This is a genomic window from Flavobacterium cryophilum, assembly GCF_048286555.1.
In the GTDB taxonomy this organism is placed as follows: domain Bacteria; phylum Bacteroidota; class Bacteroidia; order Flavobacteriales; family Flavobacteriaceae; genus Flavobacterium.
Window position 1 is genome coordinate 922,743 of record NZ_JBLVPZ010000001.1, and the last position, 57,671, is coordinate 980,413.

52 protein-coding genes and 3 tRNA genes (2 of these 55 cut by a window edge) are annotated in these 57,671 nt (G+C 34.3%); 37 read left to right on the forward strand and 18 right to left on the reverse strand.

Annotation, left to right across the window (positions count from 1 at the left end; genetic code table 11):
* On the forward strand, positions 1-2,278 hold the 3' portion of the coding sequence (locus ACNQGJ_RS04140; RefSeq protein WP_417969795.1) for a M16 family metallopeptidase. The gene continues 533 nt to the left of window position 1, outside the view; only the last 2,278 of its 2,811 coding nucleotides appear in the window; its start codon lies off the left edge, out of view; it ends in the stop codon at positions 2,276-2,278.
* Positions 2,279-2,341: 63 nt separating this feature from the next.
* Here the strand turns inward: ACNQGJ_RS04140 and ACNQGJ_RS04145 are convergent, their stop codons facing one another.
* From ACNQGJ_RS04145 to ACNQGJ_RS04185, 9 genes are all read right to left on the reverse strand, one after another.
* Complete coding sequence (locus ACNQGJ_RS04145; protein ID WP_417969793.1) at positions 2,342-3,172, reverse strand: class I SAM-dependent methyltransferase; 831 nt, start codon at positions 3,170-3,172, stop codon at positions 2,342-2,344.
* On the reverse strand, positions 3,172-3,990 hold the full coding sequence (gene map / locus ACNQGJ_RS04150) for a type I methionyl aminopeptidase (RefSeq protein ID WP_417969791.1): 819 nt from the start codon (positions 3,988-3,990) through the stop codon (positions 3,172-3,174). Before map ends, ACNQGJ_RS04145 begins: the two co-directional genes overlap by 1 nt.
* Positions 3,991-4,034: 44 nt before the next feature.
* Positions 4,035-5,423 (reverse strand): TolC family protein, encoded by a 1,389-nt coding sequence (locus ACNQGJ_RS04155; RefSeq protein ID WP_417969789.1) that lies wholly within the window; start codon positions 5,421-5,423, stop codon positions 4,035-4,037.
* Positions 5,423-6,769 carry an HlyD family secretion protein gene (locus ACNQGJ_RS04160; protein ID WP_417969787.1) on the reverse strand — a complete coding sequence of 449 codons (1,347 nt, stop codon included), beginning with the start codon at positions 6,767-6,769 and terminating at the stop codon, positions 5,423-5,425. Before ACNQGJ_RS04160 ends, ACNQGJ_RS04155 begins: the two co-directional genes overlap by 1 nt.
* A 2-nt stretch (positions 6,770-6,771) precedes the next feature.
* Positions 6,772-8,433 (reverse strand): peptidase domain-containing ABC transporter, encoded by a 1,662-nt coding sequence (locus tag ACNQGJ_RS04165; RefSeq protein ID WP_417969785.1) that lies wholly within the window; start codon positions 8,431-8,433, stop codon positions 6,772-6,774.
* 23 nt (positions 8,434-8,456) lie between these two features.
* Complete coding sequence (locus tag ACNQGJ_RS04170; RefSeq protein ID WP_417969783.1) at positions 8,457-9,128, reverse strand: TetR/AcrR family transcriptional regulator; 672 nt, start codon at positions 9,126-9,128, stop codon at positions 8,457-8,459.
* Positions 9,129-9,251: 123 nt separating this feature from the next.
* On the reverse strand, positions 9,252-10,769 hold the full coding sequence (gpmI, locus tag ACNQGJ_RS04175; RefSeq protein WP_417969781.1) for a 2,3-bisphosphoglycerate-independent phosphoglycerate mutase: 1,518 nt from the start codon (positions 10,767-10,769) through the stop codon (positions 9,252-9,254).
* Between the two features lie 139 nt (positions 10,770-10,908).
* Positions 10,909-13,326, reverse strand: coding sequence for a DUF5916 domain-containing protein (locus ACNQGJ_RS04180; RefSeq protein WP_417969779.1), 2,418 nt, complete (start codon positions 13,324-13,326; stop codon positions 10,909-10,911).
* A gap of 133 nt (positions 13,327-13,459) precedes the next feature.
* Complete coding sequence (locus ACNQGJ_RS04185) at positions 13,460-15,781, reverse strand: DUF5916 domain-containing protein (RefSeq protein WP_417969778.1); 2,322 nt, start codon at positions 15,779-15,781, stop codon at positions 13,460-13,462.
* Between the two features lie 260 nt (positions 15,782-16,041).
* Between ACNQGJ_RS04185 and ACNQGJ_RS04190 the strand changes: the two genes are divergently transcribed.
* The 3 genes from ACNQGJ_RS04190 (at position 16,042) to ACNQGJ_RS04200 (ending at position 17,884) form a co-directional block, all read left to right on the forward strand.
* Positions 16,042-16,764 carry a murein L,D-transpeptidase catalytic domain family protein gene (locus ACNQGJ_RS04190; protein ID WP_417969776.1) on the forward strand — a complete coding sequence of 241 codons (723 nt, stop codon included), beginning with the start codon at positions 16,042-16,044 and terminating at the stop codon, positions 16,762-16,764.
* 925 nt (positions 16,765-17,689) lie between these two features.
* Positions 17,690-17,762 (forward strand) — tRNA-Gly (locus tag ACNQGJ_RS04195).
* A 46-nt stretch (positions 17,763-17,808) separates the two neighbouring features.
* Positions 17,809-17,884, forward strand: a tRNA-Gly gene (locus ACNQGJ_RS04200).
* A gap of 49 nt (positions 17,885-17,933) precedes the next feature.
* Here the strand turns inward: ACNQGJ_RS04200 and pepE are convergent.
* Positions 17,934-18,641 carry a dipeptidase PepE gene (gene pepE, locus ACNQGJ_RS04205; RefSeq protein ID WP_417969774.1) on the reverse strand — a complete coding sequence of 236 codons (708 nt, stop codon included), beginning with the start codon at positions 18,639-18,641 and terminating at the stop codon, positions 17,934-17,936.
* A 150-nt stretch (positions 18,642-18,791) separates the two neighbouring features.
* Here pepE and ACNQGJ_RS04210 point away from each other — a divergent pair, with 150 nt between their 5' ends.
* The 8 genes from ACNQGJ_RS04210 (at position 18,792) to ACNQGJ_RS04245 (ending at position 25,833) form a co-directional block, all read left to right on the forward strand.
* Positions 18,792-19,547: a hypothetical protein gene (locus tag ACNQGJ_RS04210; protein ID WP_417969772.1), complete on the forward strand. Its 756-nt coding sequence runs from the start codon at positions 18,792-18,794 to the stop codon at positions 19,545-19,547.
* Positions 19,537-20,265, forward strand: coding sequence for a hypothetical protein (locus ACNQGJ_RS04215; protein WP_417969770.1), 729 nt, complete (start codon positions 19,537-19,539; stop codon positions 20,263-20,265). The genes ACNQGJ_RS04210 and ACNQGJ_RS04215 overlap by 11 nt, the downstream gene beginning before the upstream one ends.
* The gene (locus tag ACNQGJ_RS04220) at positions 20,252-21,016 is read left to right on the forward strand and encodes a hypothetical protein (RefSeq protein ID WP_417969768.1); all 765 of its coding nucleotides are present in this window, start codon (positions 20,252-20,254) and stop codon (positions 21,014-21,016) included. Before ACNQGJ_RS04215 ends, ACNQGJ_RS04220 begins: the two co-directional genes overlap by 14 nt.
* Before the next feature lie 95 nt (positions 21,017-21,111).
* A complete protein-coding gene (locus ACNQGJ_RS04225) occupies positions 21,112-21,867 on the forward strand; it encodes a hypothetical protein (RefSeq protein ID WP_417969766.1) in 756 nt (251 codons plus the stop codon).
* Complete coding sequence (locus tag ACNQGJ_RS04230) at positions 21,864-22,370, forward strand: DUF6702 family protein (RefSeq protein ID WP_417969764.1); 507 nt, start codon at positions 21,864-21,866, stop codon at positions 22,368-22,370. Before ACNQGJ_RS04225 ends, ACNQGJ_RS04230 begins: the two co-directional genes overlap by 4 nt.
* Positions 22,371-22,430: 60 nt before the next feature.
* Positions 22,431-24,674 (forward strand): M1 family metallopeptidase, encoded by a 2,244-nt coding sequence (locus ACNQGJ_RS04235; RefSeq protein ID WP_417969762.1) that lies wholly within the window; start codon positions 22,431-22,433, stop codon positions 24,672-24,674.
* 110 nt (positions 24,675-24,784) lie between these two features.
* Entirely contained in the window at positions 24,785-25,261 is a 477-nt protein-coding gene (locus tag ACNQGJ_RS04240; RefSeq protein ID WP_417969760.1) for a Sec-independent protein translocase subunit TatA/TatB, read from the forward strand.
* Positions 25,261-25,833 (forward strand): phosphatase PAP2 family protein, encoded by a 573-nt coding sequence (locus ACNQGJ_RS04245; RefSeq protein ID WP_417969758.1) that lies wholly within the window; start codon positions 25,261-25,263, stop codon positions 25,831-25,833. The genes ACNQGJ_RS04240 and ACNQGJ_RS04245 overlap by 1 nt, the downstream gene beginning before the upstream one ends.
* A 140-nt stretch (positions 25,834-25,973) precedes the next feature.
* On the opposite strand, the gene ACNQGJ_RS04250 is transcribed toward ACNQGJ_RS04245, so the two are convergent.
* From ACNQGJ_RS04250 to ACNQGJ_RS04260, 3 genes are read right to left on the reverse strand one after another with little or no spacing between them, the layout of a single operon-like run.
* On the reverse strand, positions 25,974-26,615 hold the full coding sequence (locus ACNQGJ_RS04250) for an O-methyltransferase (RefSeq protein ID WP_417969756.1): 642 nt from the start codon (positions 26,613-26,615) through the stop codon (positions 25,974-25,976).
* Entirely contained in the window at positions 26,615-26,914 is a 300-nt protein-coding gene (locus ACNQGJ_RS04255) for a type II toxin-antitoxin system RelE/ParE family toxin (RefSeq protein ID WP_417969755.1), read from the reverse strand. Before ACNQGJ_RS04255 ends, ACNQGJ_RS04250 begins: the two co-directional genes overlap by 1 nt.
* Positions 26,907-27,158: a hypothetical protein gene (locus tag ACNQGJ_RS04260; protein WP_417969753.1), complete on the reverse strand. Its 252-nt coding sequence runs from the start codon at positions 27,156-27,158 to the stop codon at positions 26,907-26,909. Before ACNQGJ_RS04260 ends, ACNQGJ_RS04255 begins: the two co-directional genes overlap by 8 nt.
* Before the next feature lie 198 nt (positions 27,159-27,356).
* Here ACNQGJ_RS04260 and rlmN point away from each other — a divergent pair, with 198 nt between their 5' ends.
* The 6 genes from rlmN (at position 27,357) to dnaG (ending at position 34,008) form a co-directional block, all read left to right on the forward strand.
* Entirely contained in the window at positions 27,357-28,400 is a 1,044-nt protein-coding gene (gene rlmN, locus ACNQGJ_RS04265) for a dual-specificity RNA methyltransferase RlmN (RefSeq protein ID WP_417969751.1), read from the forward strand.
* A 79-nt stretch (positions 28,401-28,479) separates the two neighbouring features.
* A complete protein-coding gene (locus ACNQGJ_RS04270; protein ID WP_417969749.1) occupies positions 28,480-29,457 on the forward strand; it encodes a polyprenyl synthetase family protein in 978 nt (325 codons plus the stop codon).
* Positions 29,458-29,606: 149 nt separating this feature from the next.
* Positions 29,607-30,167 carry an RNA polymerase sigma factor gene (locus ACNQGJ_RS04275; protein WP_417969747.1) on the forward strand — a complete coding sequence of 187 codons (561 nt, stop codon included), beginning with the start codon at positions 29,607-29,609 and terminating at the stop codon, positions 30,165-30,167.
* The gene (locus ACNQGJ_RS04280; protein WP_417969745.1) at positions 30,154-30,843 is read left to right on the forward strand and encodes a hypothetical protein; all 690 of its coding nucleotides are present in this window, start codon (positions 30,154-30,156) and stop codon (positions 30,841-30,843) included. The genes ACNQGJ_RS04275 and ACNQGJ_RS04280 overlap by 14 nt, the downstream gene beginning before the upstream one ends.
* Positions 30,844-30,875: 32 nt before the next feature.
* On the forward strand, positions 30,876-31,916 hold the full coding sequence (locus ACNQGJ_RS04285) for a hypothetical protein (protein ID WP_417969743.1): 1,041 nt from the start codon (positions 30,876-30,878) through the stop codon (positions 31,914-31,916).
* A 115-nt stretch (positions 31,917-32,031) separates the two neighbouring features.
* The gene (dnaG, locus tag ACNQGJ_RS04290; protein WP_417969741.1) at positions 32,032-34,008 is read left to right on the forward strand and encodes a DNA primase; all 1,977 of its coding nucleotides are present in this window, start codon (positions 32,032-32,034) and stop codon (positions 34,006-34,008) included.
* Positions 34,009-34,125: 117 nt separating this feature from the next.
* On the opposite strand, the gene ACNQGJ_RS04295 is transcribed toward dnaG, so the two are convergent.
* Together ACNQGJ_RS04295 and nadE are read right to left on the reverse strand one after the other, a co-directional pair.
* Positions 34,126-34,755: a LuxR C-terminal-related transcriptional regulator gene (locus ACNQGJ_RS04295; protein ID WP_417969739.1), complete on the reverse strand. Its 630-nt coding sequence runs from the start codon at positions 34,753-34,755 to the stop codon at positions 34,126-34,128.
* A 94-nt stretch (positions 34,756-34,849) separates the two neighbouring features.
* Positions 34,850-35,650 carry an NAD(+) synthase gene (gene nadE, locus ACNQGJ_RS04300; RefSeq protein WP_417969737.1) on the reverse strand — a complete coding sequence of 267 codons (801 nt, stop codon included), beginning with the start codon at positions 35,648-35,650 and terminating at the stop codon, positions 34,850-34,852.
* Between the two features lie 100 nt (positions 35,651-35,750).
* On the opposite strand from nadE, the gene gldB reads away from it, so the two are divergent.
* Together gldB and gldC are read left to right on the forward strand one after the other, a co-directional pair.
* Positions 35,751-36,707: a gliding motility lipoprotein GldB gene (gene gldB, locus ACNQGJ_RS04305; protein ID WP_417969735.1), complete on the forward strand. Its 957-nt coding sequence runs from the start codon at positions 35,751-35,753 to the stop codon at positions 36,705-36,707.
* On the forward strand, positions 36,707-37,042 hold the full coding sequence (gene gldC / locus ACNQGJ_RS04310; protein WP_417969733.1) for a gliding motility protein GldC: 336 nt from the start codon (positions 36,707-36,709) through the stop codon (positions 37,040-37,042). Before gldB ends, gldC begins: the two co-directional genes overlap by 1 nt.
* 78 nt (positions 37,043-37,120) lie before the next feature.
* Here the strand turns inward: gldC and yihA are convergent, their stop codons facing one another.
* Complete coding sequence (gene yihA / locus ACNQGJ_RS04315) at positions 37,121-37,741, reverse strand: ribosome biogenesis GTP-binding protein YihA/YsxC (RefSeq protein WP_417969731.1); 621 nt, start codon at positions 37,739-37,741, stop codon at positions 37,121-37,123.
* Between the two features lie 32 nt (positions 37,742-37,773).
* On the reverse strand, positions 37,774-38,547 hold the full coding sequence (locus ACNQGJ_RS04320; protein ID WP_417969729.1) for an alpha/beta fold hydrolase: 774 nt from the start codon (positions 38,545-38,547) through the stop codon (positions 37,774-37,776).
* A 381-nt stretch (positions 38,548-38,928) separates the two neighbouring features.
* Here ACNQGJ_RS04320 and mraZ point away from each other — a divergent pair, with 381 nt between their 5' ends.
* The 17 genes from mraZ (at position 38,929) to ACNQGJ_RS04405 (ending at position 57,195) form a co-directional block, all read left to right on the forward strand.
* Positions 38,929-39,402, forward strand: coding sequence for a division/cell wall cluster transcriptional repressor MraZ (gene mraZ, locus ACNQGJ_RS04325; RefSeq protein ID WP_417969727.1), 474 nt, complete (start codon positions 38,929-38,931; stop codon positions 39,400-39,402).
* Positions 39,377-40,285 carry a 16S rRNA (cytosine(1402)-N(4))-methyltransferase RsmH gene (gene rsmH / locus ACNQGJ_RS04330; RefSeq protein WP_417969725.1) on the forward strand — a complete coding sequence of 303 codons (909 nt, stop codon included), beginning with the start codon at positions 39,377-39,379 and terminating at the stop codon, positions 40,283-40,285. The genes mraZ and rsmH overlap by 26 nt, the downstream gene beginning before the upstream one ends.
* Positions 40,286-40,291: 6 nt before the next feature.
* Positions 40,292-40,639, forward strand: a complete 348-nt coding sequence (locus ACNQGJ_RS04335) for an FtsL-like putative cell division protein (protein ID WP_417969723.1) — start codon at positions 40,292-40,294, stop codon at positions 40,637-40,639.
* Complete coding sequence (locus ACNQGJ_RS04340) at positions 40,630-42,633, forward strand: penicillin-binding protein (protein WP_417969721.1); 2,004 nt, start codon at positions 40,630-40,632, stop codon at positions 42,631-42,633. The genes ACNQGJ_RS04335 and ACNQGJ_RS04340 overlap by 10 nt, the downstream gene beginning before the upstream one ends.
* Positions 42,630-44,093, forward strand: coding sequence for a UDP-N-acetylmuramoyl-L-alanyl-D-glutamate--2,6-diaminopimelate ligase (locus ACNQGJ_RS04345; RefSeq protein ID WP_417969719.1), 1,464 nt, complete (start codon positions 42,630-42,632; stop codon positions 44,091-44,093). The genes ACNQGJ_RS04340 and ACNQGJ_RS04345 overlap by 4 nt, the downstream gene beginning before the upstream one ends.
* A gap of 6 nt (positions 44,094-44,099) precedes the next feature.
* Positions 44,100-45,329, forward strand: coding sequence for a phospho-N-acetylmuramoyl-pentapeptide-transferase (mraY, locus tag ACNQGJ_RS04350; RefSeq protein ID WP_417969717.1), 1,230 nt, complete (start codon positions 44,100-44,102; stop codon positions 45,327-45,329).
* A 1-nt stretch (position 45,330) separates the two neighbouring features.
* Complete coding sequence (murD, locus tag ACNQGJ_RS04355; RefSeq protein ID WP_417969715.1) at positions 45,331-46,662, forward strand: UDP-N-acetylmuramoyl-L-alanine--D-glutamate ligase; 1,332 nt, start codon at positions 45,331-45,333, stop codon at positions 46,660-46,662.
* Positions 46,663-46,725: 63 nt separating this feature from the next.
* Positions 46,726-48,012: an FtsW/RodA/SpoVE family cell cycle protein gene (locus tag ACNQGJ_RS04360; protein ID WP_417969713.1), complete on the forward strand. Its 1,287-nt coding sequence runs from the start codon at positions 46,726-46,728 to the stop codon at positions 48,010-48,012.
* 30 nt (positions 48,013-48,042) lie between these two features.
* Positions 48,043-49,131 (forward strand): undecaprenyldiphospho-muramoylpentapeptide beta-N-acetylglucosaminyltransferase, encoded by a 1,089-nt coding sequence (murG, locus tag ACNQGJ_RS04365; RefSeq protein WP_417969711.1) that lies wholly within the window; start codon positions 48,043-48,045, stop codon positions 49,129-49,131.
* A 38-nt stretch (positions 49,132-49,169) separates the two neighbouring features.
* The gene (gene murC / locus ACNQGJ_RS04370; RefSeq protein ID WP_417969709.1) at positions 49,170-50,519 is read left to right on the forward strand and encodes a UDP-N-acetylmuramate--L-alanine ligase; all 1,350 of its coding nucleotides are present in this window, start codon (positions 49,170-49,172) and stop codon (positions 50,517-50,519) included.
* On the forward strand, positions 50,506-51,234 hold the full coding sequence (locus tag ACNQGJ_RS04375) for a cell division protein FtsQ/DivIB (protein ID WP_417969707.1): 729 nt from the start codon (positions 50,506-50,508) through the stop codon (positions 51,232-51,234). The genes murC and ACNQGJ_RS04375 overlap by 14 nt, the downstream gene beginning before the upstream one ends.
* Positions 51,234-52,619 carry a cell division protein FtsA gene (gene ftsA / locus ACNQGJ_RS04380; RefSeq protein WP_417969705.1) on the forward strand — a complete coding sequence of 462 codons (1,386 nt, stop codon included), beginning with the start codon at positions 51,234-51,236 and terminating at the stop codon, positions 52,617-52,619. Before ACNQGJ_RS04375 ends, ftsA begins: the two co-directional genes overlap by 1 nt.
* 97 nt (positions 52,620-52,716) lie before the next feature.
* Positions 52,717-54,651 carry a cell division protein FtsZ gene (ftsZ, locus tag ACNQGJ_RS04385; protein ID WP_417969703.1) on the forward strand — a complete coding sequence of 645 codons (1,935 nt, stop codon included), beginning with the start codon at positions 52,717-52,719 and terminating at the stop codon, positions 54,649-54,651.
* Positions 54,652-54,977: 326 nt separating this feature from the next.
* Positions 54,978-55,427 (forward strand): GatB/YqeY domain-containing protein, encoded by a 450-nt coding sequence (locus ACNQGJ_RS04390; RefSeq protein WP_417969701.1) that lies wholly within the window; start codon positions 54,978-54,980, stop codon positions 55,425-55,427.
* A 141-nt stretch (positions 55,428-55,568) separates the two neighbouring features.
* Positions 55,569-55,814, forward strand: coding sequence for a GIY-YIG nuclease family protein (locus ACNQGJ_RS04395; protein ID WP_417969699.1), 246 nt, complete (start codon positions 55,569-55,571; stop codon positions 55,812-55,814).
* 1 nt (position 55,815) lies between these two features.
* Positions 55,816-55,889, forward strand: a tRNA-Arg gene (locus ACNQGJ_RS04400).
* A gap of 94 nt (positions 55,890-55,983) precedes the next feature.
* Positions 55,984-57,195, forward strand: a complete 1,212-nt coding sequence (locus ACNQGJ_RS04405; RefSeq protein ID WP_417969697.1) for a tyrosine-type recombinase/integrase — start codon at positions 55,984-55,986, stop codon at positions 57,193-57,195.
* Between the two features lie 9 nt (positions 57,196-57,204).
* Here the strand turns inward: ACNQGJ_RS04405 and ACNQGJ_RS04410 are convergent, their stop codons facing one another.
* A protein-coding gene (locus tag ACNQGJ_RS04410; RefSeq protein ID WP_417969695.1) for a hypothetical protein crosses the window boundary here: on the reverse strand, positions 57,205-57,671 show its 3' portion. It continues 1,366 nt past the right edge of the window; only the last 467 of its 1,833 coding nucleotides appear in the window; its start codon lies off the right edge, out of view; it ends in the stop codon at positions 57,205-57,207.

A 57,671-nucleotide genomic window follows, 5' to 3' on the forward strand; every position in this document is an offset into this window, starting at 1 on the left:
GTTGGGACGCTACATTGGTAAAATGATGCATGATTCCCATTATGCGGAACGTTTGCCAATTGGTCAAAAAGAAATTTTAGAAAAATTCAAACACCAATCGTTAATTAATTTCTACAAGGATTGGTATCGTCCTAACTTGATGAGCGTAATTGTTGTTGGTGACATTGATGTAGCTGAAATGGAGAAGAAAATCATTGCTCATTTTTCGAGTTATAAAAATCCAGCTAAAGAAAAACCTAGAAAGTTTTACGATGTGCCCAATCACAAAGAAACGTTTGTAGCTGTTGAAAGTGATAAGGAAGCTTCCAGTGCTCAAGTACAATTGATTTATAAAGATTATGGAGCTCCAAAACCAATTGTAAATATTGGAGATTTCAAAAATTATATCGTTGAGGGATTATTTGCTGCACTTTTAAATTCGCGATTGGATGAGCTTACAAATTCATCGACACCTCCATTTACTTATGGATATTCGTACTATGGCGGAACTTTTGCCAGAAATAAAAAAGCGTATCAGTCTGTGGCAATGTCTCAAGAGGATAAGCAACTAAACGCTTTGAAAGTATTGGTAACTGAAAATGAAAGAGCCAAGAAATTTGGATTTACGCAAGGAGAATTAGAACGTTCAAAATTAGAATTTCTTGCGTCTATTGAAAAAGCATACAACGACAGAGATAAGACTAATTCAGTTAATTTTGTTGGAGAATATCAAGCTAATTTCTTGGAAAAAGAGCCAGTTCCAGGAATTGCATGGACGTATCAAACGATGAAACAATTGATGCCTTTGATTGATTTGAAAGACGTTAATGGTTTAATTAAAGATTACATAAAAGAGGACAATCGCGTCATTATTCTTACTGGTCCTGAAAAAGAAGGGTTAAAAAAAGTTACGGAACAACAAGTTCTTGATGCTTTGAAAATTAATACGGATGATCTTAAGCCCTATGAAGATGCAGCCGTCGCTACAAGTTTAATAAGAAATGAGATTAAACCAGGTACAATTGTTACGCGTGAAAGTAATGCTAAAATTGGAACAAAAACGTTAGTATTGTCCAATGGTGTAAAGGTAACGTACAAGAATACAGATTTCAAAAATGATGAGGTTCTTTTTGAAGCAGTGAGTCTTGGTGGAACTAATTTATATACTAACGAGGATATGAAAAAAGTTCAATTTGCTAACGGAGCCTTGGCAGAAGCTGGATTCTCAGGATTAAAATTGAATGATATCAATAAATTTATGACGGGTAAGATTGCACGAGTGAGTCCATATATTGGTAGTGCTACCGAAGGTTTAAGAGGGAATACCACTCCAAAGGATTTAGAGTATTTGTTCCAAATGACCTATGCGTACTTCACTGATTTGAACTATGATCCTGAAGCTTTTGAAGGTTTTAAACAAAAGCAGTCTAGTTTCTTTAAGAATATGGCTTCGCAACCACAAAACTATTTTCAACAAGAGTTTTATACTTATTTGAACAAAGAAAATCCAAGATTCAACGGAATTATGCCAACGGATCAATCTTGGGCTGCAACAGATTACAAGTTAGCCTACACTAAATACAAAGAGCGTTTTGCCAATGCGGCTGATTTTGAGTTTTATTTCGTTGGAAACATTGACGATAAAATTATGGAAGCATATGCTGTAAAATATTTAGCGTCTTTGGCTACGACTGATAAAAAAGAGAAAACAGTAGATTTAGGATATAGATTGCTAAAAGGAGATTTGAAAAAAGTGGTTAATAAAGGAACAGATCCTAAAAGTAATGTAACTATTATGTATTATGGAGATGCAAAATATTCTGCTAAAGATGGGATGAGTATGCAAGCTTTAGGCGAAGTTTTGACTATCAAACTAATTGAACAATTACGTGAAAATGAAAGTGGCGTTTATGGTGTTTCGGCACGAGGAAGTTTGAATAAAGTTCCAAATGGATCCTACAGCTTTTCAATTGGGTTTCCATGTGGACCAGATAATGCTGAAAAATTGACAGCTTCTGCTTTAAAAGAACTTCAAAACATTATTGATAAAGGACCAGATGAAAAAGATGTGGCTAAATTTAAAGAAGGGGAACTAGCTGATTTCAGAAAAGATAGTAAAGAAAATAGATATTGGTTGTCTAATTTTACTAAATCCTATACGAATGGAAGCAGCGCTGAAGAAGTTTTGAAATTTGAAGAAACGGTTAATGCAGTAACGGCTAAGGATATTCAAGATATTGCAAAAAAATACCTTACAAAAGATAAAGTAATTGGAATATTAATGCCCGAAAAAAAATAAACCAATTTAATTACAAACTAAAAACCTGCTAAAGTTGAATTTAGCAGGTTTTTTTATGGTGAATTATTTAAAACAAACCGGGATAATTTCCCCTTTGGCCAAGCAATATTTTTCTATTAATTCGGGTGCAATTTTAGTGGTATACTCTTCTTCGATTACTTTAAAACCAACGCTTCGTAATTTATCAAAATAATCGCGTCCATAAATCCGAACGTGATCGTATTGACCAAAGATTTTAGCGCGTTCTTTTTGATCCGTAATGGTGTCATCAGCAAAAGTGGTAGCTCTGGACAAATCCTGTGGAATTTGTAAAATAGCCATTCCACCCGGTTTTAAAACCCGATACAATTCCTCCATCGCTTTTGTATCATCCGGAATGTGTTCTAAAACATGATTGCACAGAATAACATCATATTGATTGTCTTCAAAAGGTAAATTACAAATATCAGCCTTTACATCCGCCAAGGGCGAAAATAAATCAGTTGTAGTATAATCCAGATTTTGTTGATTGCGAAACAATTTGTAAAAAGCTTGTTCAGGTGCAAAATGCAGTACTTTTAATGCTGAATTTGTTTCAGCATCTCTTAATTGTATTCTTTTGGAATTTGTAACAGAATCTGAAACAAGTTCAGATTGAAAAAAATCAGTTTCATCATTTAAATACAACCACAATAAACGATGTCTTTCCAACGAAAGTGTGCTCGGCGAAAGCACATTATTTCGTTGCGTTCCATATCCGTACGGCAGAAACATTTTAAAACTTTTCCCGTCAATAGGATCAGTGAATGTCGTTCCTTTTAATGCAAATGCAAGAACTGGTCGGGCAACATAACTTAAACGGATTAGTAAAGGGCGCGGAATGGTATTGAGTATAAGTTTAAAAAGTTTTTTCATTATAGCACTAAAGGTGTTTGTCTAAACTCATCTTCTTCGTTGCTTATAATTCCTAATGCTTTGTAGATATATCCAAAAGTTGATAAAATTTCCGGTTTTCCATCAATAATTGCAACGTCATGCTCAAAATGTGCACTTGGTTTCCCATCTGCAGTCGTAATTGTCCAGCCGTCCTTGTGTTGCTTAATGTTTCGAGTTCCCATATTAATCATGGGTTCAATAGCAACAACCATACCTTCTACAAAAAGTTTCCCCCTGCCTTTTTTACCGTAATTAGGCATTTCAGGATCTTCATGCATTTTTTGTCCTACGCCGTGACCTACTAACTCACGAACAACGCCATAGCCATGTGCTTCCGTGTATTTTTGAATTGCATTTCCTACGTCTTCTACACGGTTTCCTAATTTTAATTCGCGGATTCCAACGTACAAAGATTCTTTAGTTACCTGCAATAATTTTTTTACTTCAGGAGCAACTTCACCTATTTCAAAAGAATAAGCATGATCGCCATGGTAGCCGTTTTTATAGGCGCCACAATCTACAGAGATTACATCACCACTTTTTAAAGGCGTATTATTTGGAATTCCATGAACCACTTGCGCGTTTGGGCTCATGCAAAGTGAGTTTGGGAAACCATATAATCCAAGAAAACTTGGTTCAGCTCCATGATCACGAATGAATGTTTCCGCTAATTTGTCCAGATATAAAGTAGTGACTCCTTCTTTTATTTCAGAAGCAACCATTCCTAATGTTTTTGATACTATCAAAGCACTTTCGCGCATCAATTCTATTTCTTCACGGGATTTTACAATAATCATAATTTCATATTTTCAGTTTGCAAAAATACAATTTTATAAATTATTTAATCCGGATTAGCCATTATTTTAAAGAGCTCTGAATTTGAAATGTAAAAACGGTTTTCCAAAGCGATCTTTGAAAGCTGAGCAAGGATTAAATTGTTCTCTCGGGTATTGATTAAAAACAGGGAGCTTTCACCAAAAGAAAATAAACGTTCCTCTGAATTTAACATCGTGAGATTGTCGACTACCAAACCTTTTATTAACACTTTTTGTTTTAATAACGATTCAATTTCTATTTTTTGAGCATTAATTTTATTGGTCAATTGCACTTTTTCTAAATCCAATATAAATTCAGATTCTTGCACTTTATATTTCGCTAATTTCAAACTTCCTCGTTCTTTTCTAAGAAACAAAGGAAAATAAAAATCCAATCCAATTTTATAATCCTCAAACTGATAGTTGTCAATATAACTGGGTTCTGCAATATAGGAGTAACCCACATCAATTTTCGGCAACAGCATATTGGCTTTCAGTTTCTTTTCCACGTTGAGTATATCAATTTTACTTTGCAAAGCATTGATTTTTGGATGATTGGTGATGGAGAAATCAACAGTCAATAAATCATTAGTTTTTAAACTTTCCTGGATCGTAAATTCCAATTGTGTTTCGGGGATCAGTTCATCGGATATTTCCAGTGGAATGTTGTTTTCCAACCAAAGAAAATTAGAGAGTTCTAATTTGGCTTTAGCCAATTTAAGCTTGGAATCTTCCAAATTAAGTATTCTGTTTTTTACAATAATTCCTGCCTCAACACTGTCTATCGCAGGTTTATCTCCTTGTTTGATTAATGACTGAATTCCTTTAAACCTAATTTGTGCATTATTATTGTATTCTTCATACAGTTGTACTTCGTTGAAGTTTTTCTTCCAATTGAAATATGCCAAGGAAGCATCATACAAAACAACAATGGCCTGCAGTTTTCGTTCGGCCTGACTCAATTGCATCTGTATTTTTGCTTTTCGAACATCAGCCATCCTTTGATTGATAAACAAACCTTGCCCGAGAGGAACGGTTATTCCTAGGGAAGTTAATCCTTGATTGGGAAGCGTATTTTGGGGATTTAAATAAACACCGTCACTATTGTCAAAACCTGCTTTAATCTCGATTCCATACCAAGTGGGGATTTTAAAACTGCTGTTTAATATGGAATAATATTCGGTGTTTTTGAATTGTTTTTTGCTGAAATCTACCTCGATTTTTGGGTCAAAGCCACCGCGAGCCATCATCAAATTAGCTTGTGCTTTATTGATTTCTAAGTTGGCATTCTTAACTAGAGGATGGTATTTCTTTACATAGCCTAGAAACTCATTGTAGGTAAGTTCTTTAGATGTGATTTCTTGTGCGGTCACAGAAAACCCAAAGAATAAAAACGCTAAAAATAGATGTTTCATTATTTCTTTTCTTTTGTGGTTTTGGTCGCTGGAGTGTAATAGTTTGGAGGAAATCCGTTTAAAGTTCTCCATAATTCAAACCAAACAGGAACATTATCTAACAGTGCAATAGTTTGTGCTCCGGCCCCTATACTCAATTGTTTAGGCCATTTGGCTTCATTTTTATCGGGTACAATTAATACTCTGTATTTGCCGTTTGCACTAATGAAGTTTTCAATGGCAACAATTTCGCCGCCAAAAGTTCCATAAGACATATCGGGCCATCCTGAAAATACAATTGTAGGCCAGCCATCAAACCAAACCCGAACTTTTTCTCCTTTGCTTAGCAATGGCAAGTCAATTGGGTTTACAAAAGTTTCAACCGCAATATCATATTCTGAAGGCATTATGGTCGCAATTGGTGTTCCTTCTTTTATGGTTTCGCCTAAACCGGCTTGTAGCGCCCTATTGATATAGCCGTTTTGCGATGCTTTGATGTAATACATGCCGTTGCGAATGCTGTAATTTGCATATTGATTTTCGAGTTTGTTAACCTGTGCATCGGTGTCGTACTGACTGCTGAGTGCTGTAAATTTATCACTATTAGCTTTTGAAACTTTCTCGGCGTACTCCGCGTCTATTCTGTTGATTTCAACTTTGGCGTTGATTAACTCGTTTTTGCTGGTTAAGTATTTGTTTTCTTGCGTGATAATCTTAGCGTCCACTTCTTGTAATTTCAGTCTTTTTTCCTCAATATCAGTCAGTGGTTTTAGTCCTTCTTTATTCAGCTGAACGGAACGATCGTATTGTGTATTGGCTATTTTCAGCTGGGTTTTTACGGCAACCAAATCCATACTGTCACTTTTTATTTTCAAAAGAGATTGTTTGATTTTATTTTTGGCTTGTTCCACCTTTAAACCCTTTTCTCTTTCAATGGCTTGAATTTGGCCCGATAACGTGGTTACTTTTGAACCATACGATTGTAAAGACTGCCTTTTGGCATTTATTTGATTTTCCGTATTTTCCAATAAATTAGGATCGAAATATTCCTCTTTTATTTCGGAGATAAACAGTATGGTATCGCCTTTATTGACAAAATCCCCTTCCTGAACGTACCATTTTTCAATTCGACCCGAAATCACACTTTGAATCGATTGTGGTCTTTGGCTTGGTTTTAATGTTGTTACGCTTCCAGTTCCTGAAATATTTTGTGTCCACGGCAGAAAAAGTGCTACAAACCCAAGTATAGAAACGCCTGCTATAATTTTATTCAAAATTTTATAGTGGGGCCTATTAGTCAAGTTTTTTACTGTTTCGTATCGATCAAGTGACGGCAGTTTTGTTTTGTTATCAGAGATGTTTAACATGGTTAAATATTTTTTAAATCAAGTTGAATCGCTCCGTTATGCATGGTGATTCTACGATTGCATTTGGTTTTCCAATACGGATTTTTTGACGAGACGATAATCGTCCATTTGTTTTTTTCAGAAGTGATGAAATCAATAATTTCATTAGCTACTTTGTCATCCATCATGTCTGTTGGATCTTCATAGAAAAGTATTTTCGGCTTATGAATGATACTTCTAGCCAACAGCATTTTCTGCGTATTGGACGATGACAATTGTTTTCCTTCCGGGAAAATGCGTGTATCCAAACCTTTGGGCAATGATTTTATAAATGCCGAAAGTTGTACGCCATCAATTGCCCATTTTAAATCTTCTGTGCTTATTGAGTTGTCGTTAAAATTAATGTTTTCTAAAAGCGTGCCTTCAAATGGCGTTTCACCGTGAATAATACTGCCGATTTGAGAACGGTATTGCTTCATATTTATTTTTCTAAACGTGTCATCATTGATGTAAAAAGAACCGGATGTAGGTTGTAGTAAACCGGATAAAATCCTTATAAACGTTGTCTTTCCGGAACCATTTTCTCCTTCAATTGCGATTTTTTCTCCTTGTCCAATTTTTAGTGAAATCGCATTCAATATTTCTTTTTCAGAATCTGGGAATTTGAAGGTAAGACTTTCTGTTTCTAATGAAATATTGGTATAATAGGTGTTGCTTTTGAAACTAGCCTCTTCCTCTAATTCTAAATCGGTTACACCTCCAATTTTTTCAACGGACGTCAGGACATCATATAATGTTTCCAACCCGATTATTATTTTTTCTACGGAATTGATTACTAATAAAATAATGATTTCTGCAGCCACAAATTGCCCAATATTCATTTGCTGTGATAACACTAAAAATCCTCCTATCGATAGTAAACTAGCAGTTATTATGACTTTAAAAACAATTAATTGACTGAATTGTCTTTGGATAATTTTAAAATGTTTCTCCCGATTGTTTAAATAATCACTAACCAGATTGTTGTTTTTTTGCAATCCATAATTATAGTGTAGTTCATTTTTAAAACTAAAATTATTTCGGGCCATTTCTTGTATCCAGCTGGCAACTTTATATTTATATTTAGATTCTTTTAAGCTGGTTTCGAGTCCGGATTTGTAAGAAAATTTAAAGATGAAATATAGAAGAAAAAATAATAACATACCAAATACAATAAAGTAAGGATGGTACAAAGACAGTAAAATTACTCCGAAAACTATTTGTAAAAGTGCTGCTGAAAAATCCGTCAATAGCTTAGAAGTTCCTTTTTGGATTGTCATAGTATCAAAAAAACGATTGGCTAATTCCGGTGGATAGGAGTTATATAGTTCTTCTGTTTTTATTTTTGGCAAGCGAGCCGCAAATTCAAAAGAGGAACGAACAAATATTTTTTGTTGTAAATTTTCGGTGATGCGGAGTTGCATTAAAGATAAAATCCCAACTAATGCGACACCAAAAACCACTAGAATAATTAAAACTATCCAAGAAGCGCTTACTCTGCCAGATTGTATAAAGTTTATGATCGCCTGAATTCCAAGCGGTAAAGATAAACTGATTAATCCGGCAAAAATGGCATAGAAAAATATTTGGTAAACATCATTTTTATCTAATTCAAGTAAGTTGTAAAAACGTTTTAAAGGAGTCATAGGAGCTATTTTTTTTATATGGATTATCGTAGGATATTTTCTGTAAGATTTAGATAAAATCGCGTTGTACTTACAGACTCATTACAATCTGTAATCGTTTTTAAATGCTCCGTTAGAAAGTTCTGATGCAAATTTCCTTCAACTATAGAAGAAACTAGTGATTTGGCAAAAGGGTATTCCGGATTGACTTCACTTACAATGCTTACAATTCGATTAATCACCCTTTTGTAAATCAGGAAAAAACCTTCTTTGTTTTCTTGATCTACTTCTTTTGTGTGTAATGTTTTTGTGAATTCAGCAATAATGATTTTATTCAAAATAGCTTCATTGACGTACGCTGTGTTCGTATCATCAGCAACTTTTTCAGTGACGATGGTTATTGCTTTGATAAGTTTTTCCTTTGGATCCGTAATATTAGTCGTTGCAAAAATTAGTTTGTACTCCATCCAGCTCCAGTACCACGAAGATAGATAAACCAATAATTTATGTTTATTTTCAAAGTAGCGATAAATGGAGCTTTCATTGGAACCTATTTTTTCTCCTAATTTTTTGAAGGTAAAATTATCGAATCCAATTTCGTCTATCAAAAGGATACTTTGTTCCACAATTTTCTTGCCCAAAGGTGAGGTTTCCGGATCCTTAACATAGATTTTTTCGTTGACTTGTATTTTTAAATTGGGCAGTATCGTATTCATTGTTGATCATATTTCACGCAAAGATAATAGTATTGCTATCAATAATGAGATTTTAACTTTTATTTATAAAAAAAGCTACTCATAAGGAATAGCTTTTAATTCAAATTGTACTGTTTATTTTAGTTACAGCAAAGAATGACAAGTCATTACCGCTGGTTTTTCGACTCCCATTAATTCTAATATAGTTGGTGCGATATCGCCCAAAACTCCATCATGAATAATTCGTAAATCTTTGTCCACTAAAATAATTGGAACTGGATTAGTAGTATGCGCTGTATTAGGGCTTCCGTCAGGATTCATCATGGTTTCACAATTTCCGTGATCCGCAATTACGATTGTAGTGTAATTATGGGCTAATGCTGCTGTAATTACTCTTTCTACGCACTTGTCAACCGCTTCACACGCTTGTATTGCAGCACTCATTATCCCGGTATGGCCTACCATATCGCCGTTGGCAAAATTTAGACATACAAAATCTACTTCCTCTTTCTCTAGTTCTGGAATTAAAGCATCGGTCAATTCAAATGCACTCATTTCCGGTTGCAAATCATAAGTTGCAATTTTTGGAGAATTTTTCAAGATGCGGCTTTCGCCAATAAAAGGGAGTTCTCGTCCACCAGAAAAGAAGAAAGTTACGTGAGGATATTTCTCTGTCTCGGCGATGCGAATTTGCTTCTTATGTGCTTTTTCTAATACCTCGCCAAGTGTTTCAGTAATATTATCTTTGTTATAAACGACTTTTATATTTTGGTAGGTTTCATCATAGTTAGTGAGCGTGACATAATACAAATTAAGTTTGTGCATGTTTTGTTCATGACAGTCTATTTGAGTTAGTACTTCAGTTAGTTCTCTACCTCTATCTGTTCTAAAGTTGAAGAAAATAACAACATCATCTTCTTCAATAGTAGCTCGCGGTTTGTCATATTCATCGACCATAACCGTAGGAAAAATAAATTCATCAGTTACGTTAACTTCATAACTTTCTTCGATGGAAGCAACTGCATTCGTGGAATGTGTTCCAATTCCGTTTACCAATAGATCGTATGCCAGTTTTACTCTTTCCCAGCGTCTGTCACGATCCATTGCATAATAACGTCCCACAACCGAAGCCAGTTCTACGGTAGTTGTCGCTATGTAATCTTGTAGATCCTGAATGTAATGTTTGCCGGATTTTGGATCCACGTCACGACCGTCAGTGAATGCGTGAACGAAAACTTTTTGTAATCCGTGTTGTTGTGTCGCGTCAATTAAACCGCGCAAATGAGAAGTATGAGAGTGCACGCCGCCATCAGAAACTAATCCTAAAAAGTGCACTTTTTTGTTATTTATTCTCGCATAGGTAAAGGCATCAACTAAAACTTGCTCTTTTGCTAAAGTATCATGTGCGACAGCGAGGTTAATTTTGGCTAAATCTTGGTAAACAATTCGACCAGCACCCAGATTCATGTGTCCTACTTCGCTGTTTCCCATTTGTCCCTCAGGAAGTCCAACATTTAATCCATCAGTTCGAAGTTGAGCACTTGGGAAATTTCTATATAAACTGTTGATAAATGGGACATTGGCATTATCAATTGCTGAGACTTTCGGATCAGGCGATTTTCCCCAACCGTCCAGAATCATAAGAATTACTTTTTTGTTCATTATACTATATTTTGTACAAAGATAAAGTATTTCTAAAAATGTTCGAATGAATGGAAATCACTATTATGCATTCGTACGCTAATGATAACAAATAATGATTATTTTGTTGTGGAAAGAGGTCTTTTTTAAAGTAATGCCTTTAGAATTTATTCTTAACTTGATTGTAATCTATAAAATAACGCACACTTATTGAGAACACATGACTCAGTGCATCGTTGTTGAGTAGATTAGTAACATTGTCAGTAAACTCTTTATTAATGTTTCTTTCAAATGCACCTGCATTATTTCGATATAAAACCGAAACCTGACTTCCGGGCGCAAACCACCAAGTGTATGACAAGTCGGCATTCCAGGAGTAAAAACTCGAGTTTTTGTTTGTTGTGTATCCTGCAAAATCAGCTAGTCGTCCGTTGGGTTGTAAGGATAAAGTGTTCTTATTTTCGGCATACGACCAATATTGACGTAACGAAATATTAAATGTCATTTGGCTGTTCAACGCATACTTGCCAGAAAGCGTATTGGAATATGTAATTACATTTCTATTGGCAAAAAGTACCGTGTTTGGTGTTGTTGCATTCATATCATCATTTACACTGTCAATGAACCCTTTATTATTGTTTTGTCTAAAAAAGTTAAAGTTGTAATTCAGGGAAAACTTGTCATTAAAACGATATCGTGGCCCCACAGAAAAACCATAAGAATTTCTTCCAGCCTCATCAAAAACAGCGTAAGATGGATTGAAATTAAAAGCGAAACTATTGTTATAATTGGTCGAAATGTATATAAATCCGCCTATTTTAGTTGGTTTTATAACGTACCTGTCAGCAGTTCTCGGTTCATAATAATCATAAGTTTCTACTGGATTAGCATCCAATCCTATTCCTAAATAATGATTCTTTTTATTTTTCAAATTAATTTGAAAGTTAATATTACCGGATTGTAATTTACCGGTTTCTTTTTGAAATTGCGAATAAGTTTTTATTCGGGCGTCAAAAGAGTTAAAATACTTTGTCGGATTAAGGATTCGATAACTGGTGTTACCATACAAACTGTAATAATTAGTCTCAAAGTTAATTCCTAAATCATTATTATCAAAATCTTTGGTTGTAATCTCAGCTCCCATACCATGTCGGAATTTGCCACTGGTTTCAGACAAATTTAGTTGGGAATAAATCCCTTTTTTATCTGTAACGGCATTGATGTAACTGTATTTGAAATCTCCTGAAAGGTTGTAGGTATTTTTTTTGGTGTTTAAATCCCAAACCAAGGCCGTAACATTTCCATCACGAAAACTTCCATTTCGAGTTACATTTGTATTTACAAATGCAACGGAGGAATTTTTGCGAAAGCGTTGATCCAGCACTAAGACATTGTAATTTGCTAGTGGTTCCACTACTTCTTTTCGTACTTCTTGTGTGTTATTATTTTGAAATGACGCCCAAGTTTTTTCGGTAACTGCATTCAGAATTCCTATTCCCAATCCATTTTTAGTCCTTCCAGAAACTTTTAAAGCATTGATAAGGTTTACACTTGCTGGATTGTCGATGATTTTTTCATTGACACCAGCGGTTGGATAATTGGTTGGGTTTCCCCCAATTCTTCTCGAGTACACTAAATTTCCTTTACTGAATAAATCCGTTCCTTCGGTAAAAAAGGGCCTGTTCTCGTTAAATTGCTGCTCAAATGGTCCTAAATTCAGAATTTGATCATCGTATTTTGTTTGTCCAAAATCAGGAATAAGAATTAGGTCCAGCGTAAAAGCATCGTTTATTCCATACTTTAAATCCAATCCGCCTTTAAGTGTTCCGTATGTTTTTTGTCGTGCATTAGCATTTACATAAAAGGAAGAATACGGTAAAAGGAAGAGTCGAGTAGGTGGTTTTATGTTTTCAATTCCTTCCAAAACCCCAGTTTGTTGGGTGAACGTTCCTAGTTTTGAATCAATGAAATTCCAAGTATATTTATGGCGATCTCGTCTAATTTCCCTAAAAAAATTAAGTCCCCATGTTTGTTTAGTCTCACCAGAAAAACGCAGTGCCGCGTACGGAATTCTCATTTCTACCACCCAGCCTTTTTCGGTAATTACAGCTTTACTTTTCCAAACGGCATCCCAGGAATAATCCTCCCCGTTAGTATCTGTGGTAATACAATCTGCCTGACCATCAGCTGCATTTACAAAAAATTGAAAATCTTGTTGTCCATCATTAAAACCATTTACAAAAACACCAAAAAGATCAGAAGTACCAAAATTATCGCGCTGGGTTATTTCTCGTAAAATTTTATCTGGGTTTTCATCGTACATAACAGCTCCAATATATATAGCGTCATTGTCGTAAAGAACTTTTACTTCTGTTTTCTTATTTTCTGGAATTGCTTTGCCATTGTCTGGATCAAACATGATGAAATCACTAGCAATTGCAGCGGTTTTCCAGGTATTTTCATCTAATTTACCGTCTATTTCAATTTTTTCCGAAATGAATTTCGTTTGTAATACTTTCTTTTGGCTGTAGCCAAAAAAACTTGCTAATAGAAAACAAAGTAAAAATTGATTTTTCATGAAATGATTGATTACTGATTGATGCAAAATTAAGAAAAACCAAAAAGCTTCAATGGTACAAAGCACTAAGCGACTACATAGTTTGCACTATTAGACTCTTTTTTTACGTAAATGTTACAATTAAAGTAGAAAATTAAAATTTATTTTTCACAGCATTGTAATCAATAAAATAGCGGATGCTTACGGAAAGAACATTAGTTAGGTCGCTGTTAAAGATATTTTTTAAATTTTTAGATAAATCTTTTTCGACTACAGCGGCTCTCTCTAAACCATAGTTACGATACAAAACAGAAATTTCACTTCCTGGGGCAAACCACCATGAATACGATAAATCAAAATTCCAAGAATTAAAATTTCTGTCTTTGTTTTTTGTATAAGTAGTATTTGGTGTCAAATAACCGCTGTCTTGTAAGGTGAAAAACTGATGGTTTTTTGAGTATGACCAATAATAACGGGCCGTTAAGTTAATTGTCATTTTGTTGTTCAACGAATATTTGCCGGTAAAATCATTTTGAAGTATTTCGCGATTACGTTCGGCAAAAATGATTCCGGCATCGTCAAACCCAACCCAGCCCCTATCGTTTTTTCGGTTAATATAGTCCAATGTGTATGCTAAAGAGAATCTGTCGTTGAATCGGTACTTTGGACCTACATAAAGACCGTAATTACCTCGTCCATTCTCATTGTATTTTGTAAACGACGGTTGGATAATTATCGAAAAAGCATTGTTTTCATTAGATGTAAAATTTACAGCAGTAAAAACTTTTTCAGGAATAAAAACATATCTTTCGTATTCTCGAGGTTCATAAAAATCGAAAGTTTTGAATGGTGAAAATTCAACCACAAATTCTAAGTAGTCGTTGTGTAATGTTGTTGCTTTTATTTCCGTTCCAAATGCACCAGTTTGCAGTTTTCCAGTGGTGTTTTCGATTTCCAAATTGACAAATTGGTTCACTCTAAATGTATTAAAATTTTTTGTTGGATTTACAATTCTGTAACTACCGCTGGCATATGCGTTATGGTAGTTAGTGTAGAAAATTATTCCTAAATCATTTACATCATAGTTTTTTGAAACATATTTTCCAGAAAGTAAATAGCGGTATTTTCCACTGGTTTTTCTAAAATTTAATTCGGCTTTATAACCATCGTAATCTTCAAGCGTATTGATAGTACTGTATTTAAAATCTCCGAATAAATTATAGGAGTTCTTTTTTGTGTTCAAATCAAACAATAATGCCGAAACATTCGCATCTCTGAAACTTCCATTACGTGTCGTGTTTGCATTAACAAATGAAACCGATGAGTTTTGGTTGAAACGTTGATCTAATACTAACATATTGTAATTAGTTAGTGGCTCAATGACCTCTTTTCTGACTTCACCAGTGTCATTATTTAAAATAGTTGCTTTTGTCTTTTCGGTAACGGCATTTAGGAATCCAATTCCCAGCCCTTTCTCTGTACGGCCTGATATTTTCACAGCATTCAATAAATCTACCGTACTTGGATAATTGGTTATTTCCTCATTTTCAATAGTTGCAGGTTCCGTGCTTGGAGCGCCGCCAATTCTTCGGGAATAGAATAGATTTCCTTTGCGGAATAGATCAGTTCCTTCGGTAAAAAACGGTCTGTTTTCTTCCAACTGTTGTTCGAAAGGCTCTAAATTCAAGATAGCATTGTCAAATTTTGTCTGTCCAAAATCTGGCACCAAGATAGCATCTAAAGTAAAGGAATCGTTGATGCCGTATTTTATGTCCAACCCAGCTTTTAAAGTGGTGTCAGAACCAATATCACTTTGTTGGTAGTACGCTGATGAATATGGGATCAAGAAAAGTCGGGTTGGCGTTTCTATGCTTTCAATTCCTTGAAGAATTCCCGCTTGCGGAATAACAGCTCCAATTTTAGTGTCAATCCTATTCCAAGTATATTTTTGCACATCTCGCTTAATTTCACGCATGAAGTTCAAGCCCCACGTTTGTTTATCGGCTTTCGAAAATCGCAAAGCGGCATAAGGAATTTTCATCTCCACAACCCAGCCAAATTCAGTGAGTGTTACTTCGCTGTCCCAAATGGCATCCCAAGTAAAATCTTCATAATCTTCTGTTGCCAAACAGTCCATTTGTACACCCGCGGCGCTTACAAAAAATCGAAAATCTTGTTGTCCATCATTAAAGCCATTAATGTAAACAGAAAAGTGATCCGAAACCCCAAAAACATCACGATTTGTTATTTCTTTCTGAATCTTTCCTGGTTCATTATCATAAAGTAATGCCGATATATAAATAGCATTGTTATCGTACAATACCTTTACCTCTGTTTTTTTATCATTGCTTATCGGTTTTCCATTATCCGGTTCAAACATTATAAAGTCAGAAGCTACTGCAGCTGTTTCCCATACTTGCTCGTTTATTTTAGCGTCAATTGTTATGTTTTCAGTGATGGATTTTGCTTGAAGCATTTTTTTTTGGCTGAAGCCATTGACACTGAAGATTATTAAAAAAAAAAGGGTTGTAGAATATAATTTTGACATAAATTGGGGTTGATTCTAAACAAAAATAGCAAAATTAACATGCAAATTTTGATTTTTATGATTTTTCGCCCAATATTTCATTAAGTTCCGCGTTATTAATGGACTAAATTTTTGTTAAAAATGTTTTGATTCTTGTTTTTTGACGTACGTTTGCACTCTTGAATTAATTTATAACCTAAAGACAATCAATGATTTATAATCTATTTCCTACCATTTTATTTATGCTGTTTTCTCTCTTTTCTAGCGAAACAAGCGTTCCTGAATCCAACGATGTTAAAGCAGTAGTGTATGCCAAAACGGTAGAATCTAGTGTTGAAGCAAAAATTGAAGCGGCATATAAAAATTTGCATTCTGATAAATTTGCGTTGCCTAAATCAGAAAGCTTTACAGAAGCTTTGAAAGGATATTATTCGTTGAAAGAGAAAGGATTAATTAAGAAAGATATTTTAACCTTGATTGATTTTAGTTTGTCGTCGAATACCAAAAGACTTTGGGTAATTGATCTAGTTACAGGAGATATATTATTTCATTCTCTTGTCGCGCATGGTAGAAATACAGGCAATGAATTTGCTTCTAATTTTTCAAATTCAGCGGAATCGTTTAAAAGCAGTTTAGGCTTTTATGCCACAGGTGAAATTTATAATGGCAAACATGGAATGTCACTTAAATTAGATGGTTTAGAAAAGGGAGTTAATGACAATGCAAGAGCAAGAGGCGTGGTTATGCATGCTGCTGATTATGTTTCTAATTCATTTATCAAAAACAATCACAGACTAGGGAGAAGTCAAGGTTGTCCAGCTGTGCCGGTAGAATTATCAAAAGAAATTATCAGCACGATAAAAAACAAATCATGTTTCTTTATATACCATCCATCAAGAGTCTCTAAATTTGGAGCAGAATCAGTTTCTTAATTTAGTATTTAATTCAACATCTAGATAAACATCATTTCCTGGAAATCAGTTTATTATTTTCGCTCCAAGCGGTAAAATAGTATAATTGGAGAAAACTTATTGTCAGATTTTTACAAATTTACTTTTTTCATTTTGTTAGATTTCTGTAATTTCTTCAAGATTCCAATTGATGGAATCATCCAGTAAATGGGCTGTTAATAATCTTGAAACTACCCGAAACTACCCAAACAATCTTTTTGCCAAAGAATCCCTGTTATTGGTGTCGTGTAATAAACAAAAAAGCAATTTCAAAAAATAATTGTACCCATTCCCAGCGTATTATATGTTGCCGAATTTTGTGGGTAGCGATACCTTTAAGCCGATAATGTGTTCTCCAGCTCCATTTACATTTATGTCAAAAGGCAATCCATTGACTTGACCTGTGATTCCATTTTGTTTAAAATTCAGTAAGTCCTTCGCATGGATTGAACTGGATTAAATTTGAACTTTGGTGGGTACAATATTTTTTTGAATGGAGTAGTCTTTCTCCAAAACCTTTTTTTTGATACTATTTTTCGGCAGTAAATAAATCGTTTTTTGTTTCGAATACTGGAATATCGCGTGTCAAATTTTCTTGATCATGCAGTCCAAGTTAAACTACAGTTGCCAAAGTATCTCCATCAAATTGACAAATTTCAATTGATTTTTCTGCTCGAGGTACGTATTGTCTTATCGCAAATGTTTCCAAATCGATGATTTTTTATACGGGTGGCATCATTTTTTTAAAATGTTTTTTCAGCGTAATAATGGTATAATAATTTCATATTAAATTCTTTATGAATTTTATATGCTTTAATACAAATGTTCGTGCGGGTAAGTTTGTGATTTTTTGAAAAAAAACTTGCATTGAAGCAAACTTATTAATTATATTTGCACCGTTGTTAATGCGAAAGTAGCTCAGTTGGTAGAGCTCCAGCCTTCCAAGCTGGTTGTCGCGAGTTCGAGCCTCGTCTTTCGCTCGAATCCTCAAATTTATTTTGAGGTTTTTTATTTTACTGTTGTAATGCGAAAGTAGCTCAGTTGGTAGAGCTCCAGCCTTCCAAGCTGGTTGTCGCGAGTTCGAGCCTCGTCTTTCGCTCCAAAAACCTCAAACTCCTTGTTTGAGGTTTTTTTTGTCATTTACTTTAGAATTATTTTATAAAACGTAAGTCAGTTCCACTTTTAAGTTCTTCGGGTATTTGGTTTTGTCTAAAGAGTCGTGCTGTCAAATCGCCTTTGAGTATAATTGTGTCGCCTTTTACATCCAGCCAACTTCCTTCTCTTAACCCTAAAACTGGTACAGAATTATAGGCATGAAACTCTTTTATTCTGGTTTCACGAGTTTCTCCCATGTGTTTAGAGCTGGTATCGGGATCTAAATAATGCGGATTTAAATTAAAAGGTAGTAATCCCAAAGTCTTAAAACTTGGCGGATAAACTATCGGCATGTCGTTTGTAGTTTGCATTGTTAATCCACAGATGTTGCTTCCTGCGCTGGTTCCTAAATATGGAGTTCCATTTTTTACTACATCAGAGAGAATCTCCATCGTATTGGTTTTGTATAATTGTGACACTAAAACAAATGTATTTCCGCCTCCGGTAAAAATCCCTTCTGCATTTTTCACAGCTGATGCTGCGTCCTCGAACTCATGTATTCCTGTTACTTTTTTATTTATTTTGGCGAAAGCCAAGCGTACCATTGCAGTATATTCCTGATGAGAAATACCGCCAGGTCTTGCATAAGGGATAAAAAGAATTGTGTTGCAGTTTTGAAAATGCAATTGCAATTCAGGTAATAAATAGTCCAGATAATTCTCGTTAGCAAGAGTAGAAGTACTTGCGATTAATATATTTTTCATTTGTATAGTCGATAATTTGTGCTAAAGGTATTGAATCAGTCTTTTTGATTAGCTCTTTTTAATTAACATTTTTTTACCAACCCATTAGTAAATAATTTGGAACGCATTAAGATACTTTTACGAGGTGTGAATTACAAATTTAAAAAAGGGATGATTAGAATTGTGTACTTATATTTGGCGTTTGTAGCAACGAATGTTGTAGCACAAGAAACTTCTCGAATAAAATTTAAAGGAAAAGTGACCTCTGATGTTGCGGTTATGGAAGGGATTTATGTGATAAACCTAAAAAGTGAGCAAACTTTAGTTACAGATGAAGAGGGTAATTTTTCTATTTTAGCTACAGTAGGGGATACATTACTATTCACGGAGCGGCAGTTTAAGGACGTTCGGATTGCCGTAACCCAAAAAGATTTTGAACAGGAAATGCTTACTGTAATAATGATGCCCATAGTAAATCAATTACGCGAAGTGATTGTGAGAAACGGTATTAATGCGGTGTCAATGGGAATAATTCCAAAGGGTCAAAAAAAATATACACCTGCGGAACGAAAGCTAAATACGGCCAGTAACCTTAATGCCACAGCTAACGTGGGTACTATGATGGGAGGATCTATATCAGCAGATCCATTGCTAAATTGGTTTTCGGGGAGAACTAAAATGCTTAAAAAAGAGGTTGAAGTTGAAAAAAAAGAGTCGTATTTGAGGCAGTTAGAGAATATGTTTACCGTTGACTATTTTGTAAATAAATTGAAAATACCTTCTCAATATGTCAAAGGATTTGAATATTATATCGTTGAAAACGAAAGATTCGTGACTGTTTTAAAATCTAAAAATGTGACAATGACTACTTTTTTAATGGGAGAATTAGCAGCTAAATATAAAGAAATAATCACGAGTGAAAATTAAAAATACCCTACTATTTGTTGTCTTTTTGGTTGCGCAAGTTGTTTTTGCTCAAACTGAAAACATAAAGGAAATTAAAGGAAAAGTCATCGTCGATTCTGTTGCAGTTGATCGCATTACGATTGAGAATGTGACAACGGATAAAACTGCGTTTTCGGATGTGAACGGTTTCTTTACCATAGCAATAAAAGAAGGCGATGTTTTGATATTTACTGCCGTTAATTTAGAAGGTCTCCGCAGGAAAATCATTGCGCAGGATCTACTGCAGGAAATTATTACAGTAATCATGATTCCTAAAAGTATTATTTTGAAAGAAGTTATAATCAATGAATCTTCAATCACAGCAGAAAGTTTAGGGATTATACCATACGGTCAAAAAAAATACACGCCAGCCGAGAGAAAATTATACACGGCAACTTCTGGCAACGGTATCGATGGATTGCTGAATGCAATTTCAGGCCGGAAAGCCATGCTGAAAAAGGAAATTGTGATTGAGGAAAAAGAACAATTATTAGCAAGAATCGAAATTCTTTTTGAAGATAAATACTACATCGAAACCTTAAAAATTCCCACAAATTACATTAAAGGTTTTCACTACTATTGCATTGATGATATTGGTTTTGCGAATGCATTACGATCTAAAAACAAGACAATGGTCATGTTTTTAATTGTAAGGCTTGCCGAAAATTATAATGCAATTATTGCAGATGAAAATAAATAAAATCCTACTATCGGTTTCACTTTTAACGTGCCAGATTTCTTTTGGACAAACTGCTGCTGATAAACTACTTCACGGCAAAATTAGAGTAGGTTCAGCTTCGATAAGTGGAATAAATGTCTTAAATTTAATAAACCAAAAAACCGCCGTCACAAATAGTGATGGATATTTTATTATTTTGGCAAAAGCGGGTGATGTGCTAGTTTTTACAGCTGTAAATTTGGAAATGTACAGAAAGTTAATTGAAGAAGAGGATTTGATTTTGGAGGTGTTAAACGTAAAAATGGTTTTAAAAGTAACAGCTTTGAAAGAAGTCATTGTCAATAAGGATCCAATAAATGCAGTTTCGCAGCGGGTTTTAGCTAAGGATCCACTAAAGTATACACCTGCAGAAAGACGATTGAGAACAGCAGGGGATTTCAAACCTACTATGTTATTGAATTTGATAGGTGGTTCAATGCCACTTGATCCGCTGACAAATAAAATCAATGGGAGAACAAAACGGCTCAAGAAGTTAGTTGTTCTGGAGAAAAAAGAGCAATGTGTCAAATTGATTGCTGCATTGTTTGATGAAGAATACTTCATAATCAAACTGGGAATACCTTTTGAATATGTGAGTGGATTCAAATATTACATTGTGGAAAATGAAATATTTTTAAGCGTATTGGAATCAAAAAACAAACCTAGGATTTCATTTTTTATGACGGGTTTAGCGCAAGAATATAAAGTTGTATTGTCCAGCGAAAATAAATAAATTTTTGAAGATGGTTTTATTTTGAAGTAAGAACGAAAATTAAAAGTCGTGTTTTAGCAGAAAAAGCAACATTTACATAAAAAAATCAATCCGAGATGAAAACTACACTAAAAATCATTTGTTTGCTTTTCTTTTGTCAACTTTCTTTTAGTCAAAATGAAAATAGAAAATCATTGCACGGCCAATTTATAAATGGATCCGGGTCGGTGGACAACGGATATGTTTTTAATTTGAATTCAAAAATAAGAACTTTTATTAGTAACCAAGGTTTTTTTGATGTTTTGGCGAAAGCCAAAGATACATTGCTGGTTTCAAGTCCTTCTTTCAAGTCTAAAAAGATTGTGATTCAGGAAACAGATTTTTCAAAACCTTTGTTTGTAGTAAGTTTAGAGGCGCAAACTACGCTGCTGAAGGAAGTTATTGTGAAACGGAAAGCGGAGATAAAACCAATAACTGGCAGTTCACAGGGCATCGTCGACATGCAATTTTTTGACGATGCAAAATCTTCACCAGTGAATAGAACAATGCCTTCGGATGGAACCATAGAAAATGGAATGGATTTTGTTAGGGTATATAAAATGGTTTCTAAATTGTTTAGGACTGATTCGGCAAAAAAAACAGATTTGAATTCGGCTGTAGATTTCTCAGATGTGGTTTCGAAAGGAATTGACAATTATTTCTTTACTAATACATTAAAGTTAAAAAACGAGGAAATTGGGTTTTTTCTGCAGTATTGCGAAAATGATCCAAAATCAAAAAGTCTTTTAAAACAAGAAGATGAATTTTTACTAATTGATTTTTTAATCACCAAGAACGAAGAGTTTAAAAGAATTACTACTTTTGAAAAATGAAAAAAACAATCTTAATTACTTTTTTTGGGTTATTATTTTTAACGTTGGCTTCTTTTGGCGTACATAAATTTTATGTAGCGTTATACCAAGTAAATTACGCTCCCCAAAAAGACATGCTTCAAATCACTGCTCGTATTTTTGTTGATGATTTGAATAGCGCAGTTGGAAAAAAGTACAGTAAAAAAATCAATTTGGGTTCTGAAAAAGAAACAGAGGAGGATTTGATTTTATTAAAAAAATATTTAAGCGAAAAATTCTCCATAAAAATAAATGGACAAAGCAAGCCCATCAATCTGTTAAGTAAAGAAATGGAGGGAGATGTACTAATTTGTTATTTAAGTATAAAGAAAATTCCTAAAATTAATTCACTCGAAATATACAACTCCGTTATCATAGAAGGTAATTCAGAACAACAGAATATTATGCATTTTAATGTGGCTGGTGTAAAAAATACATTATTATTTACAGAGTCCACATCCAAAGGAATGTTAAAATACGAATAAATTCAGAGAAATTTGTTTTAAATTATTATTTTCACGCACTGAATAACCATATTTTCACTTATGAAAAAATTTACATTATTATTACTTCTTCCCGCAATTTTATTTGCCCAAGAAAAAACGGCACCTGGAACAACTAGACAAACAGGAAAATACGACACCAATAAGTTTAGCCAAATGTATGATTTATTAGCAACGCCTAATATGTTTCGTACTGCTTCGGGAGCTCCGGGTCCGGCTTATTATCAGCAACAGGCTGACTACAAGATAAATGTAGAGCTTGATGACAAAAAATCTAAATTGACTGGTTCTGAAACCGTTACTTATTATAACAATTCTCCTGATACTTTAGAGTATTTATGGGTACAGCTAGACCAAAATCAAGCTGCGAAAACGTCACAAACTCCACTGGCTGAAAGCCAAAGAATGGAACAAGTTTTTCCTGCTGGAAATTTCGCAAACAAGTTTTTAAAGCAAGAGCAAGAACGTGGTTTTAACATTGAGTTTGTGAAAGATGTAAAAGGGAATCCGTTGTCCTATTCCATCAATCAAACCATGATGCGTATTAATTTATCAACTCCAATGAAACCTGGCGAAAAATTTACTTTTTCTATCAATTGGTGGTATAATATTAATAATTACAGACAGGATGGTGGTCGTTCAGGCTATGAATTATTTGAAAAAGAAGGAAATAAATTATATGTAATTGCTCAGTTTTATCCTAGAATGGCCGTTTATAATGATGTTGAAGGATGGCAGAATATGCAGTTTTGGGGAACGGGAGAATTTACACTGCCTTTTGGAAATTTTGATGTAAATATCACCGTGCCTGCGGATCACATTATGGAAGCTACAGGGGAACTGATGAACAGAAGTGATGTGTTTACAGCGGCGCAAGTAAAAAGATACGAACTGGCTCAAAAATCATTTGATAAACCAGTTGTAATTGTTACTCAGGCGGAAGCAGAAGCAAGTGAAAAAGGGTTCTCAGAAAAGAAAAAAACATGGAAATTTAGTGCTAAAAATGTAAGGGATTTTGGTATTGCTACATCTAGAAAATTTATTCTTGATGCAATGGCAGTGCAATTGACTAACAAAACAGTGATGGCAATTTCAATATATCCTAAAGAAAGTAATCCACTTTGGGGAGAAACGTCTACTAAAACTGTGGCTCATACATTAAAAAGTTATTCAGCGCACACCTTTGATTATCCTTATCCAAAAGCAGTTTCTGTTTCAGCAGAAGATCAAGGTATGGAATATCCAATGATTTGCTGGAATTATGGTCGTCCTGATGAAAAAGGGGTAACAAGTGAACGTACTAAAAACGGAATGATTGGTGTAGTTGTACATGAAGTAGGACACAATTTCTTTCCTATGATCGTAAATTCCGATGAGCGTCAGTGGTCTTGGATGGATGAAGGTCTGAACACTTTTATGCAATATATGGCTGAACAAGAAATGGGAACAAATTTCCCTTCAAGTCGTGGACCAGCAAGTAAAATTGTGCCGTACATGAGTGGTGATCAAAAATTCTTAGAGCCTATTATGTCTAATTCTGAAACGATAGTTCAATTTGGAGCTAATGCGTATGGTAAGCCGGCAACGGGTTTAAATATCCTTCGAGAAACGATCATGGGAAGAGAGTTGTTTGACCATGCGTTCAAAGTATATGCAAACAGATGGAAATTCAAGCACCCTACACCAGAAGACTTTTTTAGAACTATGGAAGATGCATCGGCTGTAGATTTAGATTGGTTTTTCAGAGGATGGTTTTACTCCACTGATTTTGTAGATATCGGAGTGAAAGAAGTAAAACAGTATTACGTGTCTGAGAAGGCAACAAAAGAATTGAAAGATGCAGTGGTAAAAAAAGGACGTTTTGGACAAGATAAAGGACCTTTTGTTTATTTAGTTCCTGGAACAAGTGATGAATTATCCGCTAAAGAGAAGAAAGCATTGGCAATTGCAGAGGTTAATTTACTATCTGACTATGTAAACCAAAACTTTTCTGCGGATGAAAGATTAAAATTAAAATCTCCTAAGTATTTTTACGAAGTAGAGTTTAATAAACCGGGAGGAATGTTAATGCCAATTATTGTTGAGTTGACATACGACGATGATACGAAAGAAACATTCAAATATCCAGCTCAAATTTGGAGAAAAAACAATGATACCGCTAAGAAAGTTTATGCAACCGAAAAAGCAATAAAAAAGATTCAAATAGATCCAAAATTGGAAACAGCTGATATTGATGTTACCAATAATGCTTGGCCAAAAGAAGAGGTAAAGTCTAAATTTGACTAAATAAAGACATAAAATTTAAAAAGACTCTGAAAAGAGTCTTTTTTTTATGAAAAAATTAAAAGTCAAAGATTCAAAATTAGGTATATTTGTAGCAATAAAAAATAGGAAATATGTTTGGCATAGGAGGAGGCGAGTTAATTTTTATCATGTTTATAGTACTCATGCTTTTTGGGTCGGATAAAGTACCGGAAATTGCCCGCACGATGGGTAAAGCGATGGCGCAATTAAAAAATGCTACAAACGACATAAAAGGTGAAATTCAAAAAGGAGCAGAGGCTAACGGATTTGATTCCAAAACATTAACCGATTTAAGAGGGAATATTACATCGCAGATCAATAAAGCTAAGGATAATCTATTGGGCGATACGTCTGAATTGAACAATATAACCGAAAATATCACCTCAGAAATTAATAAGGCCAAAGACAATTTACTGGGCGATGCGACTGAAATAAAAAATATAACCGAAAATATCACCTCAGAAATTACTAAATCCAAAGATAATTTACTGGGCGAAACAACCACGCAAATCGAAACAACTAAAGAAGTTATAGAAGACATTACAGGTCCTATAAAACGTCAAGTATAATGTTGGAAAAATTACTGTCTTTAGATACAAAATTTTTTGTTTTTTTAAATGGGTTAGGATCAGAAACGTATGATGGACTTTGGTTATTAATCACTAGGCAAAGCAATTGGATCCCTCTTTTTTTACTCCTATTATATTTTATTTATAAAGAACTTGGCGCCAAACAAACCTTGTATTTTTTACTCTTCGTAGCCGTTTTAATTACAATTACCGATCAAACAACAAACCTGTTCAAGAATGGATTTCAACGATTACGTCCTTGTAATAATCCCGAAATCAATTCCTTTATTCGCATAGTTCAAATCAGAAATTCATTTAGCTTTTTCTCTGGTCATGCTGCAAATTCAATGGCGGTGGCGACATTTTTATACTTTAATTTTAAAGATAAAATCAAATTTTTTGGCTTCTTATTCTTGTGGCCGCTCGTCTTTGCATACAGTAGAATTTACCTGGGATTGCATTATCCAATAGATATTTTATCAGGTTATATATTTGGATTTTCGTTCGGCTTTTTGATGTATAAAGGATATCAAATGGCACACAAAAATATTTTCCACAATAATAATTTTTAAATAGCTCCGGAGCTTTCTCCTGCCCTACGCTGTATCTTTTCTAGTCCTGAACCTATTTCATCCTGAAATTAGTTCAGGACTAGAAAAGGATGCCGCTTCCATCAGGGCTAAGGCATTTGTTTTCAATAAAAACATTCTGACTAAAGAACTCGGCTCACTGTCAATCCATCGCGAATAGGCAGCAAAACTGTTTCCACTCTGGAATCGGTTGCTAATACCGTATTGTATTTTAATAATACTTTCGTACTCAAATCATTGGGTTGTAGTGCTTCCAGAACTTTTCCGCTCCACAACACATTATCCGATAAAATAATTCCACCTGTATTCATTTTTGGAACAATCAATTCAAAATAGTTGAGGTAGTTTTCCTTATCGGCATCGATAAAAACCAAATCAAATTTTACATTAAGCGTTGGGATGATGTCAATTGCTTCTCCCAAATGCTGGAAAATTTGTTTTCCCCATGGTGATCTGTCAAAATGTTTTCTTTGAAAATCAACTAACTCTTCTTTGATGTCAATCGTATGCAACTGTCCGGTTTTCTGCATGCCTTCACACAAACACAATGCAGAATAACCCGTATACGTTCCAATTTCTAGAATAGTCACCGGCCGAATCAACTTAGACAACATACTTAAAACCCGTCCTTGAAAATGTCCGCTCAACATTCGTGGCAATAGAATTTTTTGATAAGTTTCCTTATTTAATGCAGCCAGTAAAGCCGGCTCTTTTTCAGAATGTTGCTGTATATACTCTTCTAATTCTTGGGAAATGAAATGCATTATCTTAAACTTTTTATTGGGTCTTGAAAAGTATTGAATATTCTAACAACGTAAATTGTGTTGTGATGGAATTGGTAAAGTATTTTGTAGTTTCGGGTAATTATTCTTCTGCAATCAATTCGGTATTCATCAATTTGAAATTGATCAGGAAAAGTTATTGAATTTAAACTTTCGAAAATTTCATCGGTTATTTTAGAGGCAACAAGGAGAGAAATATTTTTTTCTAACGAAAGATAAATGTCTTTTAAATCAAGTTTAGCATTAGCAGTCCAAAAAATGACATAATTAGTATTACTCATTTTTCCAGTTTTTCATCTCTTCAATAAGATTTTCTTGAGAAATTACTCTGTTGTATTTAATATCTTCTAATCCTTCTTCAACCTTATTCTGATATTCCGAAAGTGTTAAAGCTTTTCCATTTGCATCGTAAGAAACAATTTCATTCAAATAATTATCAAATACGGATGATACAATACGAAGTACTCTTTCGTCTGCTAAATCTAATTGAAGTTTAATTTTTTGTTTTAATTCTGGAAGCCCCATTTTTAGTAATTTATATACAAATTTACAAAAAATTATAATAGGTTTCTTTATTGTATCTGTTCTGCTATATCGATTTTTTTCTAATTTTAATCTTCTAATTCTTGGGAATTGAAATGCATTTTGGAGTTTTTTTCAATGGAAAACAAAGTTATCAAATTATCAAATCGCAAATCAACAAATTGTCATTAAATTTGCACCATGGAAATCGAGAAAAAAGACATAAGAGCCTTATCAAAAGAACAACTACGTGATTTTTTCGTCGCAAATGATGATAAAGCTTTTCGTGGGAATCAAGTGTACGAATGGTTGTGGAGCAAAGGCGCACATAGTTTTGAAGATATGACCAATGTTTCCAAGGGAACACGAACTATGCTGGAAACATATTTTGTCATCAATCACATTAAAGTAGATACCATGCAACGCAGTGAGGATGGGACTGTAAAGAATGCGGTACGTTTGCACGACGGTTTGGTGGTAGAATCAGTTTTAATACCTACAAATACAAGAACTACAGCATGTGTTTCGAGTCAAGTAGGTTGTAGTTTAGACTGCAACTTTTGCGCTACAGCGCGATTAAAAAGAATGCGAAATTTAGAGCCCGCTGAAATCTATGATCAGGTAATTGCCATTGATAAAGAAAGTCGTTTGTATTACAATCATCCATTGTCGAATATTGTTTTCATGGGAATGGGAGAACCGCTTATGAATTACAACAATGTATTGAAAGCCATTGAAATGATTACGTCTCCAGAAGGTTTAGGAATGTCGCCTAAGCGCATTATGGTTTCCACTTCGGGAGTTCCAAAAATGATTAAGAAATTAGCAGATGATGACGTGAAATTCAAATTAGCAGTTTCTCTTCACTCGGGAATCGATGAGATTCGTTCTAGAATTATGCCGTTTAGTGCTAATTTTCCTTTGGCAGATTTACGCGAATCATTAGAATATTGGTACCAAAAAACCAAAAGTAAGATCTCTTACGAATACGTCGTTTGGAAAGATATCAATGATAATAAAGCGTCAATAGATGCCTTGGTGAAGTTTTGTAAATACGTTCCATGCAAAGTGAATCTTATTGAATACAATCCCATTGATGATGGAGAGTTTCAGCAAGCTTCTGAAGAATCAATTATCGCGTACATAAAAGCACTGGAGGCAAACGGAATTGTGGTAAAAGTGCGAAGAAGCCGCGGAAAAGATATTGACGCAGCTTGTGGACAACTGGCAAATAAAGAAGCATAAAGGGTTTCTTTTGGAAAAAGATTCAAAAGAATGCACGCATTCGTAAGAATGCATGCTAAAATTGTATCTTTGAATTCTAATGAATATTATATCACAAATAAAACAGCCTATTGTCAATGAAATGGAACTTTTTGAAAAAAAGTTCTATGAATCAATGACTTCGCAAGTGGCTTTATTAAATAGAATCACCTATTACATAGTAAACAGAAAGGGAAAGCAAATGCGCCCTATGTTTGTTTTTCTGACTGCCAAAATGATGTCATCAGGAACAGTTAATGAACGAACGTATCGCGGGGCTTGTGTGATCGAACTGATACATACTGCGACATTAGTTCACGATGATGTAGTGGATGACAGCAATCGCAGAAGAGGTTTTTTCTCGCTTAATGCACTTTGGAAAAATAAAATTGCGGTACTTGTGGGTGATTATTTATTGTCCAAAGGATTATTGCTCTCTATAGATCATGGTGATTTTGATTTACTCCGAATTATTTCTGTTGCTGTACGCGAGATGAGTGAAGGCGAACTACTTCAAATTGAAAAAGCCCGAAGACTCGACATCACAGAAGATATTTACTATGAAATCATTCGACAAAAAACAGCGACGCTTATTGCTGCTTGTTGTGCTCTAGGGGCAAGATCCGTTATTGAGGATGAAATTCAGGTAGAAAACATGCGGAAATTTGGAGAACTCATTGGGATGGCTTTCCAAATAAAAGATGATTTATTTGACTATAGCGAAGATGCCATTGGTAAGCCAACCGGAATTGATATCAAAGAACAAAAAATGACTTTGCCTCTTATTCACGTCTTAAACACCTGTACTCCAAAAGAGAAAACATGGCTTATTAATTCCGTTAAAAACCATAATAAAGATAAAAAACGCGTCAAAGAAGTTATTGCTTTTGTAAAAAACAGTAACGGATTGCTATATGCCGAACAAAAAATGATAGAATTTCAGCAAGAAGCACTTTTGCTTTTAGATAATTATTTGGATTCTGAGTTTAAAGAGGCGCTAATTTTGATGGTGAATTACGTGATTGAAAGAAAAAAATAATTATTTTTTTAAATAGGTTTCTCTCGTTAACTATTGATTTTATTGAATTTTTTGGCTTTTCAATTTTAAAATCATTTTTTTTTCTATTTAAGATGCAACCTTTTTGCATTGCCACTCGTCTATACTTATAGAAACACTTTATAAAGATTTTGAAAGTAATCAACTTACATCAAGCGGAAAAGGAATTAATCCAGTTAGCTGTCGAAAATAATCGTCAGGCGCAACAGCAGATTTATACCCGGTTTTCTCCAAAAATGTTAAGCGTTTGCCGCCAATACATAAAAGACATTCATCTGGCCGAAGATATCATGCTTACTGCTTTTATGAAAGTGTTTACCAATTTGAAGAATTTTCAATACAAAGGAAGTTTCGAAGGTTGGATTAGAAGAATTATGGTCAATGAATGTATTTCGTTTATCCGAGTCGAAAAAAAGCTGAAATATAGTGACGATGAAACCTATATTGAAGAAAGTTTTAATAACATCGAAAGCCAATTTTCAATAGCCGATATTCAATTTTTGATTGACAGTTTACCGGATGGCTATAAAATGGTTTTCAATTTATATGCTATTGAAGGATTTAAACACCATGAAATTGCCACTATGTTAGGGATTAGTGAAGGAACATCAAAGTCGCAATTGTCACATGCCAGAAAAATGTTGCAAGGACAGATTAGTACGTTAAAAAGTTACAGTTATGGAACCGAATAAATTAGAAACACAGTTCAAAGAGCAATTAAATTCTCGGGAAATCAAACCATCAGAAATTGCTTGGAGCAAATTGGATGCGATGCTTACAATAGCTGAAAAACCAAAAGTTAAAATTCCTTGGTTGCTGATTGCGGCAAGTTTTACTGGATTTCTATTAGTAGGGACGATTTATTTTAATCAAAATGTAAGTAAAATAGAAAACCAGAAAAATAAGATTGTTATTCAGAATTCTGCAGTTCCAAAAATTATAATTCCTGATACTCCTGTAAAACTAAAAGCGGAGGATGAAAAAGGCTTGGTTACCAATGTTGTTCCAAAGTCAAATTACCGAACTAACAGAGTTCCAATATTAAAAGAAAGATGGAACGTCGTTAAAGATAGTTCAAATCAAAATCAAGTAGCACGAGTTTCAATCATTAATCAAAAAGCAATTCAAAAATCAATCAAATCACAAACTAGCGATGTTACAGTTGACGAACTATTAGCAGTTGCTGGAAATCCTTCTAAAAAAGAAAATCAGTTGAACCAAAAACCGGTCGTACATGTAAATGCAAGTAATTTACTGTCGCAGGTTGATGGAGAATTAGAGCTTTCCTTTCGAGAAAAAGTAATCAATAAAGTAAGCAAGAATTACCAAACGGTTAAGGTTGCTTTGACCAATCGTAACTTAGAATAAAAATCATCAATCACCTTTAAAATTAAATCACCATGAGAAATTTTACAATTTACTTTGTAGTACTGTTATGTTTTTTTGCCAGTAAAATGCTTGGACAGGAAACATTTGAAAAACGAGCAAAAATTATTGCCTCAAAAATTGAAACAATTACAAAAGAAGAAAAAGCCGCGCTGAAAATCGAAATTGGGGCGATTAATGATCAGTTAATCAACGGTACGATTACGAGAGAAGAAGCAGAGCGAAAAAAGATAGTATTGGCTGAAGCAAGAGCAATCAACATTGAATCAAGAGTGGCTCTAGAACAAAAAGCATTACAAAACTTGGTCCAGGAAAAAGTTGACGGGAAAATTAAAGAACAGGATTCGGTTCGAACCTATAGTTTTTCTTTTCACAGAAAGAACGGGAAGCAGGATTTTAATGATACTATTCAGGGGGAAAAAAGAACAACGTCGCAATTTGTTTTTGCAGCAGGATTAAATAATGTGGTGACTAATAAAAGTGTTGAAAAATCAGATTTTAGGTATTTGGGCTCTCATTTTTATGAATGGGGATTGACTTATAATACCAGAATTTTAAAAAATAGCAATTTATTACATGCAAAATACGGTCTTTCAGTGATGTACAATAATTTGCGAGTTACGGATAATAGGTATTTTATAGTGAATGGAAGCCAAACAAATCTTGAGGCAAATCCAATTCATCAGGATGATTCTCGTTTCAAGAATGTGAATTTAGTATTTCCAATACATTTAGAATTTGACTTCACAAAATCTAAAGAAAGAGATGGAAAAACCTATTTTAAAACACATGATAGTTTTCGTCTAGGTTTAGGAGGCTACGTCGGTACAAATCTAAAATCGAAGCAACATATAAATTATGATATTGATGAGTATAAGTCAAGAGAAATAACCAAAGGAAATTTTAATACCAGTGATTTCATCTATGGTTTGAGTACTTATATTGGATATAAATCTACTAGTTTGTACTTGAAATATGATTTGAATCCTTTATTTAAAGACAATGCAGTGAAACAAAACAATGTTTCTTTAGGACTGCGTTTTGATTTCAATTAAAAATTGTTTTAGTTAGTTTTTTTAAGAACCCTTTCAGAGTTTCAAACTCTGAAAGGGTTTAAATCTTTAAAAACTTTGTAACTTTGACCCTTTATAACTTTGACCCCAAATAAAATTGATTTCAAAAGCCACTATTGATACTGTTTTCGAAACTGCTCGAGTCGAGGAGGTTATTGGTGATTTCGTAAACTTGAAACGTGCAGGAAGCAATTTCAAAGGGCTAAGTCCGTTTTCTGAAGAACGTTCTCCTTCGTTCATGGTTTCTCCTGCCAAAGGAATTTGGAAAGATTTTAGTTCTGGAAAAGGGGGTAATTCTGTAGCTTTCTTGATGGAACACGAAAAATTCACCTATCCGGAAGCCATTCGCTATTTGGCCAGAAAATACAATATTGAAATTGAAGAAACGGAGCAATCGGATGAAGAGAAAGCGAATACTGATGTTCGAGAAAGTATGTATTTGGTTTCGGAATTTGCAAAAACGTATTTCCATGATATACTTTTAAATGCTGAAGAAGGGAAAGCAATTGGCTATTCCTATTTTAAAGAGCGAGGTTTTACTAATGAAACGATAGAGAAATTTGGATTGGGGTACTCCCCTGAGGCTTGGGATGCTTTTACGAAAGAAGCCTTAGGAAAAGGATATAAATTAGAGTTCTTGGAAAGTACAGGACTAACAATTCCAAGAGATGACAGGCCTTTCGACAGGTTCAAAGGGCGTGTGATGTTTCCCATACAAAGTATGTCAGGAAGAGTTCTTGGTTTTGGAGGAAGGATTTTAACCAATGATAAAAAAGCGGCAAAATACCTTAATTCTCCAGAGAGTGACATTTACCATAAAAGCAAAGTGCTGTATGGTATTTTTCAAGCCAAACAATCCATTGCAAAATTGAATAATTGTTATTTAGTTGAAGGATATACCGATGTGATTCAGTTCAATCAATCTGGAATTGAAAATGTTGTTGCTTCCTCAGGGACAGCTTTGACGCCAGATCAAATTCGATTAGTAAATAGATTAACAAAGAATATCACCGTTCTTTTTGATGGAGATGCTGCCGGTTTGCGCGCTTCCATTCGCGGAATCGATTTAATTCTTGAAGAAGGAATGAATGTAAAAGTATGCACATTTCCTGACGGTGAAGATCCGGATAGTTTTGCCAAGAAAACGTCTTATGAAGATTTAGTTTTATACCTCGAAAATAATGCAAAAGATTTCATTCAGTTCAAAGCATCGCTTTTGATGAATGAAGCCAAGAATGATCCAATAAAAAAAGCAGATTTAATTCGGGATATGGTAGTCAGCATTTCAAAAATTCCAGATAGAATTCAACGTGAAATTTACATTCAGGAATGTTCTCGAATTATGGATATTTCTGAGCAGGTGCTTGTAAGTACTTTGGCGCAATTGATTCAAAAAGATATTGTTGAGGTTGGCAAAAAGCAAAAACACGAGCAAAAGGCTTTTGAAGTTGTAAAAAATGAAAATCCAGCTGATGCAGAAAAAGTAGATACTTTAGGTATTGTAGAAAGTGAAATTATAAAAATACTTTTATTGTATGGTAATATTTCTGAAGTATTTGAAGGGATTTTGATAGATACTAATTCTGAAGGAGAAGTTGGTGATGTGGCAGTAAAGAAAGAGACAAAAGTTTATCAGGAAATTTACTTAAGTTTACAAGAAGATGAAATAGAATTTGCGACAATTTTATTTAGAGACATATACAATGATCTAATTAATATTTATTTGCAAAAGGAGAATTTCAATTTAGAACTGTATTTGATGCATTTAAAGCCAGAATTTGCCCAAGTGATTACAGATATAGTAATGAATGATGAAAAATATAAACTAGACAATTGGGAGGCTCAAAATATTTTTCCTAAAACTAAATTAGAAAAATTAAATCAAAATGTGACCGACAACTTATTTACATTAAGGTGGTATTTAATCAGTCAGTTTGTAGAAAATGCTAAAAATTCCCTTTCAAGAGAGTCTGGGGTGGACAATAGTGAAATAATGTCTGAAATTATTGATTACCATGAACTTAGAAAAAAATTCTCTTATAAAACAGGCAGAGTAGTTGTGCAATATCATTAAAAGCTCTGTATCATCTGAATTAATTCAAATAATACAAAGCCTTTGTCTATGATTACGGATTACTAATGTAATAATCCATTGTTTTTTAAAAAAATTAGGAAGAGTTATGTCGTGGTTTTAAACTATCTCTAAAGTTTTTGCTTTGTTTACCAAGTCTACTAAATTAGTGACATTTAGTTTTGTAAGTAATCGTAATTTGTACGTACTAATTGTTTTTTCGTTTAGTTTTAGAATATCGGCTATCTCATGATTTTTCTTCCCGTCACTTAGATAGCGTAACACCTCTACTTCACGATTAGAAAGCTTACGATATAAGCGTTCGCTCTTACTTTGTTTTGCAATTAATGCTAGATTTTTCTTTACGGTTTCATTGATAATTATCTTTCCTTGGTGGACTTTGACAATTGAAATCCCTAAAGTTTCTAGTTTTTCTTTTTTGTGGATGAACCCTGAGACTCCCGCTTTAATAGCATTGGGCGCATAAATTTGTTCTGAAAGACTACTGAAGATAATAATTTTAGTTTTTGGAAAATTTTTCAAGACTGCTTTAACCTCAAAAATACTGGAAAGACCTTCCAGCTCCAAATCTAAAACTAAGACATCAATCTCTTTAGTTAAAAGTATATCCCGTACCATCAAAAAATTACCAACATTGGCAACAATTGATATGTCTGCATTGTCTTTAAAGTAAGATTTTACTCCAAAGTGCACGACGGGATAATTATCGGCTATACATACTTTAATCATGATCTTTAATTTTTAGAATTATTTGTAATTGGAAATGTAAAATTAATAAATAAATTCTGTAATTAATTGTAAATCAATATAAAATGTGATTTCTTTAATCTTTTGGGATAAAACAAATAGGAATTGCTGTCATTTTATGTTGATTGGTAGTATTTAATCGCTTATAAATTTCAAATACTGCTTTTTCTCTAACTGAAAAAGCATCGGGATCCTGTTGAAGTTCATCTTGTGTCATTGCCCATTCCAATTCGTCATAACTGGCTCCTAATTGATCTTCATCTGTTCTTTCATCACCAAATAATCCGTCAGTAGGCGATGCATTTAAAATTGAATCGGGGATTTTTAAATAACTTCCCAATTGAAAGACTTCAGACTTCATCAAATCAGCGATCGGGCTCAAATCAACTCCGCCATCACCATATTTTGTGTAGAAACCCACGCCAAAATCCTCTACTTTATTTCCAGTTCCCGCTACTAATAAACTATGAATGCCGGCAAAGTAATAAAGCGTTGTCATTCTCAACCGTGCTCTAGTATTGGCAAGCGATAAATGGAGCTTATCTGTATCGGAAACAGCAGGCACTACGGTCTTAAAAGTTTCAAAAATGGAGCTCAAATCAGTTTCAATACTAGAGACATTAGGAAACCTTTTTTTTAATTGTTCAATATGTTCTCGTCCACGAGTTACATGACTTTGTGCTTGATGGATGGGCATTTCAACACATAAAACTTTTAAACCTGTTTGTGCACATAGTGTTGAGGTAACTGCCGAATCTACTCCACCGGAAATCCCAATTACAAAGCCATTTACTTTTGCATTTTCAGCATATGTTTTTAACCAATTTACAATATGGGTATTCACTTTTTCAACTTGTAATGTGCTTTTTTTAGTCATAATAGTTTACGTTTTAAAAATCAGGAATGTATATTTGCAAAATCAAGTTATTGCGCATTCGTTTCCATGGATTCTTTGGCAACAAATTTAATTAATATATATGAAAAAATATCTGTTTCTTGTAGTCTTTTGTCTCTTTATTTTGTCTTGTGACAAGAAGAATAAAGTAGAAAGTGCTGTTACGGCAATTCCTTTAAAACTAAAAGTTGTGCGCTTTGATAAAATATTTTTTGAAACACAACCACAGGATTTAGAAAACGTAAAAAAACAATTTCCGTTTTTTTTTCCTCCAGAAAATGATAATAGTGTTTGGTTGAATAAAATGCAAGATCCGTTATGGAGAGAATTGTACACAGAAGTTCAAAAAAAATATGGCGATTTTGAACCCGTAAAATTGGAGTTAGAAACACTTTTTAAACACATTAAATATTATTTTCCTACAGCAAAAACACCGAAAGTAATTACTATAATCTCTGAAATGGATTATAAAAACAAGGCTATTTATGCGGACAGTTTGGTTATTATTTCACTTGAACTGTATTTAGGGGAAAACCATAAATTTTATCAATTCCCCAATTATTTAACACAAAATTTTGACGAAAGACAAATAGCCCCCGATATCGTAACGAGTTTTTCAGAACGCCAAATACCTCCTGTATCAGATAAAAATTTGTTAAGTCAAATGATTTATTACGGAAAGCAATTGTATTTAAAAGACTTACTTTTGCCGGATTATACCGATGCCGAAAAAATGGGATATACACCAAAACAAATAACATGGTGTCAAGAAAATGAAAGTTATATGTGGCGTTATTTTATTGAAAAAGAAATGCTTTACAGTAATGATCAAAAGTTAATTTCCCGGTTTATTAATCCGGCTCCATTTTCTAAATTTTATTTGGAAATTGACAATGAATCTCCAGGAAAGGTCGGTGCCTGGATAGGATGGCAAATGGTACGCTCTTATGCAAAAAATAATGACGTGCCGTTAGTGAATTTATTAAAAACCGATGCAAAAGAAATATTTGTGAAATCAAAATACAAACCCAAAAAGTAATGTCAAATAAAAATACATCAGAAATTAAGTTTCTAATAGAATTAGATGAAAACCGTGTTCCGGAAAAATTAATGTGGTCCGCCAAAGACGGTGGGGTAGAACTAGAAGAGGCAAAAGCAATAATGTTATCGATCTGGGATAGCAAGACAAAAGAAAGCATGCGAATTGACTTATGGACTAAAGAAATGCCGGTTGACGAAATGAAAATTTTCTTTCACCAAACTTTAGTAGCAATGTCCGAAACATTTAAACGGGCTACAGATGACGAAAAAATGGCAGATACTATGAAGGATTTTTGTGATTATTTTGCCGAGAAACTGGAGCTAACAAAATAACGCAGATGCTACGGCTAAAATAAAATCCCAAAACTATATTTAGTTTTGGGATTTTATTTTTAGCAAAAAGTAAAGTTTTTAAAACTGATTGTTGTTTTTGAATACTTCTTGATTTACTTCGTCAATGTAGCTTAATAATTCTTCTTTTCCAGTAGATTCAGTTGCTGAAGTAACAAAATAATGAGGCATTTCGGCCCAATTGTTAGCAAACATTTTCTTTTTGTAAGCGGCAACGTGCGAGTCAATTTTTACTTTACTGATTTTATCAGCTTTGGTGAAAACGATGCAAAAAGGGATTTCGCTTTCTCCCATGTACGACATAAATTCAATGTCTATGGTTTGCGCTTCATGACGAATGTCAATCAAAACGAATGCACAAACGAGTTGCTCCCTAGTTTCAAAATAATCAGTGATAAATTCCTGAAAAATTGATTTTGTTTTTTTAGAAACTTTAGCATAACCGTATCCTGGCAAATCGACAAGAAACCAATTGTTATTAATTAAAAAATGATTAATTAATTGCGTTTTCCCTGGCCTTCCGGACGTTTTAGCTAGTTTTTTTTGATTCGTCAGCATGTTTATCAACGAGGACTTCCCAACATTTGATCGGCCAATAAAAGCGTATTCCGGCAAAAAGTCTTTCGGACATTTGGTTACATCGGAGTTGCTGATAACGAATTCGGCGGTATTAATTTTCATTTTTTCTAAGTGTAAAATTCTCCTTTTTAGGATTAATGTACGGATAAATGTGTGTGCGTTAACCAACCTTCTAATAAACGATTAAATTCATCAGGATGCTCCATCATAGCAGCGTGACCACATTTATCGATCCAGAATAAGGTAGAATTAGGCAACAATTTATTGAATTCTTCTGCAACATCCGGAGGCGTAACTTTGTCGTTTTTTCCCCAAATTATACACGTTTGAACGTGCATTTTTGGTAAATCTTTTGCCATATTATGACGAATGGCACTTTTGGCAATTGTCAATGTTTTTATCAATTTTATTCGGTCATTGACGGATTCGTAAACTTCATCAATAAGTTCTTTGGTGGCTACTTTTGGATCATAAAATACATCTTCAGCTTTTTTCTTGATGTATTCATAATCCCCTCTTTTGGGATAGCTATCACCCATTGCGCTTTCGTAAAGTCCAGAACTTCCGGTAATTACAAGTCCCGCCACTTTTTCAGGATACATTTTCGTGTGATACAAAGCAATATGACCGCCTAATGAATTTCCTAATAGAATTACTCTGTCTAAGCCTTTGAACGTGATGAAATCTTTTACATATTTTGCAAAACTTTTCACATTCGTTTTTAAAATGTTTTGAGTGTAAATAGGTAAATCTGGGATGATTATTTTATATCCTTTTGTAGAAAAGTAACTTGCAACAGCATCAAAGTTGCTAAGTCCACCCATAAGCCCATGTAAGATAACAATGGGAGTTCCTTCACCAGCTTCATAATAGCTATATCTACCTTCTTTTTTATAGTGTTTTTCCATTTTTTTTGAATGCGGATTTTCAATTTTGACAAATATAGGATTTAATAAATAAAAATGAATTTTTACAACAATTTTTAATTGTAAAATTATGTGCGTTGATGGAATTAAGGAGCTCCCTTTCGTCTGTTTTTAGGTTTTAAAATTCAATAATTTCAAACGTATTTCTGCCATTTTAAATTGAAATTTCAACCTATCGTACGGCCTTTTTTTAATAACATTACCTTTCTTACAAATAAAATTTTTGACAGCTAACATTCTGACAGTCCAAAAAGTAACGGTTTTTTCTCAATAATAGTTAAACTTATCAACAAAGTGGTAGATAGTGGTAAATAGTGGTATTATTTTTTATATTTTTGCTCTACATCATTTAATATTTTTTGCTTGGATACAATTATTGGAACATATGAATGTAAAGTCGATGCTAAAGGGAGGTTGCTGTTGCCGGCACCTTTAAAAAAGCAATTGGCTTCTTCACTTCAAAACGGTTTTGTTTTGAAGCGTTCCGTTTTTCAGCCCTGTCTAGAGTTGTATCCTATGAATGAATGGGATGTAATGATGCAAAAAATCAATAAACTGAATCGGTTCGTAAAGAAAAATAATGACTTTATCCGCAGGTTTACTGCCGGGGTTAAAGTGGTTGAAATCGATGCTTTAGGGCGATTATTAGTACCTAAAGATTTAGTAATGTATGCGAGTATTGCCAAAGAAGTGGTATTCTCATCAGCCGTAAATATTGTTGAGATTTGGGATAAAGATTTGTATGAAAAATCAATAAATGGCAAAGATGTTGATTTTGCGGATTTAGCAGAAGAAGTAATGGGAAATATAAATGACGACGACAATGGAATATCATAATCCGGTTTTGCTTCAGGCATCAGTAGATGGTTTAAATATTAAGCCAGACGGTATTTATGTAGATGTAACTTTTGGTGGTGGAGGGCATTCAAAAGAAATTTTGAAAAGACTCGGACCAAACGGAAAGTTATTTGCTTTTGATCAGGATGAAGACGCTTTGGCGAATGCCTTACCCGATGAAAAATTTACGCTTATCAATGAGAATTTCCGATTTATAAAACGGTTTTTGCGTTTTTATGGGGTGAAAAGTGTAGACGGGATTTTGGCTGATTTAGGGGTTTCGTCTCATCAATTTGATGTTCCGGAAAGAGGGTTTTCAACTCGATTCGATGCAGATTTAGATATGAGAATGAGTCAGAAAAATGATTTAAATGCCTACCGAGTTGTCAATGAATATGACGAAGCAAATTTAAGAAGGGTGTTCCTGGATTATGGGGAATTAAAAAATGCGCCTGCCTTGGCAAAAACAATTATAGAAGCCCGAGAGGAGCAACTGATTAAAACAACGGATGAATTAAAAGCAGTTTTGGCAAAATATTTACCAGAAAGAGTTAGAAATAAAATATTGGCTCAGATCTATCAGGCTATTCGAATTGAAGTGAATCAGGAAATGGATGTTTTGAAAGAATTTTTGGAACAATCCTTAGAAGTATTGAATCCCGGCGGAAGGTTAAGTGTGATTTCATACCATTCATTAGAAGACCGATTGGTGAAAAGATTTATGAAAAACGGAATGTTTGAAGGCGAACCGGAACGTGACTTTTTTGGTAATTTTTCAGTACCATTTAAAACAGTTGGAAAATTAATTGTACCCGATAATACTGAAATAAAGGCGAATAATAGAGCACGAAGTGCTAAATTAAGAATAGCTGAAAAGAGATAATTAGTTATGAAAAATGGAGTTTACAGCCTATTAAAAGCTAGATTTCTTATCGATGACGATGCGGTAAAAAACTGGCGGTTTATTGTTTTTGTAATTCTTTTGGCTATTGTGATGATTGCTAATACACAGCGATTTGAACAGAAAGTATTTCAGATTGCCGAGTTGACAAATAAAGTTAAAGAGTTGCGTTCAGAATTTGTGGACAGACGCTCCGAATTAATGAAATTAAAAATGGAATCGACTGTTTCTGAAAAAATGATAGAAAAAGAAATTTTTCCGTCTACAGTTCCTCCAGTTAAAATTAAAGTTAAAAAAGAAGAAGAAAAAAGCTTTTTCAAAAAATTATGGCAGTAGAAGATAAATACATATCGTACAGAATCTATCTGGTTGCATTTGCTATCTTTTTGATGGCAATTGCGATTGCTGTAAAGTTGACAAATATTCAGTGGGTGGAGGGTGATTATTACCGAAAATTAGCCAAGGAAAGAACCGTTAAAAATTTTGTGATTCCTGCAAATAAAGGAAATATCTACTCTGCTGATGGAAGTCTTTTAGCTACTTCCATTCCTAATTATGAAATACGTTTTGATGCCGTTGCGCCAAAAACGGAGGCATTCGAGAAAAATATTAAGTCATTATCAGATTCGTTAGCCACGGTTTTAGGAAAGTCATCTAATTATTTTGAAAATGAATTACGAAAAGCGAGAGCGAATAAGAACAGGTATTATTTGATTGCTCGCAAATTGAGTTACACAGAGTATTTTAAAATTAAAGGTTTCCCTTTATTTAAATTAGGGGCGTACAAGGGAGGAATTATAATTGAACAGGAAACAGTAAGAGAACATCCAATAGGTAAAATTGCCGAGCGAACCGTTGGTTATGAAAGAACTTCTCATGGTGAATCATTAGATGGAAAAGGAATTGAATGGGCCTTTAGAAAATATTTGAACGGTAAAGACGGAAAAATTTTAAAGCAAAAAATTGCAAAAGGACAGTGGAAACCAATTCGTGATATCAATGAAGTTGATCCTCAGGATGGCTATGATGTAATATCTACAATTGATGTTTATGTTCAGGATATCGCACATCACGCCTTGTTAAAACAGTTAGAATTATATGAAGCAGATCACGGTTGTGTAGTTGTTATGGAAACGAAAACGGGTCACGTAAAAGCAATTTCTAATTTAGGAAGAGCAACAGACGGAACCTACTATGAAACCACAAACTATGCAGTTGCCGAATCACACGAGCCTGGTTCCACTTACAAATTAGCGGATTTGATGGCGCTTCTTGAAGATAAAAAAGCGGACACCAGTACTGTTTACGATAGTAAAGGTGGAGTTGTGGTTTATTCAGGAAAAAAAGTAAACGATTCCCATAAAGGTGGCTATGGAAAAATTTCTCTGGCAAGAGGTTTTGAACTTTCGTCTAATACGGTTTTGGTTCAGGCAGTTTATAATGCGTATAAAAACGAGCCTTCAAAATTTGTAAATCATCTTAATAATTTTGGATTAAATAAAACTTTAGGACTTTCGATAAAAGGAGAAGGAGTGCCTTATATTCCGCAGCCAAGTGATAAAAATTGGTCGAATATTTCACTTCCGTGGATGGCTTTTGGATATGGAGTTTCTATTACGCCAATGCAAACATTAGCTTTTTATAACGCGGTCGCCAATGATGGTGAAATGGTAAAGCCCCAGTTTGTTTCTGAAATTAAGGAATGGAACAGAACTATCAAAAAATATGAGAAAGAAGTTTTGAATCCAAGGATTTGCTCGCCAGAAACTATTTCCAAATTACGAGCAGTTCTGGAAAATGTTGTCAAAAAAGGAACGGCTTCGAAATTATATTCTAAGGATTTTTCGATGGCAGGAAAAACAGGAACAGCGGCGGTGAATTACGGAAAGGCTGGAGGAGCTGGAAAATATTATGCGTCGTCTTTTGTGGGCTACTTCCCGGCAGACAAACCAATGTATTCTTGTATAGTTGTGGTGCATAAACCAAGTACAGCGCTGAATAATTATTACGGTGCGGATGTGGCTGGACCCGTTTTTAAGAGAATCGCGCAAAAGATTTTTACAGACGCGCCTTCGACAAATGAGATTAAAAATCTGGATAAAAAGATAGCACGACAAGAGAATAATTATAATTCCTACTTTGATAAATTAGAAAAGAAGTTGCAATTAATTCCAAATGTGAAAGGAATGTCTGGAATGGATGCCGTGGCTTTACTGGAGAATTTAGGTGTAAAAGTGAGGGCTACAGGAGTTGGTAAAGTGAAAAAACAATCGCTTGCTGCGGGGGAGAATATTGTTAAAAACACAACTATACTATTGGAATTATCATGAGTGTATTAAAAGACATATTATATAAAGTAGCTATCGAAGCCGTGAAAGGTTTGACGGATATTACTATTAAAAAAATGGATTTCGATTCAAGAAAAATTGAGTCCAATGATGTTTTTATTGCTATTCGTGGCTCCATTTCTGACGGGCATGATTTTATAGAGAAAGCAATTGAGCAAGGTGCTGTAGCGGTTATATGCGATACGTTTCCAGAAAGTATTGTTAAAGGAATTACCTATGTTCAGGTAAAAGATACGAATTCGGCCTTAGCATTTATGGCTGCAAATTATTTTGGAGATCCGTCTCAAAACTTAAAATTGGTTGGAATCACGGGAACAAACGGTAAAACGACCATTGCTTCTTTGTTGTATCAATTATTTAAAAAAGCAGGTTTTAAAGTTGGATTGCTTTCTACAGTGAAAATTTTAATTAACGAAGACGAATATAAAGCGACGCACACCACTCCAGATTCAATTACTATAAATCATTACTTAAAGCAAATGGTGGAAAACGGTGTTGAATATTGTTTTATGGAAGTGAGTTCGCATGGAATTCATCAAAAGAGAACCGAAGCATTGCATTTTGTTGGCGGTATTTTTACCAATTTGTCTCATGATCATTTGGATTACCATCCAACTTTTGCAGAATACAGAGATGTGAAAAAATCATTTTTCGATAATTTGCCTAAAACAGCTTTTGCATTAGTAAATATTGATGATAAAAATGGACCGGTGATGTTGCAGAATACTTCGGCAAAAAAATTAACCTATGCTTTAAAATCGTATGCCGATTATAAAGCCCAAATCCTGGAAAATCAATTGTCAGGTTTGTTGTTAAAAATAAATGGAAATGAAGTTTGGGTGAAATTGATAGGGACATTTAATGCCTATAATTTACTAGCTATTTATGGTACTGCGATTGAACTTGGAATGGAAAGTTTGGAAGTACTTCGGTTACTGTCAGATTTAGAAAGCGTTTCGGGGCGTTTTCAATTTATTGTTTCCGCTTCTAATATTACGGCAATTGTTGATTATGCACATACGCCAGATGCATTAGAAAATGTGCTAAAAACAATCAATGACATTCGTACAAAAAACGAACAATTAATTACGGTCGTGGGTTGTGGTGGGAATAGAGATAAAACCAAACGACCAGTTATGGCCGGAATAGCAACTGATTTGAGTGACAAAGCAATTTTCACTTCGGATAATCCAAGAAACGAAGATCCGGAAGTTATTATTGCTGAAATGGAAGTAGGTGTTGCCTCTCAGAATTATAAAAAAATGTTGACCATAACCAATAGGAAACAAGCCATAAAAGCCGCATGTCAATTGGCTCAGCCTAATGATATTATTTTAATTGCTGGGAAAGGGCATGAGACGTATCAGGAAGTAAATGGCATTCGCAGTGATTTTGACGACATGAAAACAGTTAAAGAAATATTAGACCAACTCCATAAATAGAAAAATATGCTGTATTACTTATTTGAATATTTAGACAAAATATTAGATGTTCCTGGAACTGGTGTTTTTCAGTATATAACCTTTAGATCGGCGTTAGCATTAATGCTTTCTTTGTTATTGTCTACCATTTATGGTAAAAGAATAATTCGTTTTTTGCAAAGACAACAAGTAGGGGAAACGGTTCGTGAACTTGGTTTAGCAGGTCAAAATGAAAAAGCAGGAACACCAACTATGGGTGGGCTAATCATCATATTTGCTACTTTGGTTCCAGTAATACTGTTTGCAAAATTGCATAATATTTATATCGTTTTATTGATTGTGACCACACTTTGGATGGGAATAATTGGTTTTATAGATGATTATATTAAAATTTTCAATAAAGACAAGGAAGGATTAAAGGGCATTTTTAAAGTTGTAGGACAAGTGGGCTTGGGGTTAATAGTTGGGACAGTACTTTATTTTAGTCCTGCAGTTACTGTACGTACGGATACAGGAAAATCGGATATTTTTAGAGCGCCAACAGAAACGGTGATTTTGCCAGCGCCAATGGAAGAAAAATCTACGGCAACAACAATTCCTTTTTTTAAAAATAATGAATTTGATTACGCGGAGTTATTAGCTTGGACTGGCGAAGGATATGAAAAATGGGCTTGGTTAATTTTTATTCCGGTGGTTATTTTTATTATAACGGCCGTTAGTAATGGTGCTAATTTAACGGATGGTATTGATGGACTCGCCGCAGGAACTTCTGCTGTTTCGGTTCTGGCGTTAGGAATATTTACGTTCGTTTCCGGGAATATAATTTTCTCCAATTATTTAAATATTATGTATATCCCTAATTCTGGGGAAATGACCGTTTTTATAGCGGCATTTGTAGGATCGCTGATTGGATTTCTTTGGTATAACTCCTATCCTGCATCTGTTTTTATGGGTGATACAGGGAGTTTGACAATAGGCGGAATTATTGCTGTTTTGGCAATTGCCGTTCGAAAAGAAATGCTGATTCCATTATTGTGCGGGATTTTTCTTGTCGAAAATTTATCGGTGGTTTTACAGGTAAGTTATTTTAAGTATACCAAGAAACGCTTTGGCGAAGGCCGAAGAATATTTCTAATGTCCCCGCTGCATCATCATTATCAGAAGAAAGGCTACCACGAAAGTAAAATAGTAACTCGATTCTGGATTGTTGCCGTAATGCTGGCCATATTATCCATTGTTACTTTAAAATTAAGATAGTATGAGGTTAGTAATCTTAGGTGGAGGAGAAAGTGGTGTTGGGACCGCTATTTTGGGTAAGAAAAAAGGATATGAAGTTTTTGTATCCGATTTCGGAAAAATAAAAGGCAATTACAAAGAGGTTCTGATCATTAATGAAATAGCTTGGGAGGAAGAAAAGCATACCGAAGATTTGATTATGAATGCTGATGTGGTCATGAAAAGCCCTGGGATTCCGGATAAATCTCCCATTGTAAAACAGCTTAGGGAAAAAGGTATTTCGATAGTATCTGAAATTGAGTTTGCAGCGCCTTTTACAGAGGCAACCATTATAGGGATTACCGGTAGTAATGGGAAAACAACTACGACAATGCTTACGCATCATTTGCTGAAATCAGCAGGATTAAATATTGGACTGGGAGGGAATATTGGAAAGAGTTTTGCCTGGCAAATTGCCGACAATAAATATGATTCCTATGTACTCGAGTTGAGTAGTTTTCAATTGGATGGAATATTAAAGTTTAAGCCGCATATTGCTATAATTACTAATATAAGTCCGGACCATTTAGATCGATATGATTACAAATATGAAAATTATATTGCTTCAAAGTTTAGAATAACGATGAATCAAACCGAGGAAGATTACCTCATTTATGATGCCGATGATGAAGCCATTGCAGGATGGCTCAAAACACATACAACAAAAGCCAAATTAATTCCTTTTTCATTGACAAAAACTTTCAGCGAAGGAGCTTATATAAAAAACAACAAAATGGAAATTTCGATTAATCAAGAAGAGTTTACAATGGACACAGAATACATTGCCTTAGAAGGAAAACATAACATGAAAAACGCAATGGCAGCAACCTCTGTGGCAAAATTGATGCAGATTAGAAAATCTACAATACGTGAAAGTTTGTCTAATTTTCAGGGAGTAGAACACCGTCTTGAAAAAGTATTGAAGATTCAAAATGTACAATATATCAATGATTCAAAAGCAACCAATGTAAACGCTACTTTTTTTGCATTAGACAGCATGAATTCACCCACAGTTTGGATAGTGGGAGGTGTTGACAAAGGAAATGATTACAATGAACTGATGTCACTAGTTCGTGAAAAGGTGAAAGCTATTATTTGTCTTGGCATAGATAACAAAAAAATTATTGATGTTTTTGGAAATGTTGTTGATATGATGATTGAAGTTTCTACTATGAATGATGCTGTGAAAATGGCGCAACGATTATCAGAAAAAGGAGATGCTGTTTTATTGTCGCCTGCTTGTGCCAGTTTCGATTTATTCGAAAGTTACGAAGACAGAGGAAAACAATTCAAACAAGCAGTAAAGAATTTATAAAAGAGTTTCTTCGTTTTAATATGGTTAACCTTAAACGAAGAAACCTTTAAACAAAAAGAAAGAATGAAACAACTAGTCAGCAATTTAAAAGGAGATAAAGGGATTTGGTCATTCGTGGCCTTACTGGCCTTGTTTTCTTTTATGCCTGTTTTTAGCGCTAGTAGTAATTTGGCCTATATCGGCCAGGGAAACGGAAATACATTAGGCTATTTGGTTAAACATATCATGCATATCGGTATTGGCTTTACTATAATTTTTATGGTACATAAAATACCGTATCATTATTTTAAGGCTGTTTCAAAAGGAGCGCTGTGTGTCGTTTGGGTATTACTAGCGTACACCTTGATAAAGGGAACCGTAATTGCCGGTGCTAACGCGAGCCGCTGGATTCAGGTGCCATTTATAGGGGTTACTTTTCAAACTTCAACATTGGCAGCTATGGTGTTGTTTATATTTGTAGCGCGTTATTTGTCTAAAACCAGAGAAGTTCCTATTGATTTTAAGGCTTCGTTTTGGGAGCTTTGGGTTCCGGTATTTATTACGTTAATTTTGATTCTTCCAGCTAATTTCTCTACAACAGCATTAATTTTCTCCATGGTGCTGATGTTGGTTTTTATTGGAAAATATCCGTTGCGATACATAGGAATTGTGATTGGGTCAGGAATAGTATTCCTTGCCTTTTTTATCCTTACTGCTAAGGCTTTTCCAGATGCTTTTCCTAACCGTGTGGATACTTGGATCAGTCGTATTGATAATTTTACCAGTGATAAACCCGATGAAGATGATTATCAAATAGAGAAAGCTAAAATTGCCATCGCTTCAGGTAAAATATATGGACTCGGCCCAGGGAAAAGTGTTCAAAAGAATTTTTTACCGCAATCCTCCTCCGATTTTATTTTTGCCATAATCGTCGAAGAATATGGACTAATAGGCGGTTTAGGAGTATTGACGTTGTATTTATTATTGTTGTTTCGATTTGTAATAGCGTCGCACAAAGCCAATACATTATTTGGGAAATTAGTAGTTGTGGGATTAGGTTTTCCCATGATATTTCAGGCCATGGTTAATATGGCGGTCGCAGTTGAATTATTACCAGTTACGGGACAAACATTGCCCTTAATAAGTAGTGGAGGAAGCTCGATCTGGATGACGTGCTTTGCACTTGGAATCATCATTAGCGTAACGAAAAAAGAAGAAGAAATTGCACAGGAATCCAAAGATGCTGCCAGAAGAGAAGAAGCACTTCAAAAATTAATTGACAGGGAATTAGTAGAAGAAGAGAAACTAGCTGAGAATTATTCGATTGAAGATAAAGCTAAAAATCCGATGCAGGCGGTTTTAAATAAATAAGCAGTTTTAGAAAATTAGAAATTAATACAAATGAAACACTATAAATTCATATTAAGCGGTGGCGGAACGGGAGGACATATCTATCCTGCAATTGCTATTGCAAATGAATTAAAATTTCGTTTTCCTACTGCCGAATTTCTTTTTGTTGGTGCCAATGACAAAATGGAAATGCAAAAAGTACCTCAGGCAGGTTACAAAATTAAAGGACTTTGGATTTCAGGTTTGCAACGTAGATTGACATTTGACAATGTTCTTTTTCCAATTAAGTTGCTTTCAAGTTTACTAAAATCAAGGACAATAATAAAGCAATTCCAGCCAGATGTGGTTATTGGGACAGGTGGTTTTGCAAGTGGACCGTTACTGCAAGTAGCAATATTTGCAGGGATACCTACAATCATTCAAGAACAAAATTCCTTTCCTGGAATAACCAATAAATTGTTGAGTAAAAAAGCAAATAAAATATGTGTTGCTTATGAAAATCTAGAACGATTTTTTCCGAAAGAAAAAATGATTTTAACGGGAAATCCAGTGCGTCAGGATTTAATAGACATCCAAAGTAAAAGAGAAGAATCCATTCGATTTTTCAATTTAGATCCAAATAAAAAAACAGTATTGGTTCTGGGAGGAAGCCTTGGAGCACGAAGAGTAAACCAATTAATTGAAAAAGAGTTAGCTACTATGCTTTCTCAAAATGTTCAGGTGATCTGGCAATGCGGAAAGTTGTATTTAGGAGATTATAATAAATACAATTCAGCAAATGTTCAGGTAGTTGCTTTTATTGAACGAATGGATTTAGTTTACGCAGCAGCAGATATTGTGATTTCTCGCGCTGGTGCATCATCCGTTTCGGAATTATGTATTGTGGGGAAACCAGTGATTTTTATTCCGTCACCTAATGTAGCTGAAGATCATCAAACTAAAAATGCGCAAGCGATAGTCGATAAAAAAGGGGCATTAATGCTCAAAGAATCGGAGCTTGATTCGCAATTTGGTCTTGTTTTTGAAGTCTTGCTAAAAGATCAAGGAAAGCAAAATCAACTGAGTGAAAACATTAAATTATTGGCTTTGCCAGAAGCAACAAGACAAATTGTTGATGAAATTGTAAAGCTAATTAGATAGAAGTAAAAAAAGATAATGTACCAAAGACTCAAAATAAAATGAACTTAAATCAAATACATAACGTCTATTTTATCGGAATTGGAGGCATTGGTATGAGTAATTTGGCCCGTTATTTCAAGAACCTGGGCAAGAACGTCTCCGGTTATGATAAAACGCCGTCGACACTTACCAATGAATTGATGGAAAGTGGAATTTCAATTCATTTTGAAGACAATATTGATGCGATTCCTAAAGATTATTACGTAGAAAACACGTTGGTTATTATTACCCCGGCTGTTCCTAAAACGCACTCGGAGTGGAATTATTTTTTAGAGAGAGATTTTCAAGTAAAAAAAAGAGCAGAGGTCTTAGGAATAATTACCAAAGATACTTTTTGTTTTGCAGTTGCTGGAACACACGGGAAAACAACAACATCAGGTATTTTAGGACATATTTTGAATGAAAGTGGTGCCGATGTTACTGCTTTTATTGGTGGAATTGTAGAGAATTATAATTCGAATTTAATAGGAAGAGGAAAAACAGTCACGGTTGTTGAGGCCGATGAATTTGATCGTTCATTCTTGCATTTGCATCCCAATATTGCTTGTATAACCTCAATGGACGCGGATCATTTAGATATTTATGGAACCAGTGAAGCAATTGAGGAATCATTCCTTGAATTTGCCTCTAAAATAGAAGATAAAAACAATCTTTTTATAACAAAAGAATTGCCAATTGAAGGCGTGACTTGTGCTGTAAACGAAGACGCAGTTTTCAAAGCTTTTAACGTTAGAATCGCAAATGGCAGCTATGTTTTTGATGTCCATACGCCTACGGAAATAATCAAAGATTTGCATTTTGGTTTGCCGGGAAGACATAATTTAATGAATGCATTAATGGCTATCGCAATGGCAAAATTATTCGGCACCCCAACCGATGCCATTGCAAAAGCCATAGCTTCATTCCAAGGAATAAAAAGAAGATTTTCATACCAAATAAAAACAGAAGCTAAGGTCTATATCGATGATTACGCACATCATCCAACGGAGATAAATGCAGTGCATCAGGCAGTTCGAGAATTGTATCCAAACCAAAAAGTTTTGGCAGTTTTTCAACCACATTTGTTTAGTAGAACCAGAGATTTTGCAGATGATTTTGCCAAAAGTTTGTCAGCTTTTGATGCTGTAATTTTGCTGGATATTTATCCGGCCCGTGAATTACCAATGGAAGGAATTAGTTCGAAATGGTTGATGGAAAAAATGACTAATAGTGATAAAAAAAATGTAACAAAAGACGATTTAATCGCAGCAATTTTGGCTAGTGATGCAACTATTATTGTGACAATTGGAGCTGGAGACATTGGAGAATTAGTACCATCAATTAAAAAAGCGATAGATGAAACTCTTTAACTGGACAAATATTCGATTAATACTAATGTTTGTATTAGTAATTTTTCTGTTTTCGTTTACGTCAAATCGTAATGAAAACAGAAAATTAACAAAATCAACTGTTATTTTCGTAGGAGATAACGCTCCTTTTGTAAAGCAAGAAACGGTTAATAAATTGTTAATAGAAAATAAACAAGATGCATCAAGCATTCAAAAAGTTAATTTAGATTTGAATAAGCTGGAAGCAACTCTCGATGCGCAAGAAATGATTGAAAAATCAGATGTATTTGTAAGTATTGATGGAGTGTTAAAAGCAGTGGTGAAACAAAAAACTCCGATTGCTAGAGTTTTTGGCAGTAGCGGTTCATTTTATATTGATTACAAGGGGAATAGAATGCCATTGTCAACTAATTTTACAGCTAGAGTTCCACTTGTTTCAGGGGGAATTAATAAAAAAAATAACGAAAATTTATCCGATTTATGTCGCGTAATCTATAACGATGCGTTTTTGAAAAAAAACATCATTGGAATTCAAATTATGCCGAATGGAAGCTTAAAAATGCTCAATAGAAATTTTGATTATCAAATTGATTTCGGCAAAATGATTAATGTAGAGCGTAAATTCAAGAATTATAAAGCTTTTTTTCAAAAAGCGGTTTTAGATAGTTCGTTGTATAAATATAAAAAAATTGACCTCCGATTTACGGAACAAGTAGTTGCACTAAATAATAGATAATGGAAAAAGAGAATATTGCAGTAGGTCTAGATATTGGGACAACTAAAATAGTTGCCATGATAGGCAAAAAGAATGAATATGGAAAACTAGAAATTTTAGGTGTAGGGAAATCTAAAAGTTTGGGTGTGGCTAGAGGTGTTGTTAATAACATTACGCAAACCATACAATCAATACAGCAAGCGATTCAAGAAGCGGAAAATAATTCAGGCTATAAAATTAAAGATGTGGTAGTAGGAATCGCGGGGCAACATATCCGTAGTATTCAACATACAGATTACATTAGCAGAAGTAATCCTGAAGAAGTAATTGGAGGGAATGACATTCAGCTTTTGATTGATCAAGTGAATAAACTGGCGATGTTACCTGGCGAAGAAATAATACATGTTTTGCCACAAGAATTTAAAATTGACGGACAATCTGAAATAAAAGAGCCTATCGGCATGTATGGTGGAAGATTAGAGTCTAGTTTTCATGTGGTTGTTGGACAAGCTTCATCGATTCGTAATGTAGGCAGATGTATCCAGAGTTCAGGAATTGAATTGTCAGGATTAACCTTGGAACCATTGGCTTCAGCAGATGCGGTTTTGAGTCAGGAAGAAAAAGAAGCCGGAGTTGCGCTTATTGATATAGGTGGTGGAACAACCGATTTGGCTATTTTCAAAGATGGTATTATTCGACACACAGCGGTTATTCCTTTTGGAGGAAATGTGATTACTGATGACATTAAGGAAGGATGTTCAATCATTGAAAAGCAGGCTGAATTATTAAAAGTTAAATTTGGATCAGCTTGGCCAGGAGAAAATAGAGACAATGAGATCGTTTCTATTCCGGGATTAAGAGGTAGAGAACCAAAAGAGATTTCTTTGAAAAATCTGTCTAAAATAATCCATGCTCGTGTTGTTGAAATAATAGATCAGGTTTTCACCGAAGTGAAAGCGTATGGACATGAAGATCCTCGTAAAAAATTGATTGCAGGAATTGTCCTTACCGGTGGTGGTGCACAATTGAAACACATCAAACAGTTAGTAGAATATATTACTGGAATGGATACGAGAATAGGATATCCAAACGAACATTTGGCCGGGAATTCAGATGAGGAGATTTCAAGTCCTTTGTATGCAACTGCAGTGGGATTAGTAATGAAAAGCATAGAGAATAAAACACAGAGTGCAGTACGAATGGATGCCATTGAACAACCTAAAGTTGCAACATATAGACAAGCAATTGTTCAAAATCAGGTTGTAAATGAAGTCCTCGAGAAAGAGGAAGACGAAGAAGAGCAAAACTCAAACGAGAAACATAATTCGACCGTAAACAGAATTCAAAGAAATTTCTTTGACCGTTATGTGGATAAGATTAAGGATTTCTTAGATAATGCAGAATAATTTTAAAGTAATAAAAAATATTGTTTTTTTCCTTTTTGCCCCAAGTAAAAAGAATTGAAAATCAAAAAATAATAATAAATATCAAAAACCAAATAAAATGATGAGCAACTCAGAATTTGGAAGTATTTCATTTGATTTACCAAAGAACCAATCAAATGTAATAAAAGTTATTGGTGTAGGTGGAGGTGGAAGTAACGCCATAAACCACATGTTTAAACAAGGGATTAAAGGCGTAGATTTCATCGTATGTAATACGGATTCTCAGGCCTTACAAAGCAGTTCTGTGCCTAATAAAATTCAGTTAGGAGTACATTTAACTGAAGGACTTGGAGCTGGAGCAAATCCAGATGTTGGGCAGCAATCCGCTATTGAAAGTATTGCCGATATTGAAAAAATGTTGGATCGCAATACTAAAATGGTGTTTATAACTGCCGGAATGGGTGGCGGAACCGGAACCGGAGCTGCGCCAGTAATCGCACAGTTGGCTAAAGAAAGAGATATTCTTACAGTAGGAATTGTGACATTACCTTTCTTATTTGAAGGGAAAGTGCGTCAGGAACAAGCCTTAATTGGTATAGATAAATTACGCAAGCAAGTCGATTCTTTAATTGTTATCAATAATAATAAATTAAGAGAAGTATATGGAAATCTTGGTTTCAAAGCAGGATTCTCAAAAGCAGACGAAGTTTTGGCGACAGCCTCAAGAGGTATTGCTGAAGTAATTACGCATCACTATACTCAAAATATAGATTTAAGAGATGCTAAAACAGTGTTGTTTAATAGCGGAACGGCTATTATGGGATCTTCTGTTTCTTCTGGTGAGAATAGAGCTAAAGAAGCTATTGTAGCGGCGTTAGATTCTCCGTTGTTAAATGATAATAAAATTACTGGTGCCAAAAACGTATTGTTGCTTATCGTTTCTGGAACTAATGAAATTACAATTGACGAAATTGGAGAAATCAATGATCATATTCAAGTTGAAGCAGGTCATAATGCTAATATTATCATGGGAGTTGGTGAAGACGAATCACTTGGAGATGCCATTGCAGTGACGATAATCGCTACAGGTTTTGACATTGAACAACAAAACGAAATTGTAAATACAGAGCCGAAAAAAATTATACATACATTAGAAGATGAACAAAGAAGTGTTCATAATCTTAGTAATAGAACAGTTGCAGCTTTCGATTTAAATACAGAATCTCCAGCTTCTAATTCTAACGAAAGAATAGTTTTTGATTTAGTAGAGCCTACCGTTGTTGCTCCAAATCCAGTAACAACCAAGGCGACTATTGATAAGGAAGAGCTCTTGGTAATGTCTGAGTTTATTAAAAATTTAGACGTGACTTTCGAAATTGTTTCTCCTATTACTGATATTGATTATACAATTTCATCTCCAGTAGCAGTAGTAAAAGCAGTACAACCAAAAATTATCGAAAGACAAGAACAAACTACGTTTTCTTTTGATCTGCCTCTTTTTAAAGCGGAACCTGTAGCGCAAGCCGAAGAAAGCAAAGTGATGTTCGAATTGACAAATGAAACTCGTGATATCAAAGTAAATGAAGCAGTTCAATTTGTGCCCGTAACAGAATTGAGTGACAATGGAATTATCAAATACTCGCTTGAAGAGTTTATGGAGCCAGAGCATGATTTCATGGCTAAACCAGTTGCTAAAACTCCTGAAGTTGTTGTTCCTGCGGAATTGAATATCACAATGAAACAAGTGGACAAGTCAGTAAACACACCAGTTGACTTTGATGTTATTTCTGCTACCGAAATGACAATTGAGGAATCATTGAAAATGAGAGCTGATGAAAGAAGAAAAAAATTAAAAGAATTCAATTATAAGTTTCATAACAATGTTTCTAAAATTGACGAATATGAAAAAGAACCAGCTTACAAAAGATTGGGAATAGATATTTCAAACAATCAAACCAATAATACAAATTCGAGAATTTCTGTGGGAACAGATAGCAACAACGATTTACAGTTGCGTTCTAATAACTCGTATTTACATGACAACGTAGATTAACTAACTCAAACCAAAATGAGGTAGCCCGAAAATTCATTTAATTTTCGGGTTATTTTTTTGGCAGTTCAAGCATCAAAATAATCTATTGTTAATTACAGTAAATTTCTTTAAATTTGCAGGGCCTTAATCCAGCTGTCGTTCAAGCTTTTTGTCAAAAATGTTTTTTCTACGCCCTTAAAAGAGCTTCTAAAGTCGCTTTTTAAGCGGATGAAAAAATTCATTTTTTCTTAAAAGGCTTTGCGCTACCATCTGGGGCATTAAAAAAGTAATCAGTTTGCACTATTCAATTTTTAAATTGAGATGCAAATTTAAAATTAAACAGTATTATGAGTTTATCAATACACATCATGGACGAAATTAAAACCGCCATGAGAGCTAAAGATACAGTTGCGTTAGAAGCTTTAAGAGCTATTAAATCTGAAATCCTATTGGCACAAACAGCCACAGGATCTAAAGAAGAAATAACTGAAGATGATGAAGTTAAATTGCTTCAAAGATTAGTAAAAACCCGTAAAGAAAGTGCCAGAATTTTTACAGAACAAAATCGGTTGGATTTAGCGGAACCAGAGTTAGCTCAAATCGCAGTAATTGAAAAATTCTTACCGGCACAATTAGGGGAAGCAGAAATAGAAGCTGTTATTGCAAAAATTATTGCAGAAACGGGTGCGTCAGGAATCGCTTCCATGGGAAAAGTGATGGGATTAGCGGCAGCACAATTAGGAGGAACAGCCGAAGGTAAAACGATTTCTACATTAGTTAAAAAACTATTGACATAAATTTTATGATTTGAGTAAAACGGTTTTACATCGTTAATCAACAATCTAAAATCAAATGGCTGCGTAGTTCCTGCCTGCCGGCAGGCAGGCAACTGGATACCTGCCTGCCGGCAGGCAGGGAATATCAGATTTCGAGAGTAAATGGAATATTTCGTATACATTTTAGAGAGTGAAATTGATGGCAGACTTTATAAAGGTCAGACAAGTGATGTAGCCAAGCGAATAGCAGAACATAATTCAGGTAAGACAAAATCTACCAAAGGTTATAAACCATGGAAATTGGTTTATTTGGAAACATTTGGAACTAGAGATGAAGCAGTGCTTCGTGTAAAATATTTCAAAACAGGAAGTGGAAGAGAATTTTTAAAGACCAAAGTAATAAAATAATGGCTGCGTAGTTCAACTGGATAGAATATCAGATTTCGACTCTGAGGGTTGCAGGTTCGAACCCTGTCGCGGTCACAAACTAAGAATATTAAAGGCGAGAGTGTTACATCAAAACGGTGTAATGCTCTCGCCTTACCCGATTTTAGGGCAATCTTTAAATTTTTAATTAATGGCTACAGCGTTAAAAAACACCCTTTACTTCCCACAAACCTACCCAATGAATTTTAGTGGGAAGTTGACTTCGAAAATTATAATCAAAGACGATTATATTCGAGCAGATGGAACTTGTGCTTTATTCATTCAAATTTTCCTAAACGGGGAGCGTAAAAGAATTCCTTTACATGTTTCAGTTGGGGTAATTGATTTTGATAAGAAAAAACAAAGAGTAAAATCGAAAGCTACATTTTTCAAGGACTATAATTTAATTATAGAAAAAGCTTTAGGAGATATCAATAAAATTGAAATTGCTTATAGACTTGGCGGGGAAGTTCTCAGTATTGAAAAGCTGATGTATGAGTATGAAAATCCAACATCAAGGATTGATTTTATAAAGTTTTGGGAGTTAGAGATGGCTACGCAAAAACTAATTGTACAAGAATCTACTTATAAACAACAAATGTCTAGTCTGAGGAAAGTGAAAAAATATAAATCATCTATATTGTTTTATGAGATTACTAATGATTTTTTCAATACAATGATTAATCACTTTAAAAAAGTAGAAAAAAATCAATCCCATACTATTCACACGGTGGTTAAGAATTTTAAAAAATATCTACATATTGCAAATGATAAAGGAATTGTTACTAATTTAAATTATAAAAAGGTACAAACAATCAGAGTGAGTAGTAATCGCACCTTTTTAATGCCACACGAAATTTACAATCTGAATGAATATTATAATTCGGGATTTATAAACGAAAGTTTGAAAGCTATTCTTGGTCGATTCTTATTTTCTTGCTTTACAGGATTACGAATTTCTGATGTTCAACGAATAACAACTGAGAATATTATAGGACATAACTTGGTATTTTTTGCTAAGAAAACAGATAAACTGCAAAGGATTCAACTTAATGAGCCAGCATTATCCTTCATAGGGACAGATAAATTATTTTCAGGAGAATTTAGTGATCAACATATTAATCAAGAATTAAAGATAATTGTAAAATCTGTAGGAATTACAAAAAAAGTAACCTTCCATGTGGGTAGACATACTTTTGCAACAAATTTTCTAATTTGTAAAGGAAGAATTGAACATCTTCAAAAACTACTCGGTCATACCGATATCAAACAGACAATGATTTATTCTCATATTGTGGAAAGTATTACTGATAAGCAGATTCATAACATGAATGATATTTTAAAAACAAAGCCACTTAAATAGTGGTTTTTTTTATTCCAACCCCTCCGTTTCAATTTCCACTTCATATTGATTGGGTCTGATTTCTGTCTTGTTAATGGTTTTTATAATGTGAAACTTTTTATAGGCGAAGATTTTTGTCTTTGCCTTTAAGTTTAAAATTTGTTCGTTCCAAGCCTTGAAATTCCAAGTAAAACCGTGGGAATTGATTCTAAAATTAAAAAACTTCTTCCAATATTGCAGATGCACAGCAGGAAGAAGATATTCTTCAATGGGTTGCGCCAAATTATTTCCATTATACAATCCTGCGTATGGTACCAGATAGACTTTCGAATCATTTTGTTCTAAGGCGAATGCGGTTTGCTTTCCTTTTCGAGTCAACAATGGCAACGGCAATGCATTGATTTCAATAGGAGTGGTTTTATCATTTGTAACGTAATTAGAATTCACTACTGATTCTTTGGAATGAAACACCGGTAAAAAATTGAAGTCCTTATTCT

Coding starts and splice junctions, on each gene's coding strand:
- ACNQGJ_RS04145 (WP_417969793.1), bottom strand. CDS start 3,172: ATGAAAAAACTTTTTAAACTTATACTCAATACCATTCCGCGCCCTTTA.
- map (WP_417969791.1), bottom strand. CDS start 3,990: ATGATTATTGTAAAATCCCGTGAAGAAATAGAATTGATGCGCGAAAGT.
- ACNQGJ_RS04155 (WP_417969789.1), bottom strand. CDS start 5,423: ATGAAACATCTATTTTTAGCGTTTTTATTCTTTGGGTTTTCTGTGACC.
- ACNQGJ_RS04160 (WP_417969787.1), bottom strand. CDS start 6,769: ATGTTAAACATCTCTGATAACAAAACAAAACTGCCGTCACTTGATCGA.
- ACNQGJ_RS04165 (WP_417969785.1), bottom strand. CDS start 8,433: ATGACTCCTTTAAAACGTTTTTACAACTTACTTGAATTAGATAAAAAT.
- ACNQGJ_RS04170 (WP_417969783.1), bottom strand. CDS start 9,128: ATGAATACGATACTGCCCAATTTAAAAATACAAGTCAACGAAAAAATC.
- gpmI (WP_417969781.1), bottom strand. CDS start 10,769: ATGAACAAAAAAGTAATTCTTATGATTCTGGACGGTTGGGGAAAATCG.
- ACNQGJ_RS04180 (WP_417969779.1), bottom strand. CDS start 13,326: ATGAAAAATCAATTTTTACTTTGTTTTCTATTAGCAAGTTTTTTTGGC.
- ACNQGJ_RS04185 (WP_417969778.1), bottom strand. CDS start 15,781: ATGCTTCAAGCAAAATCCATCACTGAAAACATAACAATTGACGCTAAA.
- ACNQGJ_RS04190 (WP_417969776.1), top strand. CDS start 16,042: ATGATTTATAATCTATTTCCTACCATTTTATTTATGCTGTTTTCTCTC.
- pepE (WP_417969774.1), bottom strand. CDS start 18,641: ATGAAAAATATATTAATCGCAAGTACTTCTACTCTTGCTAACGAGAAT.
- ACNQGJ_RS04210 (WP_417969772.1), top strand. CDS start 18,792: ATGATTAGAATTGTGTACTTATATTTGGCGTTTGTAGCAACGAATGTT.
- ACNQGJ_RS04220 (WP_417969768.1), top strand. CDS start 20,252: ATGAAAATAAATAAAATCCTACTATCGGTTTCACTTTTAACGTGCCAG.
- ACNQGJ_RS04225 (WP_417969766.1), top strand. CDS start 21,112: ATGAAAACTACACTAAAAATCATTTGTTTGCTTTTCTTTTGTCAACTT.
- ACNQGJ_RS04230 (WP_417969764.1), top strand. CDS start 21,864: ATGAAAAAAACAATCTTAATTACTTTTTTTGGGTTATTATTTTTAACG.
- ACNQGJ_RS04235 (WP_417969762.1), top strand. CDS start 22,431: ATGAAAAAATTTACATTATTATTACTTCTTCCCGCAATTTTATTTGCC.
- ACNQGJ_RS04240 (WP_417969760.1), top strand. CDS start 24,785: ATGTTTGGCATAGGAGGAGGCGAGTTAATTTTTATCATGTTTATAGTA.
- ACNQGJ_RS04245 (WP_417969758.1), top strand. CDS start 25,261: ATGTTGGAAAAATTACTGTCTTTAGATACAAAATTTTTTGTTTTTTTA.
- ACNQGJ_RS04250 (WP_417969756.1), bottom strand. CDS start 26,615: ATGCATTTCATTTCCCAAGAATTAGAAGAGTATATACAGCAACATTCT.
- ACNQGJ_RS04255 (WP_417969755.1), bottom strand. CDS start 26,914: ATGAGTAATACTAATTATGTCATTTTTTGGACTGCTAATGCTAAACTT.
- ACNQGJ_RS04260 (WP_417969753.1), bottom strand. CDS start 27,158: ATGGGGCTTCCAGAATTAAAACAAAAAATTAAACTTCAATTAGATTTA.
- rlmN (WP_417969751.1), top strand. CDS start 27,357: ATGGAAATCGAGAAAAAAGACATAAGAGCCTTATCAAAAGAACAACTA.
- ACNQGJ_RS04270 (WP_417969749.1), top strand. CDS start 28,480: ATGAATATTATATCACAAATAAAACAGCCTATTGTCAATGAAATGGAA.
- ACNQGJ_RS04280 (WP_417969745.1), top strand. CDS start 30,154: ATGGAACCGAATAAATTAGAAACACAGTTCAAAGAGCAATTAAATTCT.
- ACNQGJ_RS04285 (WP_417969743.1), top strand. CDS start 30,876: ATGAGAAATTTTACAATTTACTTTGTAGTACTGTTATGTTTTTTTGCC.
- ACNQGJ_RS04295 (WP_417969739.1), bottom strand. CDS start 34,755: ATGATTAAAGTATGTATAGCCGATAATTATCCCGTCGTGCACTTTGGA.
- nadE (WP_417969737.1), bottom strand. CDS start 35,650: ATGACTAAAAAAAGCACATTACAAGTTGAAAAAGTGAATACCCATATT.
- gldB (WP_417969735.1), top strand. CDS start 35,751: ATGAAAAAATATCTGTTTCTTGTAGTCTTTTGTCTCTTTATTTTGTCT.
- gldC (WP_417969733.1), top strand. CDS start 36,707: ATGTCAAATAAAAATACATCAGAAATTAAGTTTCTAATAGAATTAGAT.
- yihA (WP_417969731.1), bottom strand. CDS start 37,741: ATGAAAATTAATACCGCCGAATTCGTTATCAGCAACTCCGATGTAACC.
- ACNQGJ_RS04320 (WP_417969729.1), bottom strand. CDS start 38,547: ATGGAAAAACACTATAAAAAAGAAGGTAGATATAGCTATTATGAAGCT.
- rsmH (WP_417969725.1), top strand. CDS start 39,377: ATGACGACGACAATGGAATATCATAATCCGGTTTTGCTTCAGGCATCA.
- ACNQGJ_RS04335 (WP_417969723.1), top strand. CDS start 40,292: ATGAAAAATGGAGTTTACAGCCTATTAAAAGCTAGATTTCTTATCGAT.
- ACNQGJ_RS04340 (WP_417969721.1), top strand. CDS start 40,630: ATGGCAGTAGAAGATAAATACATATCGTACAGAATCTATCTGGTTGCA.
- ACNQGJ_RS04345 (WP_417969719.1), top strand. CDS start 42,630: ATGAGTGTATTAAAAGACATATTATATAAAGTAGCTATCGAAGCCGTG.
- mraY (WP_417969717.1), top strand. CDS start 44,100: ATGCTGTATTACTTATTTGAATATTTAGACAAAATATTAGATGTTCCT.
- murD (WP_417969715.1), top strand. CDS start 45,331: ATGAGGTTAGTAATCTTAGGTGGAGGAGAAAGTGGTGTTGGGACCGCT.
- ACNQGJ_RS04360 (WP_417969713.1), top strand. CDS start 46,726: ATGAAACAACTAGTCAGCAATTTAAAAGGAGATAAAGGGATTTGGTCA.
- murG (WP_417969711.1), top strand. CDS start 48,043: ATGAAACACTATAAATTCATATTAAGCGGTGGCGGAACGGGAGGACAT.
- murC (WP_417969709.1), top strand. CDS start 49,170: ATGAACTTAAATCAAATACATAACGTCTATTTTATCGGAATTGGAGGC.
- ACNQGJ_RS04375 (WP_417969707.1), top strand. CDS start 50,506: ATGAAACTCTTTAACTGGACAAATATTCGATTAATACTAATGTTTGTA.
- ftsA (WP_417969705.1), top strand. CDS start 51,234: ATGGAAAAAGAGAATATTGCAGTAGGTCTAGATATTGGGACAACTAAA.
- ftsZ (WP_417969703.1), top strand. CDS start 52,717: ATGATGAGCAACTCAGAATTTGGAAGTATTTCATTTGATTTACCAAAG.
- ACNQGJ_RS04390 (WP_417969701.1), top strand. CDS start 54,978: ATGAGTTTATCAATACACATCATGGACGAAATTAAAACCGCCATGAGA.
- ACNQGJ_RS04395 (WP_417969699.1), top strand. CDS start 55,569: ATGGAATATTTCGTATACATTTTAGAGAGTGAAATTGATGGCAGACTT.
- ACNQGJ_RS04405 (WP_417969697.1), top strand. CDS start 55,984: ATGGCTACAGCGTTAAAAAACACCCTTTACTTCCCACAAACCTACCCA.